General features: G+C 72.1%; 59 protein-coding genes and 1 tRNA gene (1 of these 60 cut by a window edge). 36 read left to right on the top strand and 24 right to left on the bottom strand.

Annotation, left to right across the window (positions count from 1 at the left end):
* Positions 1-103: 103 nt before the first annotated feature.
* Positions 104-406 (bottom strand): hypothetical protein, encoded by a 303-nt coding sequence (locus tag BJ971_RS36130; RefSeq protein WP_184997792.1) that lies wholly within the window; start codon positions 404-406, stop codon positions 104-106.
* 487 nt (positions 407-893) lie between these two features.
* On the opposite strand from BJ971_RS36130, the gene BJ971_RS36125 reads away from it, so the two are divergent.
* On the top strand, positions 894-1,334 hold the full coding sequence (locus tag BJ971_RS36125) for a contact-dependent growth inhibition system immunity protein (protein WP_184997791.1): 441 nt from the start codon (positions 894-896) through the stop codon (positions 1,332-1,334).
* A 167-nt stretch (positions 1,335-1,501) separates the two neighbouring features.
* A tRNA-Arg gene (locus BJ971_RS36120) sits at positions 1,502-1,574 on the top strand.
* Between the two features lie 256 nt (positions 1,575-1,830).
* Here the strand turns inward: BJ971_RS36120 and BJ971_RS36115 are convergent.
* From BJ971_RS36115 to BJ971_RS36100, 4 genes are all read right to left on the bottom strand, one after another.
* Positions 1,831-2,229, bottom strand: coding sequence for a hypothetical protein (locus tag BJ971_RS36115; protein WP_184997790.1), 399 nt, complete (start codon positions 2,227-2,229; stop codon positions 1,831-1,833).
* Positions 2,230-2,481: 252 nt separating this feature from the next.
* Positions 2,482-2,862: a hypothetical protein gene (locus BJ971_RS36110; protein ID WP_184997789.1), complete on the bottom strand. Its 381-nt coding sequence runs from the start codon at positions 2,860-2,862 to the stop codon at positions 2,482-2,484.
* Between the two features lie 381 nt (positions 2,863-3,243).
* Complete coding sequence (locus tag BJ971_RS36105) at positions 3,244-3,939, bottom strand: DUF4184 family protein (RefSeq protein WP_184997788.1); 696 nt, start codon at positions 3,937-3,939, stop codon at positions 3,244-3,246.
* A 22-nt stretch (positions 3,940-3,961) separates the two neighbouring features.
* Positions 3,962-4,318 carry a MerR family transcriptional regulator gene (locus BJ971_RS36100; protein WP_184997787.1) on the bottom strand — a complete coding sequence of 119 codons (357 nt, stop codon included), beginning with the start codon at positions 4,316-4,318 and terminating at the stop codon, positions 3,962-3,964.
* A gap of 74 nt (positions 4,319-4,392) precedes the next feature.
* Here BJ971_RS36100 and BJ971_RS36095 point away from each other — a divergent pair, with 74 nt between their 5' ends.
* Complete coding sequence (locus tag BJ971_RS36095) at positions 4,393-5,328, top strand: aldo/keto reductase (protein ID WP_184997786.1); 936 nt, start codon at positions 4,393-4,395, stop codon at positions 5,326-5,328.
* Between the two features lie 3 nt (positions 5,329-5,331).
* Here the strand turns inward: BJ971_RS36095 and BJ971_RS36090 are convergent, their stop codons facing one another.
* A complete protein-coding gene (locus BJ971_RS36090) occupies positions 5,332-5,670 on the bottom strand; it encodes an ArsR/SmtB family transcription factor (protein WP_184997785.1) in 339 nt (112 codons plus the stop codon).
* Between the two features lie 329 nt (positions 5,671-5,999).
* Here BJ971_RS36090 and BJ971_RS36085 point away from each other — a divergent pair, with 329 nt between their 5' ends.
* From BJ971_RS36085 to BJ971_RS36060, 6 genes are all read left to right on the top strand, one after another.
* Complete coding sequence (locus tag BJ971_RS36085) at positions 6,000-6,371, top strand: hypothetical protein (RefSeq protein ID WP_184997784.1); 372 nt, start codon at positions 6,000-6,002, stop codon at positions 6,369-6,371.
* A gap of 232 nt (positions 6,372-6,603) precedes the next feature.
* Positions 6,604-6,987, top strand: a complete 384-nt coding sequence (locus BJ971_RS36080) for a YbaB/EbfC family nucleoid-associated protein (protein WP_184997783.1) — start codon at positions 6,604-6,606, stop codon at positions 6,985-6,987.
* Positions 6,984-7,313, top strand: a complete 330-nt coding sequence (locus BJ971_RS36075; RefSeq protein ID WP_184997782.1) for a hypothetical protein — start codon at positions 6,984-6,986, stop codon at positions 7,311-7,313. The genes BJ971_RS36080 and BJ971_RS36075 overlap by 4 nt, the downstream gene beginning before the upstream one ends.
* On the top strand, positions 7,310-8,524 hold the full coding sequence (locus BJ971_RS42400) for an eCIS core domain-containing protein (RefSeq protein WP_184997781.1): 1,215 nt from the start codon (positions 7,310-7,312) through the stop codon (positions 8,522-8,524). The genes BJ971_RS36075 and BJ971_RS42400 overlap by 4 nt, the downstream gene beginning before the upstream one ends.
* Complete coding sequence (locus tag BJ971_RS36065; protein ID WP_184997780.1) at positions 8,521-8,784, top strand: hypothetical protein; 264 nt, start codon at positions 8,521-8,523, stop codon at positions 8,782-8,784. Before BJ971_RS42400 ends, BJ971_RS36065 begins: the two co-directional genes overlap by 4 nt.
* Before the next feature lie 120 nt (positions 8,785-8,904).
* Entirely contained in the window at positions 8,905-9,456 is a 552-nt protein-coding gene (locus BJ971_RS36060) for a hypothetical protein (RefSeq protein ID WP_184997779.1), read from the top strand.
* Between the two features lie 183 nt (positions 9,457-9,639).
* Here BJ971_RS36060 and BJ971_RS36055 read toward each other — a convergent pair whose 3' ends face one another.
* On the bottom strand, positions 9,640-10,518 hold the full coding sequence (locus BJ971_RS36055) for a LysR family transcriptional regulator (protein WP_184997778.1): 879 nt from the start codon (positions 10,516-10,518) through the stop codon (positions 9,640-9,642).
* A 70-nt stretch (positions 10,519-10,588) separates the two neighbouring features.
* On the opposite strand from BJ971_RS36055, the gene BJ971_RS36050 reads away from it, so the two are divergent.
* The 3 genes from BJ971_RS36050 (at position 10,589) to BJ971_RS36040 (ending at position 11,704) form a co-directional block, all read left to right on the top strand.
* Entirely contained in the window at positions 10,589-10,954 is a 366-nt protein-coding gene (locus BJ971_RS36050; protein WP_184997777.1) for a YybH family protein, read from the top strand.
* A 376-nt stretch (positions 10,955-11,330) separates the two neighbouring features.
* Positions 11,331-11,501: a hypothetical protein gene (locus tag BJ971_RS36045; RefSeq protein ID WP_184997776.1), complete on the top strand. Its 171-nt coding sequence runs from the start codon at positions 11,331-11,333 to the stop codon at positions 11,499-11,501.
* A 32-nt stretch (positions 11,502-11,533) separates the two neighbouring features.
* Positions 11,534-11,704: a hypothetical protein gene (locus tag BJ971_RS36040; protein ID WP_184997775.1), complete on the top strand. Its 171-nt coding sequence runs from the start codon at positions 11,534-11,536 to the stop codon at positions 11,702-11,704.
* 177 nt (positions 11,705-11,881) lie between these two features.
* Here the strand turns inward: BJ971_RS36040 and BJ971_RS36035 are convergent, their stop codons facing one another.
* From BJ971_RS36035 to BJ971_RS36015, 5 genes are read right to left on the bottom strand one after another with little or no spacing between them, the layout of a single operon-like run.
* Positions 11,882-12,826: a quinone oxidoreductase family protein gene (locus tag BJ971_RS36035; RefSeq protein ID WP_184997774.1), complete on the bottom strand. Its 945-nt coding sequence runs from the start codon at positions 12,824-12,826 to the stop codon at positions 11,882-11,884.
* Positions 12,826-13,185, bottom strand: a complete 360-nt coding sequence (locus BJ971_RS36030) for a hypothetical protein (RefSeq protein ID WP_184997773.1) — start codon at positions 13,183-13,185, stop codon at positions 12,826-12,828. The genes BJ971_RS36035 and BJ971_RS36030 overlap by 1 nt, the downstream gene beginning before the upstream one ends.
* Positions 13,182-14,045 carry a DODA-type extradiol aromatic ring-opening family dioxygenase gene (locus tag BJ971_RS36025; RefSeq protein WP_184997772.1) on the bottom strand — a complete coding sequence of 288 codons (864 nt, stop codon included), beginning with the start codon at positions 14,043-14,045 and terminating at the stop codon, positions 13,182-13,184. Before BJ971_RS36025 ends, BJ971_RS36030 begins: the two co-directional genes overlap by 4 nt.
* Positions 14,046-14,057: 12 nt before the next feature.
* On the bottom strand, positions 14,058-14,837 hold the full coding sequence (locus BJ971_RS36020; RefSeq protein ID WP_184997771.1) for a citryl-CoA lyase: 780 nt from the start codon (positions 14,835-14,837) through the stop codon (positions 14,058-14,060).
* Positions 14,819-15,943 carry a CaiB/BaiF CoA transferase family protein gene (locus BJ971_RS36015; protein ID WP_184997770.1) on the bottom strand — a complete coding sequence of 375 codons (1,125 nt, stop codon included), beginning with the start codon at positions 15,941-15,943 and terminating at the stop codon, positions 14,819-14,821. The genes BJ971_RS36020 and BJ971_RS36015 overlap by 19 nt, the downstream gene beginning before the upstream one ends.
* 201 nt (positions 15,944-16,144) lie before the next feature.
* Between BJ971_RS36015 and BJ971_RS36010 the strand changes: the two genes are divergently transcribed.
* The 4 genes from BJ971_RS36010 (at position 16,145) to BJ971_RS35995 (ending at position 20,184) form a co-directional block, all read left to right on the top strand.
* Positions 16,145-17,575 (top strand): amidohydrolase family protein, encoded by a 1,431-nt coding sequence (locus BJ971_RS36010; RefSeq protein ID WP_184997769.1) that lies wholly within the window; start codon positions 16,145-16,147, stop codon positions 17,573-17,575.
* Between the two features lie 29 nt (positions 17,576-17,604).
* Positions 17,605-18,402, top strand: a complete 798-nt coding sequence (locus BJ971_RS36005; RefSeq protein ID WP_184997768.1) for an IclR family transcriptional regulator domain-containing protein — start codon at positions 17,605-17,607, stop codon at positions 18,400-18,402.
* A 69-nt stretch (positions 18,403-18,471) separates the two neighbouring features.
* Positions 18,472-19,080, top strand: coding sequence for a GNAT family N-acetyltransferase (locus tag BJ971_RS36000; RefSeq protein ID WP_184997767.1), 609 nt, complete (start codon positions 18,472-18,474; stop codon positions 19,078-19,080).
* Positions 19,081-19,092: 12 nt separating this feature from the next.
* Positions 19,093-20,184: a DNA glycosylase AlkZ-like family protein gene (locus BJ971_RS35995; RefSeq protein ID WP_239087633.1), complete on the top strand. Its 1,092-nt coding sequence runs from the start codon at positions 19,093-19,095 to the stop codon at positions 20,182-20,184.
* Positions 20,185-20,211: 27 nt separating this feature from the next.
* Here the strand turns inward: BJ971_RS35995 and BJ971_RS35990 are convergent, their stop codons facing one another.
* The 4 genes from BJ971_RS35990 to BJ971_RS35975 form a co-directional block, all read right to left on the bottom strand.
* Positions 20,212-20,505 (bottom strand): DUF3040 domain-containing protein, encoded by a 294-nt coding sequence (locus tag BJ971_RS35990; RefSeq protein ID WP_184997766.1) that lies wholly within the window; start codon positions 20,503-20,505, stop codon positions 20,212-20,214.
* A 119-nt stretch (positions 20,506-20,624) separates the two neighbouring features.
* Complete coding sequence (locus BJ971_RS35985; RefSeq protein WP_184997765.1) at positions 20,625-21,860, bottom strand: bifunctional glycosyltransferase family 2/GtrA family protein; 1,236 nt, start codon at positions 21,858-21,860, stop codon at positions 20,625-20,627.
* A gap of 140 nt (positions 21,861-22,000) precedes the next feature.
* On the bottom strand, positions 22,001-24,136 hold the full coding sequence (locus BJ971_RS35980; protein WP_184997764.1) for an ArnT family glycosyltransferase: 2,136 nt from the start codon (positions 24,134-24,136) through the stop codon (positions 22,001-22,003).
* A 100-nt stretch (positions 24,137-24,236) separates the two neighbouring features.
* Positions 24,237-25,355 carry a 3-deoxy-7-phosphoheptulonate synthase gene (locus BJ971_RS35975; RefSeq protein WP_184997763.1) on the bottom strand — a complete coding sequence of 373 codons (1,119 nt, stop codon included), beginning with the start codon at positions 25,353-25,355 and terminating at the stop codon, positions 24,237-24,239.
* A gap of 216 nt (positions 25,356-25,571) precedes the next feature.
* Between BJ971_RS35975 and BJ971_RS35970 the strand changes: the two genes are divergently transcribed.
* A complete protein-coding gene (locus BJ971_RS35970) occupies positions 25,572-25,976 on the top strand; it encodes a hypothetical protein (RefSeq protein ID WP_184997762.1) in 405 nt (134 codons plus the stop codon).
* Between the two features lie 4 nt (positions 25,977-25,980).
* Here the strand turns inward: BJ971_RS35970 and BJ971_RS35965 are convergent, their stop codons facing one another.
* Positions 25,981-27,564, bottom strand: coding sequence for a sensor histidine kinase (locus BJ971_RS35965; RefSeq protein WP_184997761.1), 1,584 nt, complete (start codon positions 27,562-27,564; stop codon positions 25,981-25,983).
* A complete protein-coding gene (locus BJ971_RS35960; RefSeq protein WP_184997760.1) occupies positions 27,542-28,279 on the bottom strand; it encodes a response regulator transcription factor in 738 nt (245 codons plus the stop codon). Before BJ971_RS35960 ends, BJ971_RS35965 begins: the two co-directional genes overlap by 23 nt.
* A gap of 159 nt (positions 28,280-28,438) precedes the next feature.
* Between BJ971_RS35960 and BJ971_RS35955 the strand changes: the two genes are divergently transcribed.
* From BJ971_RS35955 to BJ971_RS35945, 3 genes are all read left to right on the top strand, one after another.
* A complete protein-coding gene (locus BJ971_RS35955; protein WP_184997759.1) occupies positions 28,439-30,076 on the top strand; it encodes a hypothetical protein in 1,638 nt (545 codons plus the stop codon).
* Positions 30,077-30,200: 124 nt separating this feature from the next.
* A complete protein-coding gene (locus BJ971_RS35950) occupies positions 30,201-30,572 on the top strand; it encodes a tetratricopeptide repeat protein (RefSeq protein ID WP_184997758.1) in 372 nt (123 codons plus the stop codon).
* Positions 30,573-30,582: 10 nt separating this feature from the next.
* Positions 30,583-30,867, top strand: coding sequence for a Smr/MutS family protein (locus BJ971_RS35945; RefSeq protein WP_184997757.1), 285 nt, complete (start codon positions 30,583-30,585; stop codon positions 30,865-30,867).
* 3 nt (positions 30,868-30,870) lie between these two features.
* On the opposite strand, the gene BJ971_RS35940 is transcribed toward BJ971_RS35945, so the two are convergent.
* Complete coding sequence (locus tag BJ971_RS35940; RefSeq protein ID WP_184997756.1) at positions 30,871-33,252, bottom strand: M28 family peptidase; 2,382 nt, start codon at positions 33,250-33,252, stop codon at positions 30,871-30,873.
* Between the two features lie 66 nt (positions 33,253-33,318).
* Between BJ971_RS35940 and BJ971_RS35935 the strand changes: the two genes are divergently transcribed.
* From BJ971_RS35935 to BJ971_RS35885, 11 genes are all read left to right on the top strand, one after another.
* Positions 33,319-33,666, top strand: coding sequence for a hypothetical protein (locus BJ971_RS35935; RefSeq protein WP_184997755.1), 348 nt, complete (start codon positions 33,319-33,321; stop codon positions 33,664-33,666).
* Positions 33,667-33,811: 145 nt separating this feature from the next.
* Positions 33,812-35,005, top strand: coding sequence for a PP2C family protein-serine/threonine phosphatase (locus tag BJ971_RS35930; protein ID WP_184997754.1), 1,194 nt, complete (start codon positions 33,812-33,814; stop codon positions 35,003-35,005).
* A complete protein-coding gene (locus tag BJ971_RS35925; RefSeq protein ID WP_184997753.1) occupies positions 35,002-36,606 on the top strand; it encodes a sensor histidine kinase in 1,605 nt (534 codons plus the stop codon). Before BJ971_RS35930 ends, BJ971_RS35925 begins: the two co-directional genes overlap by 4 nt.
* Positions 36,603-37,058, top strand: coding sequence for a response regulator (locus BJ971_RS35920; protein ID WP_184997752.1), 456 nt, complete (start codon positions 36,603-36,605; stop codon positions 37,056-37,058). Before BJ971_RS35925 ends, BJ971_RS35920 begins: the two co-directional genes overlap by 4 nt.
* Positions 37,051-37,857, top strand: coding sequence for an inositol monophosphatase family protein (locus BJ971_RS35915; RefSeq protein ID WP_239087631.1), 807 nt, complete (start codon positions 37,051-37,053; stop codon positions 37,855-37,857). The genes BJ971_RS35920 and BJ971_RS35915 overlap by 8 nt, the downstream gene beginning before the upstream one ends.
* 4 nt (positions 37,858-37,861) lie before the next feature.
* The gene (locus BJ971_RS35910) at positions 37,862-38,635 is read left to right on the top strand and encodes an SDR family NAD(P)-dependent oxidoreductase (protein WP_184997751.1); all 774 of its coding nucleotides are present in this window, start codon (positions 37,862-37,864) and stop codon (positions 38,633-38,635) included.
* Positions 38,636-38,699: 64 nt separating this feature from the next.
* Positions 38,700-39,710 carry a coiled-coil domain-containing protein gene (locus BJ971_RS35905; RefSeq protein ID WP_184997750.1) on the top strand — a complete coding sequence of 337 codons (1,011 nt, stop codon included), beginning with the start codon at positions 38,700-38,702 and terminating at the stop codon, positions 39,708-39,710.
* A gap of 25 nt (positions 39,711-39,735) precedes the next feature.
* Positions 39,736-41,247 carry a fused MFS/spermidine synthase gene (locus tag BJ971_RS35900; protein WP_184997749.1) on the top strand — a complete coding sequence of 504 codons (1,512 nt, stop codon included), beginning with the start codon at positions 39,736-39,738 and terminating at the stop codon, positions 41,245-41,247.
* A gap of 101 nt (positions 41,248-41,348) precedes the next feature.
* On the top strand, positions 41,349-43,067 hold the full coding sequence (locus tag BJ971_RS35895; protein WP_184997748.1) for a serine/threonine-protein kinase: 1,719 nt from the start codon (positions 41,349-41,351) through the stop codon (positions 43,065-43,067).
* A 76-nt stretch (positions 43,068-43,143) separates the two neighbouring features.
* Positions 43,144-43,869 (top strand): SDR family NAD(P)-dependent oxidoreductase, encoded by a 726-nt coding sequence (locus BJ971_RS35890; protein WP_184997747.1) that lies wholly within the window; start codon positions 43,144-43,146, stop codon positions 43,867-43,869.
* A 68-nt stretch (positions 43,870-43,937) separates the two neighbouring features.
* A complete protein-coding gene (locus BJ971_RS35885) occupies positions 43,938-46,082 on the top strand; it encodes a RecQ family ATP-dependent DNA helicase (RefSeq protein ID WP_184997746.1) in 2,145 nt (714 codons plus the stop codon).
* A 41-nt stretch (positions 46,083-46,123) separates the two neighbouring features.
* Here the strand turns inward: BJ971_RS35885 and BJ971_RS42395 are convergent, their stop codons facing one another.
* Entirely contained in the window at positions 46,124-47,101 is a 978-nt protein-coding gene (locus BJ971_RS42395) for a C40 family peptidase (protein ID WP_184997745.1), read from the bottom strand.
* Positions 47,102-47,184: 83 nt separating this feature from the next.
* Between BJ971_RS42395 and BJ971_RS35875 the strand changes: the two genes are divergently transcribed.
* From BJ971_RS35875 to BJ971_RS35865, 3 genes are read left to right on the top strand one after another with little or no spacing between them, the layout of a single operon-like run.
* Entirely contained in the window at positions 47,185-47,487 is a 303-nt protein-coding gene (locus BJ971_RS35875; protein ID WP_239087630.1) for a metal-sensitive transcriptional regulator, read from the top strand.
* Positions 47,488-47,507: 20 nt separating this feature from the next.
* A complete protein-coding gene (locus tag BJ971_RS35870; RefSeq protein WP_184997744.1) occupies positions 47,508-47,720 on the top strand; it encodes a heavy-metal-associated domain-containing protein in 213 nt (70 codons plus the stop codon).
* Positions 47,713-48,723 carry a DUF8832 domain-containing protein gene (locus tag BJ971_RS35865; RefSeq protein ID WP_184997743.1) on the top strand — a complete coding sequence of 337 codons (1,011 nt, stop codon included), beginning with the start codon at positions 47,713-47,715 and terminating at the stop codon, positions 48,721-48,723. Before BJ971_RS35870 ends, BJ971_RS35865 begins: the two co-directional genes overlap by 8 nt.
* Here BJ971_RS35865 and BJ971_RS35860 read toward each other — a convergent pair.
* Positions 48,716-49,852: a class I SAM-dependent methyltransferase gene (locus BJ971_RS35860; protein WP_184997742.1), complete on the bottom strand. Its 1,137-nt coding sequence runs from the start codon at positions 49,850-49,852 to the stop codon at positions 48,716-48,718. The genes BJ971_RS35865 and BJ971_RS35860 overlap by 8 nt on opposite strands.
* 85 nt (positions 49,853-49,937) lie before the next feature.
* Between BJ971_RS35860 and BJ971_RS35855 the strand changes: the two genes are divergently transcribed.
* Positions 49,938-50,582 carry a biliverdin-producing heme oxygenase gene (locus BJ971_RS35855; protein ID WP_184997741.1) on the top strand — a complete coding sequence of 215 codons (645 nt, stop codon included), beginning with the start codon at positions 49,938-49,940 and terminating at the stop codon, positions 50,580-50,582.
* On the top strand, positions 50,579-50,872 hold the full coding sequence (locus tag BJ971_RS35850; protein WP_184997740.1) for a DUF2470 domain-containing protein: 294 nt from the start codon (positions 50,579-50,581) through the stop codon (positions 50,870-50,872). The genes BJ971_RS35855 and BJ971_RS35850 overlap by 4 nt, the downstream gene beginning before the upstream one ends.
* Before the next feature lie 306 nt (positions 50,873-51,178).
* On the opposite strand, the gene BJ971_RS35845 is transcribed toward BJ971_RS35850, so the two are convergent.
* From BJ971_RS35845 to BJ971_RS35835, 3 genes are all read right to left on the bottom strand, one after another.
* Positions 51,179-52,942 (bottom strand): DEAD/DEAH box helicase, encoded by a 1,764-nt coding sequence (locus BJ971_RS35845; RefSeq protein WP_184997739.1) that lies wholly within the window; start codon positions 52,940-52,942, stop codon positions 51,179-51,181.
* Positions 52,943-53,199: 257 nt separating this feature from the next.
* Positions 53,200-53,424, bottom strand: a complete 225-nt coding sequence (locus BJ971_RS35840) for a DUF3107 domain-containing protein (RefSeq protein ID WP_184997738.1) — start codon at positions 53,422-53,424, stop codon at positions 53,200-53,202.
* 36 nt (positions 53,425-53,460) lie between these two features.
* Positions 53,461-53,614: the final stretch of a TetR/AcrR family transcriptional regulator gene (locus BJ971_RS35835; protein ID WP_184997737.1), read on the bottom strand. 509 nt of this gene lie beyond the right edge of the window; only the last 154 of its 663 coding nucleotides appear in the window; the start codon falls outside the window, past its right edge; its stop codon occupies positions 53,461-53,463.

Below are 53,614 nucleotides of genomic sequence, written 5' to 3'. Positions count from 1 at the left end.
CCGCGTGCCGGGCGCACGAGAAGTCGCGGTGACTCGCTCGGTGCGTACCCAGGGCCAGGGTGCTCGCGAGCTGACGGGCAGCCATCCGGGCCGTGCTGAGGTGTCAGTAGTAGTAGGCGTGTGCGGTGGCCGGCGCCTTTCCGGCCCGCCTGTACGCACGCATGATCGCGACGACCACCTGGTTGAACAACCGTTGGTTCATGCCGGGGGCAGTGCCCGACGGCTCACCCGCGGCAGGATCGAACAACAGATCCCCGATCGGCAGACCGTTTTCGTCCGCCAGCCGGACCTTCCGGGTCGCTACCTCGAACGTCACGAAACCGGTCTGTTGATCGGCCTCCCATCGGTAGACCACAGACTCGCCGGTCGGGTCGCCTTGCGCCCAAATCTCAATCGAGGCGGTCATCAGCGGCACCACCCACAGTCACCGAGCACGTCAGTCCTTTCGCTGGTAGCCGACCCCATCCTGCAGCCATGATCACCGAGGCCGGGGTCGCTCGAGTTACACCTGCCGTTCGTTTGACAGGCCCGACCTGAGGCGCTTCTCGCTGCGAGGGATCCTGACTTCTGCCGCAGAGAACGCTCGGACCGCGACCGCTGTGGTGGAGTGGTCGGATCATCGTGCGACCGTTCGTGATGTTCAATGCGATGCCCCCGGCGGCCAGCCAATTGACCCACAAATCGGCCGCGACGATCCCGGTCGAGCGGCGGCCTTACCCTGGTGTGGCGCGGCTTGATCAAGCGAAATCAGACAACTCAAGCGGGAGGTCAGCAATGTGCGGCTGTCGGAGGAGCAGCGATCTCCCGCGCAGGACGAACTCGGTGAAGCGAGTCGGCTGCTCGATCACTCCGAGCAGTTTGTACCGTGAGTCCCCCACTGAACGGGAGATGCCATGACCGACGCACTAGAGCAATCCCTCGAAGAGTTTGAGGGCGACGCCTGGGATGACGCGCCGGCTGGTGCTACCAAGCTTGTCGCCACGGTTCACGAGCTGCGCCGCAAACCGATCGGCACGCTTGAGGTCGAAGACCTGCGGGTGCTGCTCGGCCAGCGAGAAGGCGTGTTGGTTCTGGTGCCGCGAGCGCTTGACGTTCTCGAACACGACCCGCTCGCCGAAGGCGACTACTACCCGGGTGACCTACTGACAGCCGTCCTTCGCCGGGTACCGGCGGAATACTGGGCCACCCATCCGGGCGAGTTGGCCCGCCTGGCTGGTCTGGTCGCCACGATCGACTTGGACGAGGTCGATGACGACGAGTTGCGGGCCGACGTCGTTGCTTTCCGCGACGGTGAGGCTCCTGACTCGCCGGCACCATCGCCGGGTGTGCTTTGAGGGCAGGTGCGGCCGGCTTTGGGCAGTGATGGTCACCGGCTCCTCGGCGCGCCATCTGCCGCTCTGGATGACCCGGTGGCCGATTGTCCTCGCGGGGACACCGCTGGTCAGCGATGGTGTTGTCGCGTGCTGGTGGGCTTCGCCCGTCAGGTAGCATGAGCAACCGCGCCCTCGTAGCTCAGGGGATAGAGCAACGGTTTCCTAAACCGTGTGTCGCAGGTTCGATTCCTGCCGGGGGCACCCCATTGGCCAGGTCAAGCGCCTTGATCGGCTATAACCCGAGGCGCTGATGACCGGTCCCCAGTCCGGTCATGCCGTCCCCAGCCGCCTGAAGCGGGCCGCGAACTGCAGCCGCCCCGCTCAGGTCCGCTGCTCGGCACGCGATGTTGCGAAGGGCACGCGCGGCCGCCGACGGAACACACCTTCGTGAATTTATTTCACGTATCGGCGTTGCGGCCCGCCCAGCAGGGGCCGGGCGGGCCGCTACTCGCTCGGCTCAGGCCACGCCGGTCGAGCTCGCGCCGCAGCACGTCGTGTCGCCCCAGTACTGGTAGACGAGAACCTCGATTTTCCGTCCGTCCGGCACGTTCTTCGAGCCGGTCTTGCAGCCATCGGCGGCGTTTGAGTCCGTAACGGAGAACTCATTCTCCCAGAAATCGCCGGCGGAATTGTATGAGTAGATGACGCCCCGGATGCCCCGGCCGTCGGCGCTCATGTCGCAGACCTTGAGGCTGTCACCGTCGTGGTACCAGACGGCCTGACCTCGGGCGGTTCCGCTGTCGTACGTCCAGGCCATCGCGTTTGCACCGGCCATGGCCGGCGAGGCGGCAACCGTGACCGACGTCAGCACGGCGAGTGCGGTCGCGGCGAGGAAGGACGTGATTCGACGCAGCATTAAGAGTGTCCCTTCTGGATTACTGCCAAACACGCTGGAAATTGAGGCGGCGACGGCGGAACGGAAATCTCGCCGTCGGCCAGGCGCTCAACGGCTGGTTCGGTCCCTTGCGCACGGCGAGTTGGACTCCGCACCCGTGCCGGCGTCCGCCGGTCAGCGAGCCAGTGCCTGGCCGGTGACTACCGTCCCTCCGCTCTGCTTCGGTGGAGCCGCCACGACCATGCGCGGCGGCTCCACCCGCCGATACCGGGGTCAGCCGCAGTGGTCGTCGATGACCCCGCCGACGCCGTCGATGTGGCCGTTCGCCCACACGCACTTGTTGCGGCCGTCAACCTTCACCGGCCCGGCGTACCAGGTGTAGTTCCCGGGGTCCTGGACGGTTCTGTACGGTGCCTCGGCCTGATGGATCGCCACCTGCATGGGCACCCTGCCCGGGAGGACGTCGCCGTTCTTCACCATGACAGCGCAGTTGTCACCCGAAGCGCTGTCCCAGTAGAACGTCAGCCAACCAAGGGTCCTCCCGCCACGCGTGATGGTGTCGCTGTCCACCGCGACGCCGGCGCAGCCGTACGCGCCCGCGCTCGCCGGGGCAACGTCGACCACCACCGTGGCGATAGCCGCAGCAGCCGCCATTCCTAGCGCCGTAGCAACGCGTTTGGTATCCAACTGCCTACCTCTTCTGATCGATCTGCGTGCTGCGGAAAGCGCACGCTTCGGATAAAAAACCGGTACCCGCCCACCGGCCGGCACGCATCGTCGAGATCTGCGCGGCGCACCGGATTACTTGTGTTTGTACGGCTACGGATGGTTGTCCGAAAGCTGTTCGGAGGGTGATCAATCAATTCTGGACAACCAGGAATGGGCTGATACCCACGTGTCACCCGTTACGCCCGACATATCTTTGCGACAAGAATCAAGGACTCCCCGCAAAGGGTCGCTGACGTCGTGCGGGAAGTCCGGACCCCGAACTGGTATCAGGCGTACCGCCGAATGCGTCGAGGTTGCACTCACGACTCAAGGCCGGGCGGCGGCGAGGTTTCGGCTTGCCGCGACGAGCAGCGACGCGGTCAGAAGGCCCAGACCGACGGCGCACAGCAGACGCGCGCCGGACGTGTGCGCCAAGGTCGCGCCCGGAAGGAACGGGATCAGGGCGACCAGCGGCAGCGCGACTCCCGCGGCGACGGCCCAGAACACCGCCGGGCGCCCCTGCCGCGGCGGTGGGTCTCCGTGCCATCGGCGCAGCAACCGGTGTCGGCCGATGTTGACGGCGACGGCCGCCAGCGTGACGGCGCCCAGTACGTGCATGACGTTCTCGGTCGCGGGTGCGGCGAATTCGATCCGGTCGAGGATCAGGTGGCTGGCGGCGCCGAGGAGCGCCGAGCTGACGGTGATCGGCCATCGGTGCCGGGACTCGCCCAGCGCGCCGTAGTCGCGCAGGGCGAGCGGGCCGGCAACCGGAAGCTGGCCTGCGAGGACCGGTGCGGCGCGGCGGATCAGCCACGTCAGCGCCAGGGTCAGCGGCAGGCACCAAGCGATGAGGCCGGCGGGCTGGTGGGAGAGCGGCCACACCGGCAGGCCGGTGCCGTCCAACGCGTACGCCAGGTCGGGCGCCATCGAGCCGATCGCGAGCGCGACACCGTCGAACCACCGGGGCCGCCACAGCTTGAGGGGTAGCACGGTGGCCGGGTGGGACGGGAAGGTCAGCGGCATCCCGCCAACCTAGGGCCGCGGCTCAACCACGCGAGCGATAGTAGTCGATCTTTCCTCGAAGGTGGGCGCGCTGCGACTGGAGCATGGCGATCTGATCCCGTACGGAATTGTCGTGCTGTTCCAGTAAGGCGATGCGCTCGGCGATCGTGCCGTCGTCGCGGCACAGGTCGGCGTACCGGCGCATCTGTTGGATCGGCATGCCGGTCTCCCGCAGGCAGCGCAGGATCTCCAGCCAGCCGAGGTCGTCGTCGCTGTACTCCCGCCGGCCGGCGGGAGTGCGGTCGACGCCGTCGAGGAGTCCGATCCGTTCGTAGTAGCGCAGGGTGTCCAGGCTGAGGCCGGTTCGCTGGGCGACCTCGCCGGGTGTGTATCGGGACATGCGCCGATTCTGTCAGCGTTGTCCACAGAGCACACTTGACCTGGAGTGCGCTCCAGGCACCAGGATCTGCGGGCATGACGGAGATCGTGCTCGGAGCAATGCTTTTCGGTACCCGGATCGGCGAGGCGGAGTCGTTCGCGCTGCTCGACCGCTTCGTGGAGCGGGGCGGCCGGTGGATCGACACCGCGAACAACTATGCGTTCTGGGAGCACCCGTCCGGCTTCGGCGGGCAGAGCGAACGCACCGTCGGCCGGTGGCTGGCGGAGCGCCCGGGTATGCGGGAGCGGGTCCTGCTCAGCACCAAGGTGGGTGCGCAGCCCACCGATCCGGCGCGGGGGCTGGACTCGGCGGAGGGGCTGTCGGCCGCGGTGGTGCGCGCGGCGATGGGTGCGAGCCTGGGCCGGCTCGGGGTCGAGCATGTGGACATGTACTGGGCGCATGTCGAGGACCGCGGCGTGCCGCTCGGCGAGACCGTCGGCGTGTTCGGGGAGCTGGTGGCCGACGGCCGGGCCCGCCGGATCGGCGCGTCGAACACCCCCGCGTGGCGGGTGGAGCGGGCCCGCGGGCTTGCCGCCGGGCGGGACGTGGCCGGGTGGACGGCCTTGCAGCTTCGGCACTCCTACCTGCTGCCGCGTCCTGGTGCGCCGCTGGAGTCGTGGTCGCACCGGCAGGTCTTCCCGGAGACGCTGGACTACGTGCGCAGCGAGCCGGCGCTGGAACTCTGGGCGTACACCACGCTGTTGAACGGTGGGTACGGCCGGGCGGACCGGCCGCTGGAGCGGGCCTACGACCACCCGGGGACGGTGAGCCGGTCGGCCGCCCTCGCCGAGGTGGCGCGGGAGCTCGGCGCCACCCGCAATCAGGTCGTGCTGGCCTGGCTGCTCGGCGGGGATCCGGCGGTGCTGCCGATCGTCGGCGCGAGCACCCTCGAGCGGCTCGACGAGGTGATGGACTCGCGTGATCTCAAGCTGGACGCGGAGTCGCGGGGCCGGCTGGACGCCGCCTGGTGAGGTTCACACGGAGTCCTTCTGCGCGCGGAGTTCGGCGAGAAGGCTGTCACGGTCAGTGAGGACCTCGCTGAGGATCCGGCGTCCGGCGGCGAGGAGGTCGGCCACGGCGGGGGTGCTCAGTGCGTACATGACCAGAGCGCCGTCGCGGAAGGAGATGACGATGCCGGCCCGGCGCAGGACGGCGAGTTGTTGTGACATGTTGGCGGGTTCGATGTCGATGCGGGCCAGCAGGTCGCGTACCGGAAGAGGGCCGGTTTGCAGCAATTCGAGTACGCGGATCCGAACGGGATGCCCGAGTACCCGGAACATCTCCGCCTTGGCTTGATACAGCGGCACCGACACCGGCGGCTCCCACCCTGGTTTGCAACGGCCCCGGGCCTCGCCCAGGTGCTGGCTATGTCGTGCGCGGCCCACATTACCTAGCCGCGGCAGACCAGAGTCGCACCGCCGTTCGGGTGCAACGGTCCGTTACCTCTACCGGTTTGCTTGCCTTCCGATACTCGGACATTCCGAGATGTCGAGATGTCGAGTTGCGAAAAGTTGCAACTCAAATCCCGAACATCTACATCATCGGGTACGGCAGTTGGCCGTCATCGGACAGCGCGTCCGTTCCCTCCGGGTGTCCGCCGAGCATTCTCAGGTCCTGGTCGTCATGAGCCGAGAGGACGCAAATGACAGAGATGGATGTGGCGCTCAAGGACGCGTTGCAGGTGGACGGGGCGATCGCCGCGGCGATCGGCGACTACACGAGCGGCATGGCGCTGGGCACCGCCGGCGGTGACCACACGTTCGATCCGGCGGTCGCCGCGGCGACCAACACGGAGGTGCTGAAGGCCAAGATGCGCACCATGGAGATGCTGGGCCTGAAGGAGAAGATCGAGGACATCCTCGTGACGCTGGGTTCGCAGTATCACCTGATCCGGCCGGTCACCGCCCGCTCCGGCAAGGGTCTCTTCATCTATCTGGCATTGCACCGCGAGCGCGCCAATCTCGCGATGGCCCGTCACCGGCTGAAGCAGATCGAACAGAATCTTGATATGTGACGGGCCGCCGGCACCAATAGACGCATGACGACCGCTGCGGGCGATACGCATTGCCGTAGCTCGGCCGCCGGTCCGAGTGATTTCCTGCCGGGGCGGCGCCGCCCGATCACGCTGTCGAAGTCTCGACACCGCGACCGGGCCGGCGCCGCCCCGGCCCGCCTTGCCAGCTGTGACCAGGTTCCGAGCGCGGGCTCAGTAGTCTGTCGGTAGTCATCGACGGAGGTGAGTCCCGGTGAATGACATCGATGCCGCCGAGGAGTGGCTGGATTCCTGGGCCGGGCAAGTGAACGCACAGGCCCAGCGCAGCGTCGAGCTTTCCCGGCGGGTAGCGGCGCTGACCGGCTCGGCGCAGGGCCGTGACGGTGCGATCCGGGTGACGGTCGGTTCGGCCGGGCAGGTGGAGCGCCTCGATCTCGACGATCGGGTGCGCGAGTTGACCGGTCCGCGCCTCGCCGAAGAGATCATGTCGGTGATCCAGCGTGCCCAGGCCGCGCTGTCGGGCCAGGTCGCCGAGCAGGTACGGGCAACAGTTGGTGAGGACACCGAGACCGGCCGGGCCGTCCTGCAATCGTTCGAGTCCAGATTCCCGGCGCAACAAGAGCAGGACGACCGGTGAGCGGCGGCATCGAATTCCCGGCCGCGGCAGTACTGCAACACGCCGCCGCGGTGAGCGAGGCATCCGACCGGATGGCGCAGGCGAAGTCCGCCGTACGCGAGGTCACCATGGACAGCCAGGCCTACGGGCAGCTCTGCCAGTTCCTACCAGGCCTGCTGAGCCCACTGTTCGGTCACACCCTCGAGGTCATCAACGACGCCGTCGACGCCCTGGGCGAGACGGCGCTGAAACTACGCGCGACCGCGGCATCCATGGAAGCCGCCGACGCCGGCAGCGTCCGACGCCTCGACGACTCTGCCGGCCCGGGCCTGAACCTGCCGCTGTGAGCGACAACCCGCTGGTCGCCCAAGCGCACAGCTCAACAACCTGGTACGCCGGGCTCGGCCTGGTCGAGGACGCCACTCAGATCTGCGACGGCATCCACGACAACAGCTGGGTCGACACCACCCTGGGCGGAGTCGGCGGCAGCCTCGACATCCTCGCCACGGCCATCGACCCCCTCGGCACCCTGGTCGCCTGGGGCGTCAGCTGGCTGATCGAACACGTCCAACCACTCAAGGACGCCCTCGACTGGCTCGCCGGCAACCCCGACGAAATCGCCGCCCACGCCGCCACCTGGGCCAACGTCTCCGCCCACACCACCAGCACCCACCAGCAATACGCGGACGCCGTCCGCGCCCAGACCGGCGGCTGGACCAGCGCATCCGGGGACGCCTACCGCGGCCACGCCGCCGGGCAACTCGACGCCATCGGCGGTATCGCCACCGCAACCCAGGCCATCTCCTACGCCGTCGAAGGCGCCGGCCTACTGGTCGGCCTGGTCCGCGGCATAGTCCGCGACCTGATCGCCCAATTCGTGGCAACCCTCGCCGCTCGGCTCCCGCAATGGCTGGCCGCAGAAGGCCTCACCCTCGGCATCGCCACCCCAGTCGTCGCCAGCCAGGTCGCCATCCTGGTCGCCAAATGGGCCAACAAAATCCAAAGCTTCATCCGAGCCCTGCTCAACAGCCTGCGCCGACTCAACGGCAAACTCGACGACCTCACCGCCGTACTGGACGCACTCAAACAAGCACTGAGACGACTCAGCCGCTCCGACCCGACGACCGGTGCGCCGGACATCCCGTCTGGCCCGTACTTCTTCAGTAAGAGCCCGGCGCGCAGCAACCGGGACGTTCTCGACAACGGCCCGGGCACCCCGATGACCCTCGACAACGTGAATGAGATCGCCGGCCGGATGGACATCGACCTCCGCGATGTCGATGTCGTGATCATCAGCGATGCGGAAGAGATCCGCTATCTCGACCACATGGACGCCGGCGCCTATACGCCTTCCGAACTCAACGGCGCGCAGATCCGTCTCGGCCCGGCCAGCTTCGCGGACGACGAAACGCTGGCCGCTACCATCGCCCACGAGCACACCCACGTCCGGCAGCAACGCGCCGGGGAACACCTGCAACGGCCGCTGAACGAGCTGGAAGATCAGGCATACGACAGCGAGATACCAGCCCTCGAACGGTATAGGAACCGCCCGCCATGACCGCAGTTCAGTTCCACGTCAACGAGGTCTTCGACATAGCTGCTCGCGGTGGGCTCATCGCCGTCGGGTCGACCCGGAACGGGGACTTCGTCGGCATCCCGCGCCTACGCGACGAGGTCAGCGGGAAATTCATCCACGTGCTCGGTGTCGACCACCCGACGCCCCGTACCCGGCGTACGGGAGAAACGATTCTTGTGGTGGACCGTGCCGATGCCGAATATGTCGCGATCGGGCGGGTCTGGATCGCTGAGGAGCGGTAGTCGTCGTTCGGCGGGACCACGATCGGTGGAGAGCGTTGGGGTTGGCCCGCAACCGAGGTGGGGTGACGTACGTTTTCTGGATTGTCCGTTCCCCTATCAGAGCCAGGGCGAGGGCAAAGCATGAGCGTGATCGATCTCGACCGGCCGGCCGTGCACGGTGGGCCGGAGAGGCGGGCGCCGCAGACCTTCATCGTGGCCGCGCTGATCGTCGGTGTCGTGATCGGTGGCGCTGTCACATACGGGTGGAACCTTCGCCGGCACTCCGCGGCCCGCGACGGTGAGGTCTCCGTGCTGCTCTTCGCCGACGCCAGGGAGATGGTCGACAGTGGCAGCATCGTCCTGCACGGCCGGGTCGCCAGCGTCACGCTCGCGCGGCGGGTCACCCTGGTCAATGTCGGTCCGGCGCCGGTCAACATCCGGAATCTGAGCGCCGGCCGGCCGGGGGTCACCGTGCGCGGGGTGGAGAAGCAGCGGTGGGTCGCTCCCGGCGTGACCGCGCAGGCCGACGTCGATGTGCAGGTCGACTGCCTCCGAGGGCTGCCGCTGGGCCGGATACCCGTCACCCTCTCCGTGCAGACCCTGGACGAGCACTCCCGGACCGCCCGGCCCAAGGCCGCCTTCGACGGCACCCCCTGGAGCGAACAGGCCGAAACCGCCTGCGCCGGCAACTAGCCCACCCGGCCGAGCCCGAGCGCGCGACGGCGGCTGCATGGTCGGCCGGGCCGGAGCACGCGGCGGCAGCGAGTGCGGCCGGGCCTGAGCGGGGGCGGCAGCCAGTGCATCCGGTCGAGGCCGGGCGGGTGGCGGCGGCTGGTGCATCCGGTCGAGGCCGGGCGGGTGGCGGCGGCTAGTGCATTAGGCGAGGCCGAATGCGTGGCGGCAGTGTGGGAGCAGTGCGCGCAGTACCGTGTTCTCCTCCTTGCGCCACACGAGGGCGAGCAGCGCGGGGATCTCGACCCCCTCGATCGGCACCGCGCGCAGGCCGTCGTGGTCGGCGGCCATCGAGGCGCTGAGGATGGCCACGCCGAGACCGCGGGCGGCCAGGTCGGCGACCGCGCCCGGCGCGGTCGCCTGTAGCGCCACCGCGGGCCGCATGCCGGCGGCCGTGCAGGCCTGGTCGAGCACGCTGCGGATTCCGGTTCCCACCGGCAGGCAGATCAACGGGTACGCGGAGAGCCGGCGCAGCGGCACGCTCTCGTGCTCGGCCAGGGGGTGTTCCGGTGGCACCGCCGCAACCAGGCCCTCGCTGAGGATGGTCAGGGAACGGAGCCCGTCCGGCGGGCCGCCCGCCGATCCGACCAGCGCGATGTCGCAGGCGCCCGCCCGGACGCTCTCGACAAGTACGTCGGAGTTGTCCTCGGCCAGTGCGATCTCGATGCGCGGGTAGCGGCGGTGGAACGTGGCGAGGGCGTCGAACAGCGGGGTGACGTTGCAGCCGGTGATCATTCCGAGTTTCAGGCGGCCGCGGACCAGGCCGTTCACCTCGTCGCAGGCGTGGCGGATGGCCTGCGCGGCGGCCAGCGCGGCGCGGGCGTGCGGCAGGGCCGCGGCGCCGGCGGGGGTGAGGCGGACCATGCGGGCGGAGCGGTCGAACAGGTCGGCGCCGAGTTCCCGTTCGAACTGGCGGATCTGTGCGCTGACGCCCGACTGGGTGATGTGCACGCGGTCTGCCGCCCTGGTGAAATTGGCCTCCTCGGCCACCGCCACGAAGTATTCGAGCTGCCGCAGATCCATGAGCGCTGATCATAGCTATCACAACAACCATCTGTTGGACTTGTCACTCGCGCGGGGTAAGGCTGGCATCATGACCGATCGCGAGAAGGCCGCCAGGCCCGAGGATCTGACCCGCCTCTTCGTCGAGCGCGCCAACGCCGGCGACGCCGAGGGGATCGCGCTGCTCTATGAACCAGATGCGGTGATGGCGTACCCGCCTGGCCGGCAGACGGTCGGCCGGGACGCCATTCGCCGGCTGTGGGAGCAGGCGCTGCCGCATATGCCGGCCTTCGAACCGGAGGAGCCGCTGCCGACCCTGATCAGCGGCGACCTGGCGCTCACGTCGACCCCGCCGAAGGACGGCTCCGGTGCCCGCGCCCAGGTGGTACGCCGCCAGCCGGACGGCACCTGGCTCCGGGTGCTCGACCAGCCCGAGTTCATCACGCAGCGGGAGTGACGGGACACGCCGTTGTGGACGGTGGGGCAGAAAATGCACAGTTTGCAAGCCGCCAGGTCGCCGGAGACCGCGCGTCGTCGAGTCGTACGCCTCGGTGCGAGCAGCTGATCATCGGTTCGCCGCCGTACTCGCCGCAGAACCTGCGGCTTTCGCGCGACCGGTGAGCCCGCCTGGCGACTCGTGGGTCAGCGTACACCGGTTGTGCACGCCCTCCCGTCGGCGACGATGGCCGTGCCCGGGCTGGGGATTCATTTCGTGCTACCGTGGGTTCCAGTTCTGAATCCGTTGACGTCACCGCGCCTGATGGGTAACCGTTCCCGTCCGGCGCTTTTTGGTTTCTCCGGCCTCATGCCATTTTCTCTTGACGGGCCCAGACATGATCGTCCAGAAGAGCGTCATCATCGCAAAGCTTCGGGAACGCGGCCAGAACGTCCGGGCCGATTGGGTCGATCGGGAGCTTCCCGACGAAGTCGACACGTTCCTCTTCAGCGGACTGCTGGCCACGCTGCACCTCGACCTGAACGAACTCGAAGAATCGCCCTCGTAGCTGCCCCAACACACAGATCATCGGACCGGTGAATGAAATCTACCGACCAGCACGATCCCGCCCTGTTCCTCGCCCCGGCCGACGCTGTCGTGCCCGAGCCCGAGGCTGAGCTGGCCGACAGCAGCGCCGAGGCGATGACGCGCCTGCGCGACCCGTTCGCCGTCGCGCCCGAACCGCCCCGCAACGCCAGCCGTCACGGCTGAACCGCCGCGGAACCGCGCGATCGCGCCAGCCGCTACGGAAACCTGAGCCGTTGCGGGCTGAGCTGCTACGGAATCCAGAGCCGTTCCGGGCTGAGCTGCTACGGAAACCTGGGCCGCCCGGGGCGGCGGCGCCCCGGGCGGCCGGTTTTCCACAGGATCTCCACAGGCGTTGCGGCCTTACGGAATCAGCACCATTCGGCAGTCCGTGCGGTGCCAGGCCGCGGCGACGTCCTCCATGCGTACCGTCTCGAAGTCGACCTTCAGCCGCCCGGCCGCCGCGTGCGCGGCGACCAGGGTGAGTGCCTTGGAGCGTTGCGCGGGGGTCAGTTCGTTGTTCGTGTAGCCGAGCACCCGCAGCGAGCCGCCGCGCAGCGTCGCCGAGTCCATCGGCGCGGTCGCGCCGGCGGCGTCGCCGAGGTTGACCAGCCGGCCGCCGGGCCGCAGTGTCCGCAGCGCGGCCGCCGCCGGAACCCCGAAGAGGGGATCGAGAACAAGATCCACCGGGCCGTCCGCCGCGGCCCGCATCCGTGCGGCCAGCCAGGCGACCTCGGCATTCTCCTCCAGGGGTACGACCACAGTCGCGCCCGCGCGGGCCGCGCGCCGCTGGGCCGGGCCGGAACGGGCGGCCGCCACGACCCGGTCGGCGCCGGCGAGCAGGGCGAGTCGCACCGCGGACTGTCCGACGACGCCGCCGGCGCCGAGCACGAGCACCCGCTCACCCGGTCGCAGCTCGCCGCGCCAGGTCAGGGCCATCTGCGCGGCGACCGCCGAGAGGCCGAGCGCCGCCACCAGCGCGTGGTCGGCGCCCGTCGGCAGCTCGACGGTGTCGGCGGCCCGCACGGCCGAGTACTCGGCCATGCTGCCGTCGCCCGGGCGCATGCCCGCGCCGGTCGGGAACCACACCGCGGTCCCGTCCTCGCGCAGCCCGACACCCTGAACACCCGGCACGTACGGGGTGGCCGGCGTGCCGAAGTACGAGGTGCCGGACGCGCACAGCCGGTCGAGCGGGGTGATCGAGGCCGCGGTGACGCGTACCAGAATCTCGTCGTCCGCCGGCACGGGCCTCGCGCGGTCGCCGATCGCCGGGGCGGCGCCGCATTCGGTCAACAGGGCGGCGCGCATCAGGTGGCGATGTCGGGGTAGGGCATCGAGAAGTGCGCGAGGCGTGCGCCGAACGCCTTCTGATACTCCAGCGGGCCGTGGTCGCGTTCGAACATCGCGATGAACAGGGTCAGCGTGAGGAACGGGTGCGCGCCGAGTGCGAAGAGCGCGACGTGGTCGTGCGTGGCGAGGGCTTCGCGCTCGTCGTCGGTGAAGCGCAGCCAGGTGCTGGCCTCGCCGCCGTGGCAGTTGAGCACGGAGTTCGCGCGCTCGGCCTCCCACCACAGCACGGTCCCACGGGGCTCCGCCCGGTAGCGCTCGACCAGGTCGGGATCCCGGTCGACCGTGTAGAGGAACTTGTCCACCAGATACCTGCTCATGCCGGCACCCCGTTCGGGTACCAGGTGAAGTAGGCCTCCATGGTGTGGAAGAGGTCGAGGCTGTCGACGTGGTCGGCTTTGCGGCCGGCGCCGGCCACGCCCATCATCAGCATGAAGTCCATGAAGCCGTGGGTGGCGTTGCCGGGGGAGTGCAGGCTGTCGAGGGTCACCTCGGCCAGGCACCGCTCGATGTCGCCGGTGGCGATCCACTCGACGGCCTTGGCGTCGAACTCGGGGTCGGGTCCGTGCGGGCCGAACTGGCGTGGCCCGCCGAGCTCGAGCGACAGGTGGCCGGTGCCGACGATCGCGACGCGCAGGTGGCTGGGCCAGGACTCGACGATCTCGCGGATGGCCTGTCCGAGCTGGACGAAGCGCTTCGGCCGCGGCAGCGGCGGCGCGAAGATGTTCGTATAGATCGGCACGATCGGAAGGTCGGCCTCGGGCCGCAGCGTGATGATCGGGCAGGTGACGCTGTGGTCGATCCGCAGTTCGTTGCTGAACGCCAGGTCGAAACCGGAGTCGAGGCCGGCGCGCAGGATGTGCGCCGACAGGTCCTCCTGGCCCTTGAGCAGCATCTTCGGCAGGCCGAACTCGCGCTCCTCGTTGTACCAGTTGGCGTCGTAGAACGGCGCCTTGCCGACGAGGAACTGCGGCATGTTGTCCAGCCAGAGCTGGTGGAAGTGGTCGGAGCCGACCATGACGAGCACGTCCGGCCGGGCCGCGGTCAGCGTCTGCCGGAACGCGGTGATCTTGCGGACCCACTCGTCGGCGAAGGGCGGGCGGTCCTCGCCGGTCGCGGTGCTGGCGCGGTAGTAGAAGGGGTGGTGGGTGGAGGCGATCACCGCGGCGATCGTGGCCATGGCGGCTCCTTCCTAGTCCTCGTAGACGGCGTTGCGGTCGACGGTCAGGTAGACGTCCATGCCGATCGGGTCGCGGCGCTCCTCGGCGAGGTGGCCGAGCAGCCCGGCGGCGCGGGCGAGCAGGGCGAAACCGCGCAGCATGTCGACGGGCAGGCCCAGGTCGGCCAGCGCCGCGCCGCAGACCCCGGCGCCGTTCAACGGCAGCGTGCGGCCGAGCACCCGCGGGTGTACCCGGCCGACGGCCTCGAACAGGCGCAGGTGCGGGCCGCGCAGGCCCTCCTCCTCGGCGATGCGGATCAGCACCGGTGTCCGGGGGTCCTGCCGCTTGTGTACGGGGTGCCCGAGGCCGGGCACGAACCTCTTTCCGGCGTGGGCCGCGGTCACCGCCTCGAGCGCGAGCGCGTCGAAGCCGGCGTCATCGGCGGGTACGCCGTTCGCGAGCGCGTCGGCCAGGAAACGCGCGCAGTCCTCTGTCACGCCGAGGAAGCGGGAGCCGCCGCCCAGCAGGCCCGCGGCGAGCGCGCCCTGCAACGACTCGGGCGCGCTCAGATAGGTGAGCCGGGCCGCGATCGCGGTCGGCGTGAAGCCGTGATCGGCGAGCGCGACCAGCACGGTCTCGAAGACGCGGACCTCGCCCGGCGTCGGCCGGCGCCGGGCCACCAGCCAGAACGCCAGCTCGCCGAAGCCGACCCGGCCCATCAGGTCCGCGGCGAGGTCCTGGCCGAGCAGCCGGATCTGATTCTCGTCGGAGGTGCCGATCGCGGTCGGGAACCTCAGTCCTTCGTCAGCCACTCGCGGATCTCCTCACCGTGCTCGTCGAGGCCGGGCGGCGGCAGTTCGTAGCCCGCCGGCGTACCGGAGAAGGTGATCGGGTTGCGGACCCCGGGGATTCCGCCGACCGTGACCACCGGGTCCAGGCCCAGCTCCTCGGCGAGCGCGACCCCGCCGTCGATCGTGTTGATCGGCGCGCAGGGCACGCCGGCCGCGAGCAGGTCGCGGAACCATTCGTCCTTGGTGCGCCGCGCGAGCCGCTCGACCAGGATCGGGCGCAGCGCCTCGCGGTTGGCCGTGCGGTCCTGGTTGCGCCCGAACCGCGGGTCGTCCGGCAGGTCGGGCAGGTCGAGCACCTGGCAGAGCCGGCGGAACTGCCCGTCGTTGCCGGCGATGACGATCAGCTCGCCGTCGGCGGTCGGCAGCGGCTCGTACGGGAACAGGCTGGGGTGCGCGTTGCCCATCCGGTAGCCGACGTTTCCGCCGGCGACGTACCCGCTGGAGTGGTTGACCAGCCCGGACAGCGCGGACGAGAGCAGATTGACCTCGACGTGCTGGCCGTTTCCGGTGGCGTCGCGGTGGTGCAGTGCGGCCAGGATGCCGATGTCGGCGTGCATGCCCGCCATCACGTCGAAGACGGAGATCCCCGCCCGGTACGGCGGGCCGTCGGCGTCGCCGGTCAGGCTCATCAGGCCGGAGATCGCCTGGATCATGAGGTCGTAGCCGGGGTATCCGGCGCCGGCGCCGGTGCCGAAGCCGCTTATCGACGCGTAGACGATCCGCTCGTTCGCCGCCGCGACGGTGTCGTAGTCGAGCCCGAAGCGCTTCAGCCCGCCGGGCCGGAAATTCTCGATCATCACGTCCGCCCGGGCGGCCAGCCGCCGGGCCACGTCGAGGTCCTCGTCCTTGCGGAAGTCGAGCGCGATCGAGCGCTTGTTGCGATTGATGCCCAGGTAGTAGGTCGAGACGCCGTCGCGCACCGGGGGCATCCAGGTGCGGGTGTCGTCGCCGGCCGGGCCCTCGACCTTGATCACCTGGGCGCCGAGGTCGGCGAGCAGCATCGTCGCGTACGGCCCCGCGAGGATCCGGGAGAAGTCCGCGACGAGCAGTCCGCTGAGTGGTCCCATGTGCCGCCTTTCGAGGATGTGGCCGTCAGGCGGACGACCGTCCGCATATTCGCCAGTCTTGACCGGGGCGTATTTGCTGTCAACCGCTCTTACGCAGGTCGCGTCCTTGACTTCGTCAGTGAGCCGCAACACACTTGCCGCGAGATGGTGACCGCCTGGCGGACGTCTGTCCGTCCGGCTTCGAAGGGAGTTGACGGTGAGATGAGTGACAGTGTGCTGTTCCGCAACGGCACCGTGCTGACCATGGACGACCGGCACACCGTGCTGCCGGATGCCGACGTGCTCGTCGTCGGCGAGCGCATCGCCGAGGTCGGCGCCGGCCTCGCCGCGCCAGAGGGCGCCACGGTGATCGACGCGTCCGGCGGCATCCTGATGCCCGGCATGATCGACACCCATCGGCACATGTGGCAGACCGCGATGCGCGGCTACGGCGCCGACTGGACACTTACCCAGTACTTCGTCTGGTACTACCTGGAGTCCGGCAAGCTGTTCCGCCCGGAGGACATCCACGCCGGCAACCTGCTCGCCGCGATCGAGGCCATCGACGCCGGGGTCACCACCACGGTCGACTGGTCGCACGGCCTGCAAACGCCGCAGCACGCCGACGCGGCCGTCGACGCGCTCCAGGCGGTGCCGGGCCGGTTCGTGCTCGCGTACGGGAACATCCAGCAGGGCCCGTGGGAGTGGTCGGCCAGCCCGGAGTTCCGCGACTTCGTCAGCCGGCGGATCACCCCCGGCGACGACATGCTCGGCTTCCAGATGGCGTTCGACGTCACCGGCGACCCCGCATTCCCGGAGCGGGCGGCCTTCGAGGTGGCCCGCGAGCTGGGCGTCGGGGTCACCACGCACGCGGGCGTCTGGGGCGCGACGAACGACGACGGCATCCGGCTCATGCACGAGAACGGCTTCATGACCCCGCAGACCGTGTACGTGCACTCGGCGACGCTGAACCACGATTCGTACCACCGGATCGCCGCAACCGGCGGCTCGGTCTCGGTCGCCACCGAGAGCGAGCAGAGCGCCGGGCAGGGCTACCCGCCCACCTGGATCCTGCGCGACCACGACATCCCGGTCTCGCTCTCGATGGACACCAGCGTGTGGTGGAGCGGCGACCTGTTCTCCGCGATGCGCACCACGCTCGGCGCGGACCGTTCGCGCGAGCACATGGAGGCGCACGGCCGCGGCGAGACCGTCACCCAGCTGCACCTGCGCGCGGAGCAGGTCGTCGACTGGGCCACCCGCGGCGGCAGCCGGGCGCTCGGCCTCGACGGCGTCGTCGGCAGCCTCGAGCCGGGCAAGAAGGCCGACGTGGTGCTGCTGAAGAACGACGACTCCCCGGTGATGTTCCCGATCCTCCACCCGTACGGTCACGTGGCGTTCCAGGCGCAGCGCGGCGACGTCGACACGGTGCTGGTCAACGGCCGGATCGTGAAGCGGGACCACAAGCTGGTCGGCGTCGACCTGGCCGCCGCCCGCGCGCAGGTCGGGCGGACCATCGAATACCTGCGCGGTGAGATGGGCGAGGAGGCCTGGGCCCGCGGCATGAATCCCGAGATTCCGGAGACGAAGGTCCAGGACAACCCGTACACATACACCGAGTGGGACGCCGGCTCGGCGCAATGGAAGCATTAGCCGCTGCGACGGCGACGAGAGAGGGCTCGATGACACGGGAGAGCGGTCCGGACTTCATCGAGGCCCTCGCCCGCGGGCTGGACGTGCTGCGCAGTTTCCGGCCGGGCCGCCGGGTGTCGACGCTGAGCGAGATCGCCGTCGACACCGGGCTCGCCCGGCCCACCGTGCGCCGGATCCTGCTCACCCTGACCGAGCTGGGCTACGTGCGGTCCGTCGAGCGCGGCTACACGCTGACACCCCGGGTGCTCGAGCTGGGCATGGCCTACGTCAACTCCCTGGACATGTGGGACGTCGCTCGGCCGCACATGGAACGCCTGGTGTCGCAGACCGGCGAGTCCTCGTCGATGGCGCAGCTCGACGGCTCCGACATCGTGTACGTCGCGCGGGTCGCCGTACCGAAGATCGTCACGCTGGCGGTCTCGATCGGCACCCGCTTCCCCGCGCACGCGACCTCGATGGGCAAGGTGCTGCTCGCCGCGCTGGAGCCCGCCGAGCTGGACGCGGTCCTGGCCGAGCCCGGCCGCTCGGGCGTCGACGCCCGGTGGCGGCCCGACCGCGAGTCCCTGCTCCGGTCGCTGCGCGAGGTCCGCGCCCGGGGCTGGGCCCTGGCGGATCAGGACCTCGCGCTCGGCATCCGGTCCATCGCCGCGGGCGTGCGCAACGGCGACGGCCGGGTGGTCGCCGCGCTCAACGTCACCGTGCACGCGGCGGAGACGTCTGTCGATAAGTTGACAGGCGCGTACCTGCCGCTGCTGCTGCACGCGGCCGCCGACATAAGCCACGACTGGGCTTTGCTGGATACGGCGCCGATCGTGGTCCGCGGCTGAAGGTTTCATTCACGGCATTCATAGGACTCCGGCTGGCCGGAACCGGGTGTTTACGGGCAGGATCGGCGCATGACGACCTCCGGCCGCCTGCCTTACCCCATCGCGCTGACCGGGGACGGCATCCAGCTGCGCGAGTGGCGGGACGAGGACCTCGACGATCTGGTCGAGCTCCTCGACGAACCGGACATCGCACGATGGACACCGATGCCGTCCCCGTTCGACCGTGAAGCAGGCGTCGCGTACCTGAAGCGTGCGCGGCAGAGCCGCGCCAGCGGCCAGCGGATCCAGCTCGCGATCATCGCCGGCGGCCGTCCGGTCGGCGAGGTCCTGCTCTTCGGCGTCGACGCCGGCCTCAAGGAGGCCGAGCTGGGCTACCTCGTGGGTGCCGCGCATCGCCGGCACGGGCACGCCTCGACATCACTCTCGCTCCTCTCCGGGTACGCCCGCAGCGAGCTCAAACTCAGCCGGCTGCTGCTGCGCATCGACCCGGCGAACACGGCGAGCTGTGCCGTCGCCCGGCGCTGCGGCTATCGGCTCACCGGCGAGCCGCCCATCCTTCAGGAGGGCCCGTACGGCCCGAGCAGCCTGGACACCTGGGAACTCGTCTCGGTCGGCGGCGGAACCCGCCTCGAGCGGCTGAAGAATGTCGCAGCCCGGCGTTACGGTCGTCGCGGGTGAAGGGTGGTTCCCATGGACGTGGACCGCGGACAGGTGATGGCATATCGGGTCGCCGCACTCGGGCTGGCCGAGCGCGGCCGGCAGCGCCCGGGTGACCTGGCGGTGCTCGACCTGGGCGTGCAGGAATACACGCCCGGATCGGTGGCGGTGGCGCTCGCGGCCCGCACCGGCGCCGAGCTGACCGACGACCGGCTGCTGATGGTCTGGGCCGCACGGGGCGCGCCGCATCTGCACCGCCGCCGCGACCTCGGTGCGCTGGTCAAGGCGTTGTGGCCGGTCAGCGACGCGGACGCGTCGGCGCGGATCAACAGCGCCCAGATCCCCGAGGGCGTCAAGCTCGGCCTGAAGGCGTTCGAGGCGACCGCGAGTGCGTTCCGCGAGGTCGTCACGTCATCGATGCCGCGGGGCGAGGCCAGCACCCGGGTCAGCGCGCTGGTGCCGCGCGAGCTGACCTATGACTGCCGGTCATGCGGCGCCCGGCACATCGCCGGCAATGTGTGGCAGCACTCCGGCCTGGCGGGCGGCGTCGAGGTCGAGTCGCGCGGCAAGGACGCGACGCTCGGCCCGATCCGCGACGCGCCGCCGCGGCCCGACCGCAACGAGGGCATCGAGGACCTGATCGGGACCTATCTGCGGCTGCTCGGGCCGGCCACCCCGGCCGAGGTGGCGAAATACCTGGGCAGCACCGCAGCCGAGATCAAGAAGGTCTGGCCGGGCGACCTGAGCGAGGTCCGGGTCGACGGCCGCAGGGCCTGGCTGCCCGCGTCCGCGGTTGCCGGGCTCGCCGCCGCCGCGCCCGCGCGGGGCGTGCGGTTGCTTCCCGCGATGGACGCGCTGCTGCAAGCGCGCGACCGCGACCTGCTGGTCCCGGAGCGGGCCCGGCAGAAGGAGATCTGGCGGCTGCTGGGAAATCCGGGCGTGGTGTTGAGCGACGGCGAGATCGCCGGGGTGTGGCGGGCCAGGATGGCCGGTCGAAAGCGCGTCGATCTCACGGTGACGCCGTTCGGGTCGATGAACGCCAAGGCCCGCAAGGCGGTCGAGGAAGAGTCCGCCGTGGTGGCCCGGGCCCGCGGGGTCGCCGACGCGACCGTCACCTTCGCCTGAGCGCACGCGACCGTTCCGCCCGGCCGGTCACCAGGCTGGCGGGAGGCCCCCGGGGGATGGGCGGCTGGGGCGGCAGCGGTAGGTGAGTGCGGCGAGCAGGACCGCGCCCCACACCGCGGCGACGGCGGCCGCGCCCCACCAGCCGAGGACGCCGAGGGCCAGGACGGCGGCCCAGACCACGCAGGCGGCGAGCACGAGGGAGGCCGGCACCCGCCGGCGGGCGGGCGCATGGCCTCGCATCCGCGCGCAGAACTCCGGGTCGTCCCGGCGTAGCTGGCGCTCCAGCTGCGCCAGTCTGCGGCTGTCTTCCTTGCTGAGCATGTCGCCACCTCCGGCGGGCCCGGACAGAAAGGCACGTCGACCGGGACCATGTAGCCGTCCCGGTCGTTGCCCATTGTTACTCGTCGGTCACCGAATTCATACTCTTTGGAGCATTGTGTTCACGCCTGATCAAAGCTAGGGGGAGCGGCGCGGAAGACCCAGCCGCGCATCAGCAGGAAGCGCACCCCGGTGGCGACCAGGTTGGCGACCACCAGGACGCCGAGCTCCACGATGGTCGGTGGGTCGCTCGCCAGGTGCAGCAGGGCGAGCGAGCCGCTGGTAAGCCCCAGCCCGACGGCGAAGACGACGAGCCCCTGCGCCTGATGGCGCCAGGCGCCGTCGCTGCCGCGTACCCGGAAGGTGAGCCGCCGGTTGGCCGCGGTGTTGGCCACCGCGGTGGCCAGCAACGCCACCAGGTTGGCGGCCTGCGGGCCGAAACCGTTGCGCAGCAGGGCGTAGAGCAGCAGGTAGGCGAGCGTGCTTGCCACGCCGACCGCCGCGAACCGCAGTAGCTGCCCGGTGAGCCCGGCCGGCACGCCCGCCACCGGCAGCGGGTTGCGGCCGAGCTGGCGGCGCAGGGCGGCCACCGGCAGCCGGCCGCTGCCGAGCGCCCGGGTGAGCCGGGCGATGCCGCGCAGGTCGGCGATCGCGGTGGCCACGATGTCGACCCGGCTGTCCGGATCGTCGATCCAGTCCACCGGCACCTCGTGGATGCGCAGCCCGGTCCGCTCGGCCAGCACCAGCAGCTCGGTGTCGAAGAACCAGCCGGTGTCCTCCACCATCGGCAGCAGCCGCTCGGCCACGTCCGCCCGGATCGCCTTGAAGCCGCACTGCGCGTCGGAGAAGCGCGCCGAGAGGGTGCCCCGCAGGATCAGGTTGTAGGTGCGGGAGATGAACTCGCGCTTGGCGCCGCGTACCACCCGGGAGCCGCGGGCCAGCCGGGAGCCGATCGCCAGGTCCGAGTGGCCCGAGATCAGCGGCGCGACCAGCGGAAGCAGCGCGCCGAGGTCGGTCGAGAGGTCCACGTCGAGGTAGGCGAGGACGGCCGCGTCGGAGTGCGTCCACACGTGCTTGAGCGCCCGGCCCCGGCCCTTCTCCGGCAGGTGCACCGCCACCACCCCGGGCAGCGACCCGGCCAGCCGGCGGGCGACCTCCTGAGTGGAGTCGGTGCTGGCGTTGTCCGCGATGGTGATCCGGAACCGGTACGGGAACGCGGTACGCAGGTGCTCGTGCAGCCGGCGGACGCAGGGCTCGAGGTCGATCTCCTCGTTGTAGACCGGCACGACGACGTCGAGCATCGGGGCGAGGGTCCGGACCTGCTCGGCGGCGGGCGAGGGCAGCATGGAAAGGCTCATGTCACGAAGATCGGTCGCGGTGCTATGCCCGGAATATGGCGAACCTGTGCCTGGCCTGTGAGTCCCGTTTGGAGTCTGTGGCACGCCGCGCGGGCGGCCCCCGAGTTCGGGGACCGCCCGCGCCGGGTCGGAGGGGTGTGTCATCGGGTGGCGGTCAGGTCGTAGACGGTCGCACCGCCGACGGTCTGCGCGGTGTAGTTCGCGGTCACCCACTCGGAGATCTGCGAGCTGTAGTTGCTGCCGCCCGAGCCGCCGCCGGGACGGCCGCCACCGAACCCTCCGCCACCGATGAAGTAGTGGATCTTCCCCTCGGCCACGTACCTCTGGAACTGCGCCAGCGTCGGCGACGGGTCGCTGCCATTGAAGCCGCCGATCGCCATGACCGGGTCGCCGGTGGCGAGCTGGTAGCCCGAGGCGTTCTGCGAGCCGATCGCCGCGGCAACCCAGGTGTACCGGTCGGCGTCCGCCTCGAGCAGCGCCTTCATCTCGGCGCTGACGGTGGCCGCGTTGAGCAGGCCGCCCATGCCCCCGCCGCCGCGCGTCCCGCCGCCCGGCGTGCCGGTGCCGCCGTTCTGCTGACCGCCGGGGAAAGCGCCGCCGGGGAAGGTACCCGTGCCGCCGGGTGCGGTGCCGGTGCCGCCGGGCCCGCCGGGGAAGGCGCCCATGCCGCCCGGGAACCCGCCGCGCTGGCCGCGACCGCCGCCGGGGCCGCCGCCGCCCGGGCCGCCGCGGCCGCCGAACCCGCCCTGTCCGGCCGGTCCGGCCGACGGGATCGAGCCGGTGTGCGGCTCGGACGCCGTCTGCACCGCGTAGGCCGCCGGGCCGGCGAGCACCGCCGCCAGCGCCAGCCCTGCGGTCGCCACCGCGATCCGGGCCGGCAGCCGCAGCGCCGCGAGCACGCCGAGGGCCGCCGCGACGCCGCCGACCAGGACCACCCAGCGCAGCCACGGCAGGAAGTCGGCGCTGCGCGCCAGCAGGTGGTAAGACCACCAGGCGCTCACCGCGATCGTCGCCGCCAGGGTCAGCGCGGCGAACACGTTGCGCCGGTGGCGCCAGAGCAGCGCCGAGCCCATGCCGGCCACCGCGCCGATCGCCGGCGCCAGGGCCACCGTGTAGTAGGCGTGGAAGATGCCCTGCATGAGGCTGAAGACCAGGCCGGTGCCGACGAGCCAGGTGCCCCAGAGGATCAGCCCGGCGCGCAGCCGGTCGGTGCGCGCGGCCCGCAGCGTCAGGACCAGCCCGGCCGCCAGCAGGATCAGCGCGGCCGGCAGCAGCCAGGAGACCTGACCGCCCTGCGAGCCGTCGAACATGCGCAGCAGGCTGGGATCACCCCAGGCGCCGCCGCCGTTGCCGCCCCCGCCGCCGACGCTGCCGGTCTCGTCGCCGTTCAGCCGGCCCAGGCCGTTGTAGCCCAGGGTCAGCTCGAGCAGGCTGTTGTTCTGCGAGCCGCCGATGTAGGGCCGCATGGAGGCGGGCACCAGCTCGACGATGGCGATGTACCAGCCGGCGGAGACCACGACCGCGAGGCCGGCGAGCAGCAGCTGCACGATCCGCCGGCCCAGCTTCGGCGGCCCGGCGAACAGGTAGGCGAGCGCGTACGCCGGCACGACAAGCAGCGCCTGGAGCATCTTGGTGAGGAAGCCGAAGCCGACAAGGGTGCCGGCAAGCAGCAGCCACCTCGTCGAGCCGTGCTCGATGGCCCGCACTGTCGCGTACGCCCCGGCGACCATCAGCAGCACCAGCAGCGCGTCCGGGTTGTTGAACCGGAACATCAGCACCGCGACCGGGGTCAGCGCGGACACCGCGCCCGCGATCAGGCCGGCCGCCGGGCCGTACCAGCGGCGGACCGTGGCGAAGAGCAGGCCGGTCGTCGCGACGCCCATCAGGGCCTGCGGTACGAGGATGCTCCACGCGTTCACGCCGAAGATCCGGGCGGACAGCGCCATCACCCACAGCGAGGCGGGCGTCTTGTCGACGGTGATCGAGTTGGCCGCGTCGGACGAGCCGTAGAAGAACGCCTTCCAGCTCTCGGACCCGGCCTGCACGGCCGCCGAGTAGAACGCGTTGCCCCAGCCGGAGGCGCCCAGGCCCCAGACGTAGAGGACGCCGGTGAGCAGCAGCAGGGCCAGCAGCGAGGGCCGCACCCACGGCGGGTCGTCGGTGCGGCCGCGGGTGAACGCCGACCAGCGGGACCGGGGCGGGTCCGCCGCCGGCGGCGCGGTCGGTGGCGGCTCGACCGGCGACACCATCGGCGGTACGGGCAACGTCGAGGTCATCGAGGATCCTTAGGGCAGGCGGAAGAGCTGTCCCCGTCACTGTCTTCCGCCCGCCTGTCGGACCCTTATGCCGTTCCTGTGCGCGCCCTGTGAACTCCGTTCAGACGGCGCGGCGCTTCGCCGAGGCCGTGGCGAGCCGGTTCAGCACCTCGACGGTCGGCTCCCAGCCCATGCACGCGTCGGTGACGCTCTGCCCGTACGCGAGCTCGCCGCCCAGGTCCTGCCGGCCGGGTACGAGGAAGCTCTCCAGCATCACGCCCCGGATGCCCCGCTGGCCGGCCTCGAGCTGGCCGGCGACGTCGTCGGCGACGATCGGCTGGCGCAGGTGGTCCTTCTCGCTGTTGCCGTGCGAACAGTCCACGATGACCCGTTCGGGCAGGCCGGCGGCCTTCAGCAGCGCGAGCGCCGCGTTGACGTCGGCGGCGCTGTAGTTCGGGCCCTTGCCGCCGCGCAGCACCAGGTGGCAGTCCGGGTTGCCGGTGGTGTGCATGATCGCCGGGGTGCCGGAGACGTCGATGCCGGGGAAGACGTGCGGCACGGCGGCGGCGTTGATCGCGTCGATGGCGGTGGCGATGCTGCCGTCGGGGCGGTTCTTCATGCCGATCGGCATGGACAGGCCGGAGGCGAGCTGGCGGTGCACCTGCGACTCGACGGTGCGGGCACCGATCGCGCCCCAGGCCACGGTGTCCGCGATGTACTGCGGGGTGATCGGGTCGAGGAACTCGACGCCGACCGGCAGGCCCCGGCCCAGCACCTCGACCAGCAGCGACCGGGCCACCCGCAGCCCCCGGCCGACGTCGCCGGTGCCGTCCAGGCCGGGGTCGTTGATGAGCCCCTTCCAGCCGACCGTCGAGCGCGGCTTCTCGAAGTAGACCCGCATCACGATCAGCAGGTCGTCGGCGAGCCGTTCGGCCTCGACCTTGAGCCGGTCCGCGTACTCCGCGGCGGCCACGGGGTCGTGCACCGAGCACGGCCCGACGACGACGAGCAGGCGCGGATCTCGGCCGTCGAGCACGGCCTCCACCTGGCGGCGGCTGTCCAGCACGGTCGCGGACAGCTCATGCGTCAGCGGCAGCTCGTGGTGGAGCAGGGCGGGGCTCATCAGCGGCACGATGGTGTCGATGCGCTGGTCGCTGACCCGCTGCACCTCGGGGATGGTCACGGCTGGCTCTTCTCCTCCGCCGGTGCCCGGGGCCGGCGGCCCGGGTGGTGCCGGCATTCGCAAAAAACGAAAGGCAGCGACGATTGTCGCTGCCTTGGCCGGCCCTACGGGGGTGTCTCAGGTCATGGGATCATGGCCGAGGCACCGGCGGGAGCCGGCCTCGTAAACCACTGATACCAGAAGGACACGCGCAGAGCTTAGCCCATCGGCGCGGGTGCGTGTCCGTCAGCCGGGGTATGTGCACCCGCAACTTGCTGTGCTGCGATTAAGCGCATGAACAACGCGAGCGCGCCGTACCTCCTGGACGGCCTGGCCGAGCTGCCGCCGGCACGGCGACGGCAGGCCGTGGCGATGGTCGTGCTCAGGGTCTGGGAGACACCGGCCGTCCTACTGGATGAGATCCCGCCGACTCAGGCGCTGACGGCCATCGCCGCCATCGCGGCCGGGCTGCCCGGCGCGGCCGGCCGCCCCTGGGTCGACGACCGGCTGCGGGCGGCGGCCTGCCCGAACGTGACGAGCGAGCTGGCCGGCCGGGCGCTGCGCGCCCTGGACGTGATCGTGGGCCGGGACAGCGCGTCGGTGCCGCTGGAGCTGCACGTCACGGACGGCGAGGCGGCGGGCGCGCTGCTGAACGAGCTCCGGGACGTCCTGATGGACGGCCTGCGCCTGAACCGCTGACCGCCTACCTGCCGGCGTACTGGTGCTCCGGGTGCTGCGGCACCGCCGTGGCCGGCAGCCGGACGGTGAACTCCGTGCGGCCCGGCGCGCTGTGCACCGACACCGTCCCGCCGTGCGCCGTCACCACCGCGTGCACGATCGACAGGCCAAGGCCGGTGCTGCCCGCCTCGCGTGAGCGCGAACCGTCGCCGCGCGCGAACCGCTCGAAGATGTGCGGCTGCAGCTCCGCCGGGATGCCCGGGCCCTCGTCCGTCACGGTCAGCAGCGCGGCGTGGTCGTCGCGGCCGACGCCGACCGTCACCCGGGTGCCCTCCGGCGTGTGTGTCCGCGCGTTGGTAAGCAGGTTGGCCAGCACCTGTTGCAGCCGCTGCCCGTCGCCGGTGATCGTCACCGGCTCCTCCGGCAGGTCGAGCCGCCAGTCGTGCCGGGGGCCGGCCGCGTGCGCGTCGCTGACCGCGTCGACCACCAGCATCGTCAGGTCGACCGGCTCGTGCGCCAGCGGCCGCCCGGCGTCCAGGCGGGCGAGCAGCAGCAGGTCCTCGACCAGCGCGGTCATGCGCTGCGCCTGCGACTCGACGCGGCGCAGCACGTGGGCGATCTCGTCCGGTACGGGCTGGCGGCTGCGGCGGCTCAGCTCGGCGTAGCCGCGGATGGCCGCGAGCGGGGTGCGCAGTTCGTGGCTGGCGTCGGCGACGAACTGGCGTACCTGCGTCTCGCTGGCGTGCCGGGCCTCCAGCGCGTCGCCGACGTGGTCGAGCAGCCGGTTGAGCGCCGAGCCGACCTGGCCCACCTCGGTGCGGGGGTCGGTGTCCGCGGCCGGTACCCGCTGGGCGAGCTTCACCTCGCCCCGGTCCAGCTCCAGCTCGGAGACCCGGGTCGCGGTCGCGGCGACCCGGCTCAGCGGCTTGAGGTTGCGGCGGATGATCACCGCGCCCGCCCAGCCGGCGACGATCAGCGTGACGAGCACGGTCGCCCCGGTGACGACGGCGATGCTCAGCAGCGTGCCCTGGGTCTCCTCGAGGGGCAGGGCGGTGACGACCTGGGTGCCGTCGTCGAGGACCGTGGCGATGGCGCGGTAGTCGCCGAGGTCGCCGCCGAGGTCGACGTCGACCGGGTTGCCGTCCGGCGGTACCGTCGCGAGCTCGTCGACGGCGTCGGCCGGCAGCGCGGCGAACTCGTTGAACTGCCACTGCGAGGTCTCGCTCGCGGTCTCGGTCTGGCGGTACTGCACGATGCCGCCGCCGGCCACCTGCACGCCGCTGTCCGACGGGACCAGCCCGACGTAGATCTGGCCGGACTGCGCGCCGGGCGGCGGGATCTGGTTCGGCCAGTACTGGGTCGGACGGTTCCGGCCCGGCTCACCGGGCCTCGGCCCGCCGAGCGCGCGCCGGCCGGCCTCCTGCAGCTGCTCGTCGACGCGCTCGTAGAGGGCCTTGTGCAGGTAGATCTCGGCGGTGACGCCGACCACCAGGCCGAGCAGCACCAGCAGGCCGACCATGATCGCGATCAGCCGGGTGCGCAGGGGCCAGCCCGCGGGACTCCAGCCTGCGGGCCGCCGCGGGGCCTCAGTCGGCGGGCTTGAGGACATAGCCGGCTCCGCGCATCGTGTGGATCATGGGAGTCCGGCCCGCGTCGACCTTCTTGCGCAGGTAGGAGATGTACAGCTCGACCACGTTCGCCTGGCCGCCGAAGTCGTAGTTCCACACCCGGTCCAGGATCTGGGCCTTGCTCAGCACCCGGCGCGGATTGCGCATCAGGTAGCGCAGCAGCTCGAACTCCGTCGCGGTCAGGGTGATCTGGTCGCCGCCGCGGCGCACCTCGTGGCTGTCCTCGTCCAGGCTCAGGTCGCCGACGATGAGCTGCGACTCCGTCCGCATCCCGGAGTTGGTCGACCGGCGCATCAGCCCGCGCAGCCGGGCCACGACCTCCTCCAGGCTGAACGGCTTGGTGACGTAGTCGTCGCCGCCGGCGGTGAGGCCGATGATCCGGTCCTCGACGGAGTCCTTCGCGGTCAGGAAGAGCACCGGCACGTCGGGCGTCTCGCCGCGCAGCCGGCGCAGCACCTCGAGCCCGTCGAGGTCGGGCAGCATCATGTCGAGCACGACGGCGTCGGGCCGGAAGTCGCGGGCGGTCCGGACGGCGGTCTGCCCGTCGCCGGCGCTGCGCACCTCCCAGCCCTCGTATCGCAGGGCCATCGAGAGGACCTCGGCCAGCGTGGCCTCGTCGTCGACCACGAGGACCCGGACCGGCCCGCCGTCCGGGCGCCGGAGCTCCGCTCCGACCTCTGCGTTCGCCATCGTCATGCCCCAACTGTCGCGGGCCTCGCTTTGCGCCGCCTTTCCGCTTCCTGTGTAGCACCTGTGCGTCTCTGTCACCGGCAGTCAGGCGTGTCGGAATCGGACTAAAAGCTAAAAACTCCGCATAATGTCCGGCGTTGCGCCGGGCGGCTGAGGGAGGAACGGGTGCGAGCACGCCGGGTCGGTGCTGTCTTCGCCGTGCTCGCTCTGGTCCTGCTGCCGGGGCCGGCGGCCGCGGAGGCGCCGTATCCGCCGGGCATCAGCGCCGACACGGTACGGACCGCGACCCTGGGCGCCGCGACCATCGCGGCCGGCGGCGCACACTCCTGCGCGATCACCAGCCTGGGCGGCCTCTACTGCTGGGGCGACGACTCGTCGGGGCAGCTCGGCGACGGTCCGCGGGCGCACGCAGTCGGCGAGGTGGTGCCCGCCCTGCCGGCCGCCGTCGGTGTCGACGCGGGCAGGGCGCACACCTGCGCGATCGACCTGCGCGGCGCCGCGCACTGCTGGGGCGACGGCTCCGCCGGGCAGCTCGGCGACGGCGGGCACGCCGACCGGGACGCGCCGGCCAAGGTCGCGGCCCTGGCCGGCCGGAACCTGGTGGAGATCGCCACCGGCGCGCGCCACTCCTGTGCCGTCGACGACGAGGGCGTGGCCTGGTGCTGGGGCGACGGCTCGCACGGCCAGCTCGGCGCGCATGGGGTGACCGGCTCGGCCCTGCCGGTGCGGGTCAGTACCCGGACCGGGATGCGCGACCCGGTCGTCGGCATCTCCGCCGGGCGGGACACCACCTGCGCCACGACCGCGGTCGGCGCCGCGTACTGCTGGGGCTCCGACGCGTACGGGCAGCTGGGTCCCGCCGGGCGTGGCGACCGGGACGAGCCGGCGGTCATTCCCGCGCGTGGCGCGCTGCGCGGCAAGATCCGTGAGATCGCGGTCGGCGGGACGCAGGCCTGTGCGGTCGACACCGACGGGCGGGCGTTCTGCTGGGGCAGCCGGGCGCTCGGCTCCGGGCCGGACCGGCCGCGGTTCGAGCCGGTCGCCGTCGGCGCCGCCGGCGCGTTCGACGAGATCGCGGCGGGCGGCGAGCACACCTGCGGGCTGGACCGCGCCGGGCGGGCGTCGTGCTGGGGCGAGGGCGCGGGCGGCCGGCTCGGCAACGGCGGGGCGGCCCGGCGTACGGCGCCGGTCGGCGTGCGGAGTGCCGCGCTGCGCGACATCGACGCCGGCGACGAGCACACCTGCGCCTTCGACACCCGCGGGTACGCGTACTGCTGGGGCGCCGGCGCAAACGGCCGGCTCGGCACGCCCGTTGCGGCGGGTCGCTCCGTACCGGTGCAGGTCCGGGGATTGCCGAGGCCACCGGTGGCCGCGACGGGCGTGCGGGTGCGTGCGCTCGACGGCGGCCTGCGGGTCTTCTGGCGCCCGCCCGCGGACATGGGGTCCGGTGAGTTCCTGTACTTCTGGGCGACGACGGCCGACTACCGCTCGACGTGCACGCTGGCGGTCGCCACCGCGGACGGCTGCGAGCTGGTCGGCCTCGAGAACGGCCGGCGGTACGACGTGGCGGTGCTGGTGCGCACCCGGGACGGCCTCACGGTGAGCAACCTCGTCACCGGCATGCCGGCCATGGTCGCGCCCCCGCCGTCCGGGGTGCCGCCGCCGCGCCGGGCGTCCGTCACGGTGCTGCCCGGCGACGGCGCGGGCGAGCTGGTGACCGGCCTGAGCCCGCTCGCGCTCGTCGCCCTCGGCACCATGCTGCTCGGCGGCGGCCTGGCGGCCCTGCTGGTCAGGAGGAGATAGCCGGTCCCAAGGCTTGCGGAATACGGTGAATTGTCGGGAAGCTTGGAGCAGCGGAACACTCGCCGTACGGCCGATGTTGTGCCAGCGTTGGTCAAGTCGCCGGCTGAGCGTGGGGAGCGGGTTTGTGGATCTTCTCGAGGAGTACCGCAGGGCCACCTTCATCTTCGAGTCCGGCGACCCGCTCGGCGCGGCCCGCCTCCTGGAACCGATAGTCGAGGCGGAGCCCGGCAACGCCGCGGTCCGGCAGCTACTGGCCCGCGCCTACTTCAACTCGGCCCAGCTGACCAGGGCGGAGGCGCAGCTACGGGCGCTGATCGAGCATGACCCGTCCGATCACTACGCGCACCACGTCCTCGGCCGGACCCTGGAGCGGGCGGGGCGCTTCCGCGAGGCACTGCCGCACCTGCGCCTGGCGGCCGCGATGAAACAGCACGACGACTACACCGACGCGGTCCGCCGGGCCGAGACTTGGCTGGGCAAGAACGACGGCGCATAGGATCGCGAACGTGAAGCTCAAGCTGGATCTCCACGACATCTTCAACCGCGGTACCGAGATCGACAGGGCGCTGCGCGGCATCATCGACGAGGCCATCCAGAAGAAGGCGACCCTTGTCGAGATCATCCCGGGCAAGGGGTCGGGAGCCCTCAAGAAGAAGGTGCTCCGCTTCCTGGACCAGAAGGAGATCAAGCAGCTCTACCACCGGGTGGAGAAGGACGGCGACAACTGGGGCCGGCTGTTCATCCACTTCCGCTTCGAGCCGGCGCAGGGCCGCGGCCGCCGCGGCCGGTGAACCTCAGAGGGTGTACGTGTGCGCCACCGCCAGCATCTCGGAGCTGTGTGAGCCGGTGATCCCCACGTCGGCCGGGCGGGGCTTGAAGCCCGGGAGGGTGGAGAGGCCGTCGCTGGCGTCCATGACGCGGATCTTCAGCGGCGCCGTGCCGCGTACCGTCATGGTGATCTCCACGCCGTCCGCCGGCGGCGCGTGGAAGACGAAGCCGAACCCCCACGGGCCGCCCGCGGTCCGGTCCGTCGGGACGGGCCGGCCGCCGGCGGTGGCCGCCGTGACCGTCGTCTCGGCGCCGACGTGCAGGGTGACCAGCCGGACCGGGCGTTGCGGCGCCAGCCGCAGCCGGACCGTGCGCAGGTCGCCGGCGGTCGAGTCGGCCACCTTGGTCAGCAGCGGCGCGGGCAGCGTCGCGGCCTGAGCCGGCCCGGCGAGCAGCTTCTCGGCGCCGAACGCCGGCAGGGTCGCGGTGACGGTCGCCGCCGGGCCGAACACGTACTGCGAGGTCCACTGCTGCGGCGAGGCCTCGGCGCTGAGCCAGAGCGCCTCGTTGGTGTCGGTGTCCAGGGCGTACATGAGGTGGGTCGGCGCGGGGTGTGCCGCGTCGAAGCGGTCCACGACCAGGCCCGTCGCGGTGCAGGCCAGCACGGCAACCGCCGCCGCCAGCGCCGGCAGCGCGCCCAGCCGGCGGGCGCGGGCGGCGACCATGCCACGCTGGCCGCCCGCCTCCGGGTGCAGCAGGTCGATCACCGGAAGGAGGGCGAGCCCCAGCAGGGTGGCGATGAACGCGCCGGAGGCCGCGAGGTTCAGGCCGAGCGCCGGGAAGAACATGATCACGGTCGGGAGCAGCACGATGATCGCGACCGCCGCGCCCAGCGCCAGCGCCACCACCGGCCACCAGCCGCGCAGGAACACGGCGGCGATGCCGGCGAGCGCGCCCGCCAGGGCCGGCAGGGCCGTCAGGTACGACCCGCCGGGCGCGAACGCGGCAAGCACCAGCCCGAGCACCGCCAGCCAGCCCAGGCCGCCGATCGCCAGCGCCGCCGGGCCCAGCCGGCGGCGCAGCAGCGCGTACCAGGCGAAGACGACGAGGGCGGCCAGCGCCAGGATCGCCAGCCTGTACCAGAACGGGCGGTACGGGTCGATGGGCAGCTCGGCGTACCCCGGACGGATGACCTTGAGCAGCGCCCAGAGGAGCTGGGCCAGCACCGGTACCACGACGATCGGCACCAGGGCCAGGCCGAAGCCCGCCGCGAGCCGGCCTGTGCCGGCCAGGCCGCGGCGCCGGGCCAGCCAGGCCAGGGCGAGCTCGGCCAGCAGCGCCAGCGCGGCCAGCGGCCAGGTCAGCGCGCCGGGGTAGACGGCGAGCCCGCCCGGCACCGGGAAGTAGGTGGCGTCCGCGCCGGACCTCAGCCCGGCCAGGTCGCGGTCGCCCAGGTCGCGGGCCAGCGCCAGCGTGTTGTCGCCGAGGTGTTGCAGGCTGTCGGTATCCATCGCGGACGGCGTGTCGGTCGGCGCGTGGTACACCGCCGCGCCGTCGATGTACGCGGTGTTCAGCCCCGTGAAGCCCCGCTCGCGAAACGCCGTGAAGTCCGTGTCGTTCGGCAGCCGCCGGTAGATCTCGACCGCGAACGAGGTGCCCACCGGCTTCGGCGCCTTCGCGAACGCGCCGACCAGGGCCGCGTTGTCCGCCGCCGTCTCGAACATGATCGCCGGGCCGCTGCTGCCGCGGGCCTCCAGGTTGAGCACCACGCCGCCGCCCTGCGCCAGCGGATGCTGCTCGACGAAGGCCTGCGCGCCGCAGAGGCAGGCCTCCTCGGCGTCGGTCAGCACGAAGACGACGTCGTTGCGCAGGCGCGGCCCGCCGGCCAGGGCGCGCGCCGCCTCCAGCACGGTCGCGGTGCCGGCCGCGTCGTCGTTGCCGCCCGGCCCGGTCTGCGCCGAGTCGTAGTGCGCGACCAGGAAGATCCGTCCGGTCGACGCGGTGCCCGGCAGCAGCGCCACGACGTTGCGGACCCGGGCCAGGCCCGTGCCGCCGGCGCTGGAGGACAACTCGCCGCCCTGCACCGACGTGGTGTCCTGCACCTCGGCGGTGAGTCCGGCGGCGCGCAGGGCGGCGAGCACCTGGTCGCGGACCGCCGAGTTGGCCGCGCTGCCGGCCACGTGCGGCCCGGTGGCGATCGCCTGGACCCGCTCGAACGCCCGGCCCGCGCTGAAGTCGGAGGCGGGCGCGCCGGCCGGGCGGGCCGCGGGCGGCCGCACGGACTGCCACGCCAGCGCCGCGACCACCGCGAGCGCCAGGACTGTGGCCAGGGCGGTCAGCGCCCGCCGAGGGGGGCGTGCCAGGGCGCGCGAGGCGGCCACGATCCGGGGTTCGTTCACGTTTGACATCTAAGCGCCTGCGGCCCGGACCGGGTACCCCGATGATCGTTGGGGCTGGTGGCATAGCTTTGTCCAGTGACCGTCCCGCTCGACCCCCCAGCCGTGTTCGCCGAGTTCATCGAACGCGTTGCCTGCTACGACCCCGTGCCCGACACCGGCCCCGTCGCCGTCATCGGCCTGCGCACCGCGTTGGGGGAGGCGACGTTCCAGGTCAGCGACCATGTCGTCCGGGCGATGTGCCGGGCGCTGGAGGCGTACCGGGATCCCGACGACCGGGGTACCTGTAGCTCGTGCGGCAGCCGGAGCCTCGACGAGAATCTGCACTGCCGCGACTGCGGCCGGCTGCACGGGATCCTCGGCGCGGTGATCGCCGAGCACGCCCGCCGGGTCGCCGCGGATCCCTCGTACGGGCCGCCTGGGTGAGTACCCCGCCCGGCATCGGCGGCCGGTGTTGTGTACCCGCAGCGTGTGGTGGACTATCAGCGGGTCCCGCCCGAAGGAGTCGAGCCATCAAGCGTCCCCGCCGCGCCGGTGCCGTCGTTGCCCTGCCGTGCGGGGTGGCGCGTTGATGGAGCGTTCTCTCGCCGGCTCGCCGACCGCGCTGACGGCCCCGGAGCGGCTGCGCATCCTGCTCGTCGAGGACGACGAGGGCGACGCGTTCCTGGTCCGCGAGCTGCTCGCCGAGGCCGGCGCGTCCTTCGACCTCCAGGTGGCGACCAGCCTGCGCGAGGCCCGGCCGCTGATGCACGGCGTGCAGTGCGTCCTGCTCGACCTGGGCCTGCCCGACGCCGAGGGCATCGAGGGGCTGCGCAGCCTGCTCTCGGTGGCCGGCGGCGCCGCGGTGTGCGTGCTCACCGGGCGCTCCGACGAGCACCTCGGCGTGGCGGCCGTGGCCGAGGGAGCGCAGGACTACCTGGTCAAGGGCCAGGTCGACGGCGTCCTGCTGATCCGGGCGCTGCGCTACGCGGTCGAGCGCAAGCGCGCGGACGAGAACGCGCGGCGGCTGCGCGAGGTGGAGCTGCGCCAGGCCGAGTCCGCGCGCCTCGAGCGCGGCCTGCTGCCGCAGCCGCTGATGCAGACCACCGAGGTCGCGGTGCACACGTTCTACCGCTCCGGGCGGGCGATGGGCCTGCTCGGCGGCGACTTCTTCGACGTGGTGCAGATCGGCGAGGACCGGCTGCACGTGATCGTCGGCGACGTCTGCGGGCACAGCGTGGACGAGGCGGCGCTGGGCGTCGAGCTCCGGGTGGCCTGGCGGGCGCTGGTGCTCGGCGGCGTACCGGAGGATCAGGTCCTCGGCGCCCTGGAGCAGGTGCTGATGAGCGAGCGCCGGGCCCGCGAGGTCTTCGCCACGGTCGCGTCGGCCGTCATCGACCTCGCCGGCAACCGGGCCACCGTGCGGGTGGCCGGCCACCCGCCCCCGGTGCTGCTCACCGGCGACCGGGCCGAGCCGGTGGACGCACGCCGGGGCATCGTCCTGGGTGTCCGGCCGGCACCGACGCCGGCGACCGAGGTGGAGTTCCCCGGCGGCGACTGGTCCCTGCTGATGTACACCGACGGGCTGATCGAGGGGCGCACCGGCGCCGGCGACGAACGCCTCGACGTGGACGGCCTCTGCGGACTGCTCGGCCGGCCGGCCGCGAAGGGTGTTCCGCTCGCGGCGCTGCCGGCCTGGCTGGTCGGCCGGGCCGAGGAGGGCAACGGCGGCCCGCTTGCCGACGACGTCGCCATGCTGCTGATCTCCCGTGGAGGCGGTCGATGACCCTGCTCAGCGTGCGTACCTGGACACTGCGCCGGCGGGTGGTCGCACTCTGTCTCGCCGTCGGCCTGATGCTCACCGTGCTCGGCGTTTTCGCCGCGATCACCGCGGCGAGCAGCAACGAGCAGATCGACGTCATCCTCAACACGACCACCCCGATGCGGGCTGCCGGCGAGAGGCTCAGCACCGCGGCCGTCGACCAGGAGACCGGGGTCCGCGGTTTCGCGATCAGCGGCAACGAGGGCAATCTCAGGCCGTACACGGACGGGCTGGCCGCCCAGGAGCGGCTCCTCTCCGAGATCGAGAAGTTCAACGAGGAGGACGGTACGGCCGACCCCAGGATCAGCGCGGGGCTGGCGCTGGTGCGGCAACGGGCGGGCCTCTGGCGGGCCGCCGTCGCCGACCCGTTGATCAACACCGTTCGCGCGCAGGGCCCCGAGGCCGGCCAGGCGCTTGTCGACGCGGCCGGCACCAGGGAGTTCGACGCGCTGCGGGCCTCGATCAGCGACCTACAGGCCGAGATCCTGATCGTCCGCCAGAAGTCCGCCGACGACGCCAAGCGCACGGGCTCGGTCCTCGTCGGCCTCGAGGTCTTCGCCGCGGTCGTGGTGATCCTCGCCGGTGCCGCGCTGCTGCTGCTGCTCGACCGCCTGGTCACCCGGCCGGTCACCGACCTGGCCGAGCAGGTCCGCGAGGTCGCCCGCGGCGACTACGACCGGGCCATCACCAGCGAGGGCTCGCCCGAGCTGCGCACGCTGGCCGCCGACGTCGACGGGATGCGCCGGCAGATCTCCGCCGAGCTGTCCGAGGTACGCGAGGCGCGCCGGCAGATCGAGTGGGTCAACGAGCAGCTCAAGGTGCAGGCGGAGGAGCTGACCCGCTCCAACCGCGACCTCGAGCAGTTCGCCTACGTCGCCTCGCACGACCTCCAGGAGCCGCTCCGCAAGGTGGCCAGCTTCTGCCAGCTGCTACAGCGCCGGTACGCGGGCAAGCTGGACGAGCGCGCCGACCAGTACATCGGCTTCGCGGTGGACGGCGCGCAGCGGATGCAGCAACTGATCAATGACCTGCTGGCGTTCTCCCGGATCGGGCGGCTCACCGCGGGCTTCACGGACGTCGACCTGGACCGGGTGCTCACCGAGGTCAGGTCGCAGCTGGAGGGGCGGGGCGGCGCGGACGCGGAGATCGTCTGGGCCGGCCTGCCGACGGTGGAGGGCGAGGAGCCGCTGCTCACCACGCTCTTCGTCAACCTGATCGGCAACTCGCTGAAGTTCCGCCGGCCCGGCGTGCCGCCGGTCGTCACCGTCTCCGCGGAGCTTCAGGAGCAGGAGTGGCGGATCAACGTCCGCGACAACGGCATCGGCATCGAGGCGGAGTTCGCCGACAAGGTCTTCGTGATCTTCCAGCGGCTGCACGCCCGGGACGCCTACGAGGGCACCGGCATCGGGCTGGCCATCGTCAAGAAGATCGTCGAATACCATGGTGGACGGATTTGGCTCGATCATGACGTCGCCGAGGGTGCCTCGATCTACTTCACCCTGCCGCTGCTGGCCGGTGTCCCGGTGCGCGAGCCACAGGAAGCTGCGAAAGGGGGCTCATCGTGACCGGTGCCATTCGTCAGGACGGCACGCCCATCGAGGTGCTGCTCGTCGAGGACGACCCCGGCGACGTGCTGATGACCCAGGAGGCGTTCGAGGAGCACAAGGTCCGCAACCGGCTCACCGTCGTCTCCGACGGCGCGGCGGCGCTCTCCTATCTGCGCCGCGAGGCTCCATATGAGAACTCGGTGCGCCCCGACCTGATCCTGCTCGACCTCAACCTGCCGCGCCGCGACGGGCGCGAGGTGCTCGAGGAGATCAAGAAGGACGACGAGCTGTGCCGCATCCCGGTGGTTGTGCTGACCACGTCGGCGGCGGACGAGGACATCCTGCGCAGCTACCAGTTGCACGCGAACGCGTACGTGACCAAGCCGGTCGACTTCGAGCGCTTCATCGCGGTGATCCGCCAGATCGACGAGTTCTTCGTCACCGTCGTGAAGCTGCCGCCGCGTGCGTGATGACCTGATCGACCGCGCGACCTCGCTGATCCGCGAGGTGGCGCAGACCGAGGTGCTGCCCCGGTGGCGGCACCTCAGCGACGCCGAGATCCACCAGAAGTCGCCCGGCGACCTGGTCACCATCGCCGATCAGGAGGCCGAGCGGGCGCTGACGGCGGGGCTGACCGCGCTGCTGCCCGGCTCGCAGGTCGTCGGCGAGGAGGCCGTGGCGGCCGACCCCGGCGTGCTGGGCCGGGTCGGCGACGCCGGTGCCCTCTGGATCGTGGACCCGGTCGACGGCACCAACAACTTCGCCGCGGGCAAGACGCCGTTCGCCGTGATGGTCGCCCTGCTGCGCGACGGTGAGCCGGCCGCGGGCTGGATCCTGGACGTGGTCGACGACCGGATGACCGTCGCCGAGGCCGGCAGCGGGGCGTACACGGACGGCCTGCGGGTCAAGGTCCGCACCGACGACCCGCCCGCGAGCGCGCTGAGCGGCGCGGTCTCCCGCAGCTACTTCCCCGACGACGTGCGGGCGCGCATGGAGCGGGGCATGGGCGCGCTCGGCACGGTGACCCGCGGGCGTCACTGCGCCGGCTACGAGTACGTGGCGGTCGTCGCCGACGTGCAGCAGTTCGCGACGTTCTGGCGGATCCTGCCGTGGGACCACGTGCCGGGCGCGCTGATCGTCTCCGAGGCGGGCGGCACGGTGCTGCACCTCGACGGCTCGCCGTACCGCCCGACGGACTCCGAGCGCGGCCTGCTGGTCGCGGCGAACGAGGACGTCTGGGCGACCGTCCACGCCGCGCTCCTCGCCTGACGCCGTGTCCGCGTACCTCGAGGAGCTCTTCGGCCTGACCGGCCTGACCGCCGTCGTGACGGGCGGCAGCTCCGGGATCGGCCGCGCGATGGCGGGTGCGCTCGGCCGGGCGGGCGCCCGGATCGTCCTGGTCGCGCGGCGACCCGGGCCGCTGGCGGAGACCGCCGCGGAGCTGGCGGCCGACGGCGTGCGGGTCGCGACGGTCGCCGCGGACCTCGCCGACCGCGCGGCGCTCACCGCCGCGATCGACAGGATCGTCTCGCCGTACGGGGACCCGGACGTGCTGGTCAACGCGGCGGCGGTGAACCGGCGGCCGCCGATGGACGAGCTGACCGACGACGACTGGGACGTCACCCTCGCCGCCAACCTGACCGCGCCGTTCCTGCTGGGGCAGGCCTTCGCGCCGGCGATGGCGGCGCGGGGCCGGGGCCGGATCATCAACGTCGTCTCCCAGCAGGCCTTCCGGGCGTACGGCAACAGCGGCGCGTACGGCGTGGCCAAGGCCGGCCTGGTGGCGCTGACCAGATCGCAGGCGGAGGCGTGGTCGGCGCGCGGCGTCTGCTGCAACGCGGTGGCACCGGGTGTCGTGCACACCCCGCTGACCGAGCCGGTCTTCGCCGACCCGGAGAAGGTGGCCGCGCACGCCCGCCGCACGATGATCGGCCGAAATGGCGTACCGGCCGATTTCGCCGGTTGTGCCGTTTATCTGGCGAGTGGTGCTAGCGCTGCGGTGACAGGCCAAACACTCTTCGTCGACGGTGGATACTCGGCGACTTGACCGAGCTGTAGATATCACCCAAGGCGAGGTAGAGTCACCGCGCTCACGACTTGGGAGGTAGACCGTGGCGGCGACTCTCCTGCGCCGGCTCCAGCCTGTCCTGGCACTGCTCGCTGCGGTGGCCGTGCTCGTCGTCGCCGCGCCGGCCGCGCATGCGGAACCCGACAAAGAGGGCGGGACGAAGACCCTTCGCGCGGCCCTCGAGTCGGCCGCCAAGGGCCACATCGAGGCCAAGAACAAGCTCGACAACTCCAAGAAGCGTCAGGTCCAGCTCGGCGAGACGCTCAAGCAGGCCAAGGTGCGGGCGGCGGCGCTGGAGACCCGGGTCGGCGAGATCGCCAACCGTGCCTACCGGCAGGGCCGCTTCAACACGATGACGCTGCTGATCAACAGCACCTCGCCGGACGCGTTCATGGAGCGGGCGCTGCGCCTCGACCAGATGGCACAGGTCGACGGCAAGGCCCTGACCGGCTACCAGGACGCGGTCGCCACGACCGAGCAGGCGAAGAATGCGATCGACCTGGAGATCAAGGAGCAGAAGAAGCAGGTCACGGTCATGGCCAAGAAGAAGGAGCAGGCCGAGCAGGCGCTGGCCAGCGTCGGCGGAGGCGCCGTCGCCGGCGGCTTCATCAACGCGAACTCGCCGCTGGCCAAGGCCGCGCCGCGCAACTCCGACGGCTCCTGGCCCAAGGAGTCCTGCACGATCAACGACCCCACCACCTCCGGCTGCATCACGCCGCGGCTGCTCAACTCCTACCAGCAGTCCAGGGCGGCCAACTTCAAGCGGTACACCTCGTGCTTCAGCGAGCGCTCGTCCGGCGAGCATCCCAAGGGACGGGCCTGCGACTTCTCCGCGGCGGCCGGTGGCTTCGAGAACGTCAACGCCTCCGGCGGCGACCGGACCTACGGCAACAGCCTGGCCGCCTACTTCGTCAAGAACGCGTCGCGACTGGGCGTGCTCTACGTGATCTGGTTCCGGCAGATCTGGTCGCCGGGCACGGGCTGGCGGGCATACAGCGGCTCGGGCGGTCCCTCTGCCACGCACACCAACCACGTGCACCTTTCCGTCATTTAAGGCGTGCGCCGGTAGCATCCGCGCGATGGAGACCTCCCCGCCGCGTGCGCTGCCGTCCGGACTCGCGACCGGGCTGGTGTTCTTCGCCAGCGGCGCGGTGCTGGTCCTGGAGATCGTCGCGCTGCGGCTGGTCGGGCCCTATGTCGGCGTGACGCTACAGGTGAGCAGCTCGGTCATCGGGATATCGCTGGCCGCGATCGCGTACGGCACGTGGCTCGGCGGCCGGCTCGCCGACCGGCTCGACCCCCGGGTGCTCCTCGCCCCGGCGCTGCTCCTCGCCGCGATCACCACCGCGGGCACCCTCCCGCTGGTCCGCTGGGGCGGCGAGATCATGCGCGGCGGCGCGGCCCCGGCGGTGCTGCTGCTGGCCGCCATGGCCGTCTTCCTGCCCGCGTTCCTGCTCTCCACGATCACGCCGCTGACGGTGAAGCTCCAGCTCGGCGACCTGCGCCGGACCGGCGAGGTGGTCGGCCGGCTCTCCAGCTTCGGTACGCTCGGCGCGATCACCGCCACCCTCGGCACCGGCTTCGTCCTCGTCGCGGCGATGCCGAGCAGCTGGATCGTGCTGACCCTCGCCGGGGTGCTGGCCCTCGCCGGCTTCGGGCTCGGCTGGTGGCTGCGCCGCACCACACCGGGGCTGACCCTGCCGGGCCGGCCGCGGACCCGGGCCGTGGTGGTCACCATCGGGCTGTTCGGCGCCGGGCTGGGCGCGTCGGCGCCGACGCCGTGCGACATCGAGACCGCCTATCACTGCGCGCGGGTCGACGCCGATCCGGCCAGGCCGGGCGGGCGGACGCTGATCCTCAACTCGGCGCGGCACTCGTACGTCGACCTGAACGACCCCCGGCACCTGGAGTTCGCGTACGTGCAGTGGCTCGGCGCGCTCGTCGACGTCGCCAAGGCCGGCGGCGCCCCGATCGACGCCCTGCACCTGGGCGGGGGCGGATTCACCGTGCCGGGATACGTCGCCGAGACCCGGCCCGGCAGCGACCAGCTCGTCCTCGAGCTCGACGGCGGCCTGGTCGAACTCGACCGGCGCGAACTCGGCCTCCGCACCGGGCCGGGGCTGCGGGTGCGGGTCGGCGACGCGCGGGTGGGGCTCGCCGCGCAGCGGGCCGGCGCGTACGACCTCGTGGTCGGCGACGCGTTCGGGCACCTGGTGGTCCCGTGGCACCTCGCCACCCGGGAGATGGCCGCCGACATCTCGCGGGTGCTGCGCGCGGACGGCGTCTACGCCCAGAACGTCATCGACTACCCGCCGGGCCGCTTCATCCGGGCCGAGGTGGCCACGGTCGCGTCCGTCTTTCCGCACGTCGCGCTCGTCGCGCCGCAGGCTGCCCTCGACGGCGAGACCGGGTCCAACTTCGTGATCGTGGCGTCGCGGTCGCCGCTGGCGCTTGACGAGATCCGCGGCCGCCTCGAGCTGGTCGACGAGCCGGTGGAGCTGATCTCCGGCGCCCGGCTGGACGACTTCGTCGGCGGCGCCCGGGTGCTGACCGACGACTACGCGCCGGTGGATCAACTGTTGGCGGGGTGATTCCGGACAAAGAGCGTTGCGCCGGTCAGACCGCCGTGACCGCCGGAGGTGTTTTCCGGGACCCCGGGTGAGAGGGCGGTGCGCGGGGCAACAATCGGCTCATGGGGTGGCTGGCGACCGGCAGACGAGGTGGCCTTGTCGGCAATCGATACCGCCTGATAGAGCGGCTCGGCACCGGCGGGATGTCCGTCGTGTGGCGCGCGCACGACGAGATCCTCGGCCGGGCCGTCGCGGTCAAGGTGCTATCCCCGCAGCTCGCCACCGATTCGCTGTTCCGCGACCGGCTGCGCCAGGAGGCGCTGGCCGCGGCCCGGCTGTGCCACCCGCACATCACCGGGATCTTCGACTTCGGCGAGTCCCCGCTCGACGAGAACCTCACCGTCCCGTACGTGGTGATGGAGCTCAACGACGGCGAGTCGGTCTCCGTCCGGCTGCACCGGCAGGGCTCGCTCCCGTGGCGCGAAGCGGTGATCATGGTGGCCGAGGTGGCGTCGGCGCTGGCCTCCGCGCACGCCCGGGGCGTCGTGCACCGCGACGTGACCCCGGCCAACGTCATGCTCACCGGCACAGGGGCCAAGGTGGTCGACTTCGGCATCTCGGCCCTGATCGGGCAGCGGGACGCCGCGGCGGACGGCAGCCTGCTCGGCACGCCCGCATACCTCGCGCCCGAGCGGCTCAGCGGCAGCCCGGTGTCGCCCGCGACCGACGTGTACGCCCTCGGCCTGCTGCTGTACCGCACGCTCACCGGGCGGTTCCCGTGGCCGGCCGGCAACACGACCGAGGCGCTGCGGGCGCACCTGTTCGCGGATCCCGAGCCCGTACCGTCGCTGCCCGGCCTGCCGCCGGAGGTCGCGGACCTGTGCCGGCGCTGCCTGGCCAAGGAGCCCGGGCAGCGCCCGGACGCCGCCGAGGTCGCCGTGACGCTGGCCGCCCTGGTCGGGATGCAGCCGATCATCCCGCCGGTGGCGGCCCGCGAGGCCACGCCGCGCCCGTCGCCGCGCCCGGTGCCGCGCCCGTCGCCGCACCCGGCGCCGCGTCCCGCGCCGCGCCGGGCCACCGGCTCGCCGCCGCGCGCCGCGTCGCGTCGGGCCGGCGGGCCGTTCCGGGGCGGCCTGGTACGCGAGCTGTTCCGCGGCGGCCGGCTCGATGCCGCCGTCCTGGCCGGCCGGCATCGTCTCCAGGCGGGGGTCGCCACCGTCGTCCTGGCCGCGACCCTCGGCCTTGCCTGGTCGTCCAGCCGCGAACCGGTCGACGTCGGCACCGCACAGGCCGCGGCGGCGGGCGCCGGGCCGAACGCGGTCGCGCCGCGCGGCAGCGGGTGTAAGGTCCGCTACCGCGTCCAGCACGACACGGGTACGGACTTCGGCGCGCAGGTCACGGTGATCAACACCGGCGAGCACGTGCTGTCCGGGTGGCGGCTGGAGTTCGCCTTCGCGGGCGGGCAGCGGCTCACCGACTCGCCGAAGCGGCTCAGCCAGCGCGGCCGCAAGCTGATGCTGGAGGCCCGGGAGGGCAGGGACCTGCGGCCCGGCCGCTCCGACACCATCGTGCTGAGCGGTAGCTACCGGGACAGCAACCCGCTGCCGTTTGCCTTCCGGCTCAACGGGCACAAGTGCCGGGCCGAGGTGCTCGGCGCCGTGCTGACGCCCGAGACGGCGGACAACGGCCCCGCGCCCCCGGCCTCGTCCCGGAAGCCGGCCGAGTCGACGCCCTCGCCGCGGCCGCCGAAGAAGCCCGTCGGCAACCTCGCCCCGGCCCCGGCGCAGACGCCGGAGCCGCGCAAGGATCCGCCGACGGCGGGCTTCTCCGTCACGATCTGAGCGGTGCCGCCGGTACGCCGGTGGTCGGTGCGCGTGCGGCCCGCGGCCGCCGGTTCCGCTGGCTAGAGTCGGCGACATGACGAGGCTTGCGGTGGTCAGCGGGGGCGGCACGGGAATCGGCCGGGCGACGGCGGGGATGCTGGCGGGGGAGGGCTACGACGTCATCATCGTCGGGCGGCGCCCGGACGTGCTTGCCGACGCCGTGAAGTGGATCGGCCCGCAGGCGACCGCGGTCCGGGCCGACCTCGCGGAACCGGGGCAGGCCGACGCCGTGGTGGAGGCGGTCGCCGGCCGCGCGGTGGACGTCGTGATCAACAACGCGGGCGCGTACATCGGCGGTGACGACTCGACGCCGCAGGGCGTTGCGGCGCGCTGGCGGGCGAACTTCGACTCGAACGTCATCACGGCCGTCCTGCTCACGGACGCGCTGCTGCCCCTGCTGCGGCGCCCGGGCGGGCGGATCGTCCTGACCAGTTCGATCGCGGCGCAGCGTGGCGGCGGCGGGCCGTACTCGGCGGCGAAGGCGGCGCTGCACGGCTACGTGCTGGACCTGGCGACCCGGCTGAGCCCCGAGGGCATCACGGCGAACGTCATCTCGCCCGGCTACGTGACGGACAGCGAGTTCTTCGACGGCCGCATGACTGAGGAGGGCCACGCGCAGCGGGTCGCGGCGACCCTGGTGAAGCGGGCCGGCGTGCCGGACGACATCGCCGAGGCGGTCCGCTGGCTGGTCGGCCCCGGCGGCGGCTTCGTGACTGGCCAGATCATCAACGTGAACGGCGGCTCGGTGCTGGGCCGCTGACGCCCGGTGCCGCAAGTCTGTCGGTGCGGGCTGGTAGACATGCTGGCGTGGCGGATATGCGGCGGGACATGAGCGAGGCCGAGCGGCTGGGCGTGCGCGAGTGCGCCGAGGAGGTGCTGCGCCGCCTCGCCGGCGCTGACGCGGTGCTGCGCGAGGACCAGTGGCGCGCCATCGAGGCCCTGGTCGTCGACCGGCGCCGGGTGCTCTGCGTGCAGCGCACCGGCTGGGGCAAGTCGGCGGTCTACTTCGTCGCCACCGCCCTGCTGCGCGACGGGATCACCGCCGAGGCCGGCGACCCGCCCGCCGGCCCGACCGTGATCGTCTCGCCGCTGCTGGCCCTGATGCGCAACCAGGTCGAGGCGGCCGCCCGCGCGGGCATCCGGGCCCGCACGATCAACTCGGCCAACCTCGACGAGTGGAGCGAGATCACCGCCGAGATCCGCAACGGCGAGGTCGACGTCCTGCTGATCAGCCCCGAGCGGCTCAACAACCCCGACTTCCGCGACAATGTGCTGCCCGGGCTCGCCGCGAGCACGGGCCTGCTCGTGGTCGACGAGGCGCACTGCGTCTCCGACTGGGGCCACGACTTCCGCCCGGACTACCGGCGGCTGCGCACCTTCCTGGCCGGGCTGCCGGGCCGCACCCCGGTGCTCGCGACCACGGCAACGGCCAACGCCCGGGTCACCGCCGACGTCGCCGAGCAGCTCGGCGACGCCCTGGTCCTGCGCGGCGCGCTCGAGCGCGACTCGCTGCGCCTGGCCGTGCTGGACCTGCCCAACCCCGCGCACCGGCTGGCCTGGCTCGCCGACCACCTCGAGAGGTTCCCGGGCTCCGGCATCATCTACACGCTGACGGTCGCCGCCGCGACGGAGACGGCGGAGTTCCTGCGCTCGCGCGGCTTCCCGGTCGCGTCCTACACCGGCCAGGTCGAGGACTCCGCGCGCCGGGCCGCGGAGCAGGACCTCCTCGACAACAAGATCAAGGCGCTGGTGGCAACGTCCGCGCTGGGGATGGGCTTCGACAAGCCGGACCTGGGCTTCGTCGTGCACCTCGGCGCCCCGCCGTCCCCGATCGCTTATTACCAGCAGGTGGGCCGCGCGGGCCGCGCCGTCGAGCACGCCGAGGTCGTGCTGCTGCCCGGCGCCGAGGACGCCGCGATCTGGCGCTACTTCGCCTCGCTGGCCTTCCCGCCGGAGGATCAGGTCCGCGCCGTGCTGGCGGCGCTGCCGCCCGACCGCCCGCTGTCCACGCAGGCGCTGGAGCCCATTGTGGACCTGCGCCGGGCCCGCCTCGAGCTGATGCTGAAGGTCCTCGACGTGGACGGCGCGGTCCGCCGCACCCGCGGTGGCTGGACCGTCACCGGCGAGCCGTGGACCTACGACACGGCCCGGCTGCGCCGGGTCGCGCAGGCCCGCACGGCGGAGCAGCAGACCATGCTCGACTACGCGGCGACGGACGGCTGCCGGATGGAGTTCCTGCGCCGCTGCCTCGACGACCCGGAGGCCAAGGCCTGCGGCCGCTGCGACACCTGCGCCGACCCGATGTTCGACGCGGAGGTGTCCCCGGCGTCGCTGACCGCGGCCCGGACGTTCCTGGGCCACGCCGGCGTGGACATCTCCCCGAAGAAGCTCTGGCCGACGGGCCTGGCCGCGGTCGGCGTCCCGGTGAAAGGCAAGATCGGTCCGGCCGAGCAGATCCGACCGGGCCGCGCGGTCGGCCGGCTGTCCGACCTCGGCTGGGGTGGCCGGCTCCGGGGCCTGGTCGGGCCGGACGCGCCGGACGGCCCGCTGCCGGACGACCTGGCGGCCGCGGTGGTCGAGGTGCTCAAGGCCTGGGCGCACGGCGACGACGCCTGGGAGCAGCGCCCGGCGGCGGTGGTCTCCGTCGGCTCGCACCGGCGACCGGCGCTGGTGGCCAGCATCGCGGACCGCATCGCGACGGTGGGCAGGCTGCCGATGCTGGGGACGCTGACCTCCACCCACGCGGCGGCCGACACCGGCCACCGCGGCAACAGCGCCCAGCGGGTCCTGGCCCTGCACGACGCGTTCACGGTGCCGCCGGAGGTGGCCGAGCAGCTCGCTGGCCTCGGCGGCCCGGTCCTGCTGGTCGACGACCTCAGCGACTCGGGCTGGACGATGGTCCTGGCCGGCCGCGCGCTACGCCGGGCGGGCGCCCCGGGCGTCCTACCCTTCGCCCTGGCCGTCGCCGGCTGAGGCCCACCGGCCGGGTGAGGCTTGTGGCGTGGTGGTCGCGGTCAGGTCGGGCGGCCGAATCCGTGGATGGGCTGGGTGTCGATGCTGGAGACGCGGACGTTCTCGCCGTACTCCGGTGAGTGGATCATCTTGTCGCTGCCGATGTAGACGCCGACGTGGCTGATCGGGCCGTAGAAGAACACCAGATCGCCCGGCCGCAGGTCGGATCTGCTCACGTGCGTCACGGCGCGGTACTGCCGCGCGGCGTTGTGCGGCAGCCCCACCCCGGCCGCGTCCCAGGCCGCCAGGGTCAGCCCCGAGCAGTCGTAGGAGTTCGGCCCCGCCGCGCCCCACCGGTAGGGCTTGCCGAGCTGACCGAACGCGAACGCCACCGCCCTGCCCGCGCGTCCCGGGATGAACTCCGGCATCGGAATGTTCTCGTCGGGGCCGAACCGGGACCCGCCGGCGTAGGCGATCGCCCGCATCTGCTTGAGGGCCGCGATCTCGCCCTCGACCGTCGCCTGCCCCACGCGCAGGCGCAGCTGCTGCCGGCGCTGCTGATCCGCGAGCGCGTTGAGCATCTTGCGGGTCTTGAAGACCCTGGTCCTGGCCTCGCGCAGCTCGGTGGCGGCCCGCTGCTCCTCGGTGGCGAGCTGGTGCAGCACGAGCAGCTTGTCCACGAACATGTGCGGCTCGTCGGCCGCGAAGAGCGCGATCGTCGGGCCGCTGCGGGTGCGCTGGTAGGTCCGCGAGACCAGCCCGCCCATCAGCTTCTGCCGCCGCGCCAGGTCGCGCGTCATCGGGCCGAGCTGACCACCCAGGTGCTTGGTCTGCATCCTGGTGGCGTGCAGGTCCTCCCGCGCGTCGTTGTACCGCTCGACCATCACCTCGAGCTTCCGGGCCGCCGCCCCGATCCGGTTGTCCAGCTCGGCGGCGGTGGGGCGGTCGACTCCGTGCGCGGCTTCGGGGGCGAGACCCGCGAGCAGCAGCACCGGCAGGAGCGCGACAATGATCTTCTGGGCGGTCAGGGTAAACGACACAGAACCCTTAACGAGACAAAAGGAATAAAAGCCACGCGCGTGGCTCGCCGGCTTCAATACGGGTGGGGGGTATGCTGGCGGTCATGACCACCGACCACGAACATCCCGGCCCGCACGGCTACTCGGGCGACAAGGCCGCGCTGCTCGGCCGCCTGCGGCGCATCGAGGGCCAGATCCGGGGGCTGCAACGGATGGTCGACGAGGACACTTACTGCATCGACGTCCTCACTCAGATCTCCGCCGCCAAGAGTGCCCTGCAGGCCGTCGCCGTCGGCCTGCTCGAGGACCACCTGGCGCACTGCGTCGTCGACGCCGCGCGCGCCGGCGATCCGACCGCCAAGGTCAAAGAGGCGTCGGACGCCATCGCCCGCCTGGTCCGTTCCTGAGCAACGCCGGAGGAAGAGCAATGCCAGTCACCACCACATACACCGTGACCGGGATGACCTGCACGCACTGCGTCCAGGCCGTCACCAGCGAGATCGCCGAGCTGCCCGGCGTGACGAGCGTCCAGGTCGATCTCGGATCCGGTGCCGTCACCGTGACCAGCGAGGCCCCGCTGACCGACGACGCGGTGCGCACCGCGGTCGACGAGGCCGGCTACGAGCTCGCCGATGCCTGACACGCTCGAGCAGGCGCCCCGGGAGCCGCGATCCGAGCGCGTGGCCTTCCGCCTCGCCGCGTTCGGCGCGCTCCTCGTGGTGGTCCTCTTCGCGGGCTACGGCATCGGCCGCCTCAACAACTCCGTCGAGCGGGCGGCGGCCGCGCCCGTCCCCGTCCCGGCGGCCACCGCCGGCCACGGCCACGACGCCGCGCCGCCCGCTGCCGCCGGCCCCACGCCGCACGACGACACCGGCGCGCCGCCGCACGTGCACAACGCGGACGGCACGGTCACCGATGTCGCGGGCGGGGCGCCCACCGCCGAGGCCGTCGGCGGCCTCGCGGTCACCGCCTCCGGCCTCACCCTCACGCCCGCGACGACCGCGTTCCAGGCCGGGCGGCGGCAGCCGTTCCGCTTCCGGATCGTCGCGGCCGGCGCGCCCGTCACCACGTACGCCGTGGTGCACGACAAGGCGCTGCACCTCGTCGTCGTGCGCCGGGATCTCAGCGGGTTCCAGCACCTGCACCCGGCCATGGCGCCCGACGGCACCTGGAGCATCGACCTCACCCTTGCGGCGCCGGGAAGCTACCGGGCGATCGCCGACTTCACCGCGATCGTCGGCGGCCGGCAGACCCCGGTCACGCTCGGCGTCGACCTCACGGTCGCCGGCAACTTCACCCCGGTCGCGCTTCCCGCGCCCGCGACCCGGGCGACCACCGACGGCTTCACCATCTCGTACGCGGGGCAGCCGCAGACGGGCGTCACCCAGCCGCTGCTCATGACGGTGACCGGGCCGGGCGGCGGAGCCGCCGCGCTGGAGCCCTACCTGGGCGCCTTCGGGCACCTGGTGGTGTTCCGCGAGGGCGACGTCGGCTACGTGCACGTGCACCCGGAGCCGCGGCTCGTCGACGGGGCCGTCAGGTTCTGGCTCACCGCGCCGGGCCCCGGCCGCTACCGGATGTTCTTCGACTTCCAGGTGGCGGGCCGGGTGCACACCGCTGCGTTCACCACCGTCGTCAGGTGAGCAGCTTCTCCAGCGCCGGCGTCACGCCCCACTGAGCGGTCAGCGCGTCGTACTCGGCGCGCTGACCCTCGGCCGGCGCCGCGCCGGTCAGCCTGGCCCGCAGCAACAGATTGCGCGGCGTGTGCGCCGAGTCCACGAACTCCACGACCTCCACCCGGTAGCCGCGCAGGCGCAGCAGGGCCGAGCGCAGCGAGTCGGTGAGCACGTCCGCGAAGCGCTCACGCAGGATCGCGTGGCGGACGATCTCACCGTACGGCGGCGGGGCCGGGTTGCCCTTGAGCTGCGCGGCGATGTCGTGGTGGCAGCAGGGCGCTGCCAGCACCCACCGGGCGCCCCAGCTCACCGCCCGGGCCAGCGCCTGATCCGTCGCGGTGTCGCAGGCGTGCAGGGCCAGCACCAGGTCGGGCGCCTCGTCGACGACGGCGTCCTCGATCGTGCCGGCGACGAACGTCACCGCGTCCCCGCAGCCCAGCCGCTCGGCGACGGCCGAGTTGCGCACCCGCTGATCCTCGCGCACGTCGACGCCGACGACCCGGACCCGCACGCCGCGGTCCGCCAGGTAGCGGTACGCCGCGAAGGTCAGGTAGGCGTTTCCGCAACCCAGGTCGACGACCCTCAGCAGGTCCGGCAGCTCGTCGGGCAGCGTCGCCGCCAGCGCGCGCAGGAAGGCGTCGACCTGCCGCCGCTTGGCGGCCGTCCCGCCCACCACCGTGAAGAGCGGGTCACCGGGATCCAGCAGCCACTGCTTGGCCCGGTCGTGACCCTGGGTGGTCGCGGGCCCGGCGGTCGCGGCCCGGTGCACCTGCGCGTCACCCTTCTTCGTGATCCGCACCTGCACCGTGGTCTCGGCCGTCTCCACGTGCCAGTTTCCGAACGGCTCCGCGAGCAGGGCGTCGATCGCGGCCGCCGCCTCGGCGCCGGGAGCGACGTTGCGGGTGTACGGCCGGGAGCCGTCATCGGTGACGATCTGCAACCGGTTCCCGCCCTTGAGCGCGACCGGCCGGAGCTCGGCCCGGTTGACCGAGGGTGTGTGGCCGCGGCGCTTGCCGGCCGCGACCGCGCGCGTGAGGGCGGGGTCGAGCAGCAGGCCACGCACCTCGGCGAGGACGGCGTCCAGTGGTTGGGGCATCCCACCATTCTGCCCCGCCGAAATTGATGATCCACAAAGCCGGGCCGGTTTGTTAGGCTTACCTAACTAAACCGGAGGTGCTGCGATGACGTTGGCCGACCCGCCCACGGAGGCGCTCTCCGTCCGGCTGCGTGCCGGAACGCGGATGGATCATGACGCGGCGCAGGGCAGCGGCTTCCTCGACGCCCTGGCCGCGGGCCGCCTGCCGAGGCTGGCCTACGCCGACCTGGCCGCGCAGCACTGGTTCATCTACGAGTCGCTCGAACAGGCGGCCGCCGTGATGGCCGACGATCCGGTCGCCGGCGCCTTCGTCTTCCCCGAGCTGACCCGGCTGCCGGCGCTGACGGACGACCTGGAGACCCTGCTCGGCCCGCGGCCGCGGCGCACGCCGCTCCCCGCGACCTCGGAGTACTGCGCCCGGCTGCGCGCGGTGTCCTTCGATCGCCCGTGGGCCTTCATCGCGCACCACTACACCCGGTACCTGGGCGACCTCTCGGGCGGGCAGTACCTGGGCCCGGCGATCGCCAAGGCGTACGGCCTCGACGGCGCGGGCCACCGGTTCTTCGTCTTCGAGGGCGTCTCGCCGCCGGCCTTCCGCACCCGTTACCGCGAATTGCTCGACCAGGTCGCATTCACCCCCGACGATGAGGAGAACTTCCTCGCCGAGGTTGCCGAGGCCTATCGGCTGAACATCGCGGTGCTGCGTGAGCTGAAGGAGCGCTGGCAATGACCTTCACCCCGGAGGTGGTGGCGCAGATCGCCCGCCACATGAACGACGACCACGCCGACGACAACGTGCTGATCGTCCGTGGCCTGGGCGGCATCGAGGCCGCGAGCGCGGCCCGGATGTCGGGTATGGACGCCGACGGGATGGACTTCGACGCGACGGTGAACGGCATCGCGGTCCCGGTACGCATCCCGTTCAGCGAGCACCTGACCGAGCGCCGCCAGGTCCGCCTGGAGGCGGTAAGCATGTACCGGCGCGCCTGCGCCGCCCTCGGCCTGGATCCGACGCACTGAGCGGCACTGAGCCGGACCACGGCCCGCTCTGAGCGGCTCTGAGCCGGGCCCGCCGGTTCTAGCCGGACCACGGCTCGCTCTGAGCCGGACCACGGCTCGCTCTGAGCTTGACCCGGCCCGACGGTGTCCGAGCCGTCGACCGCCGCCGGGAATGCCGCCCCGGTCACGGTGAAAGGCTGTGTCCTGGGGCTGACCGGTGGGGTCAGCGCCGCCTCGTGAAAAGGCCGGCCCCGCGGCTGTCGGTCCGAACACTCGGCAACGGGAATGCCCGACGGGTGATCCCGCCGGGCACGCCCGGAGCGGGTGTCAGTCCTCGGAGCCGCCGGAGACGTCGGCGGGTGCGCCCTCGCCGCCATCGCCGCCCTCGGCGGAGCCGCCCGCGGCACGGTTGCCGCGGCCACCGCGCCGACGGCGCCGGCGCGGCCGGCCCGCCGCGTCGGACTCGCCCGGGCCATCGCCTGCGTCGTCGCCGGCCGCGTCGGGCCCGTCCGAGGAAGTCGCGGAGATCGCCTCCGAGCCGTCCGAGAAGAGCGGGGTCGTCGTCGTGCCCTCGCCCGCCGCCACCGGGTCGCCGCCGCGGCGCCGGCGGCGCTGCCGGCGCGGCCCGTCGCCTGCCGGGTCGTCCGTCGGCGCCGGCTCGGCGGCCTCGGTGCGCGCGTCGTCGCGGCGCGGTCCCCGGGACCGCTCGGTGCGGCCCCGGCCGCGGGCCGAGTCACGGCCGCCGTCGCGGCTGCCGCGACGCCGGGTGCCGCCCAGGTCCTCTTCGATCTCGGCCGACAGGCCGACCCGGGTGCGCACCGCGGTCGGCAGCGTGCCGGAGACGTCGGTCGGGATGTCCAGGTCGGAGTAGAGCGCCTCGGAGGTGTGGTAGGTCTCCGGGGGCTGCGGCATGTTGAGGCCCATCGACTTGTCGATGAGCACCCAGCGCGGCATGTCCTCCCAGTCCACGAAGGTCACCGCGACGCCCGTCGCGCCCGCGCGGCCGGTGCGGCCGATGCGGTGCGTGTAGGTGTCCGGGTCCTCCGGGCAGTCGTAGTTGATGACGTGGGTGACGCCGGAGACGTCCAGGCCGCGCGCGGCGACGTCGGTGGCCACCAGCACGTCGATCTTCCCGGAGCGGAACGCGCGCAGTGCACGCTCGCGCGCGCCCTGTCCCAGGTCCCCGTGCACCGCGGCCACCGCGAACCCGCGGAAGTCGAGATCCTCGGCGACCCGGTCCGCGGCCCGCTTGGTCCGCGTGAAGATCATGGTCAGGCCGCGCTCGCGGGCCTGGAGGATGCGGGCGACCATCTCCAGCTTGTTCAGCGGGTGGGTGCGGTAGACGACCTGCTTGGTCAGCGGCGACGGGCCGCTCTCCGAGGTGTGGCCGGCGTGGATGGTCACCGGGTGGTGCAGGAAGCGGCGGCTCAGCGCGACGATCGGGTCCGGCATCGTCGCCGAGAAGAGCATCGTCTGGCGCTGCTCGGGGAGCATGGCCAGGATCTTCTCGACGTCCTCGAGGAAGCCGAGGTCGAGCATCCGGTCGGCCTCGTCCAGCACCAGGGCCTTGATCGAGCTGAGCTTCAGGTGCTTCTGCTTGGCCAGGTCGAGCAGGCGGCCGGGGGTGCCGACCAGGATCTCGATGCCCTTCTTCAGGGTCTCGACCTGCGGCTCGTAGGCGACACCGCCGTAGATCGGCAGCACGCGGACGCCGCGGGTGCTGCCCGCGGCGGCCAGGTCACGGGCGACCTGGAGGCCGAGCTCGCGGGTCGGTACGACGATGAGCGCCTGCGGCTGCCCGTCGGCGCCCTCGCTGGGCGCGAGCACCCGCTCGAGCAGGGGCAGGCCGAAGCCGAGGGTCTTGCCGGTGCCGGTGGGCGCCTGGCCGATCAGGTCGGTGCCGCGCAGGGCGATGGGGAGGGCGTACTCCTGGATCGCGAACGCGCGGGTGATGCCGGCGGCGGCGAGCGCCTCGACGGTCTCGGCGCGGACGCCGAGCTCGGCGAAGGTGGGGCTGTCTGCGCGCACGGGCGCGCGGGTGAGCACCGGGACCAGGGCCGGCTCTGTTTCGTTGTTCTCAATGTCGCTCATGAAGTTCTACGGGTGCCTCTCGTGGTGCGCCCGTCGAAGTCCTGGGCGCGGTCTGGGTAGGGCGCGGGCCACACGCGAGATGCTCGCGGGCCGCACGCGCGTCGCCGCGGCGACTCGAATTGACGAGCCGACGTCGACGGCGACGAAACGAGTCTACCCGACCGGGAGATTGCGCACCTCAGGGCGAAGGTGACGGTGCTGTATAGAAACGGCAGGGCACCCCGGAGCGGAGTTCCCTGCCGTTTCGTCGCGCGCTGTTACCGCGTCGTGAAGCCGAACGGCCGTTCGGACTTCTCGGCGATCTCGACGTAGGCCACCTTGGCGATCGGGACGATCACCTTCCGGCCCTTCTCGTCGGTCAGAGTGAGAACGCTGTCCTTGGCCATCGCCTCGGTCACGGCCTGCTCGACCTCGGCCGGCGTCTGTGCGCTCTCCAGCACCAGCTCGCGCGGGGCGTACTGCACGCCGATCTTGACCTCCACGGGGTCCTCCCTCTCAGATGTCGTCCGTCCTGAAGGCTAGCCGATTTCGCCGGGCGTGCCGGGCGTTGACTCACCCTGCAACGGGAAGCTGGCGATGCCCCGCCAGATGAGGGCCGCGACCAGCGCCTCCGCCTCAGGCTTCGGCGTCTGCCGGCCGTTGGCGAGCCAGAACTGCGCCGCCTGGCCGGCC

The organism is Amorphoplanes digitatis (genome assembly GCF_014205335.1).
Classification (GTDB): domain Bacteria; phylum Actinomycetota; class Actinomycetes; order Mycobacteriales; family Micromonosporaceae; genus Actinoplanes; species Actinoplanes digitatus.
Note: the sequence above shows the minus strand (reverse complement) of the source record. Positions and strands in the feature narration are given on the sequence as shown.

Bases quoted from the DNA above. Each gene is read 5' to 3' on its own strand.
- BJ971_RS36130 (WP_184997792.1), bottom strand. From the start codon at position 406: ATGACCGCCTCGATTGAGATTTGGGCGCAAGGCGACCCGACCGGCGAG.
- BJ971_RS36125 (WP_184997791.1), top strand. From the start codon at position 894: ATGACCGACGCACTAGAGCAATCCCTCGAAGAGTTTGAGGGCGACGCC.
- BJ971_RS36115 (WP_184997790.1), bottom strand. From the start codon at position 2,229: ATGCTGCGTCGAATCACGTCCTTCCTCGCCGCGACCGCACTCGCCGTG.
- BJ971_RS36110 (WP_184997789.1), bottom strand. From the start codon at position 2,862: ATGGCGGCTGCTGCGGCTATCGCCACGGTGGTGGTCGACGTTGCCCCG.
- BJ971_RS36105 (WP_184997788.1), bottom strand. From the start codon at position 3,939: ATGCCGCTGACCTTCCCGTCCCACCCGGCCACCGTGCTACCCCTCAAG.
- BJ971_RS36100 (WP_184997787.1), bottom strand. From the start codon at position 4,318: ATGTCCCGATACACACCCGGCGAGGTCGCCCAGCGAACCGGCCTCAGC.
- BJ971_RS36095 (WP_184997786.1), top strand. From the start codon at position 4,393: ATGACGGAGATCGTGCTCGGAGCAATGCTTTTCGGTACCCGGATCGGC.
- BJ971_RS36085 (WP_184997784.1), top strand. From the start codon at position 6,000: ATGACAGAGATGGATGTGGCGCTCAAGGACGCGTTGCAGGTGGACGGG.
- BJ971_RS36065 (WP_184997780.1), top strand. From the start codon at position 8,521: ATGACCGCAGTTCAGTTCCACGTCAACGAGGTCTTCGACATAGCTGCT.
- BJ971_RS36060 (WP_184997779.1), top strand. From the start codon at position 8,905: ATGAGCGTGATCGATCTCGACCGGCCGGCCGTGCACGGTGGGCCGGAG.
- BJ971_RS36055 (WP_184997778.1), bottom strand. From the start codon at position 10,518: ATGGATCTGCGGCAGCTCGAATACTTCGTGGCGGTGGCCGAGGAGGCC.
- BJ971_RS36050 (WP_184997777.1), top strand. From the start codon at position 10,589: ATGACCGATCGCGAGAAGGCCGCCAGGCCCGAGGATCTGACCCGCCTC.
- BJ971_RS36045 (WP_184997776.1), top strand. From the start codon at position 11,331: ATGATCGTCCAGAAGAGCGTCATCATCGCAAAGCTTCGGGAACGCGGC.
- BJ971_RS36040 (WP_184997775.1), top strand. From the start codon at position 11,534: ATGAAATCTACCGACCAGCACGATCCCGCCCTGTTCCTCGCCCCGGCC.
- BJ971_RS36035 (WP_184997774.1), bottom strand. From the start codon at position 12,826: ATGCGCGCCGCCCTGTTGACCGAATGCGGCGCCGCCCCGGCGATCGGC.
- BJ971_RS36030 (WP_184997773.1), bottom strand. From the start codon at position 13,185: ATGAGCAGGTATCTGGTGGACAAGTTCCTCTACACGGTCGACCGGGAT.
- BJ971_RS36025 (WP_184997772.1), bottom strand. From the start codon at position 14,045: ATGGCCACGATCGCCGCGGTGATCGCCTCCACCCACCACCCCTTCTAC.
- BJ971_RS36015 (WP_184997770.1), bottom strand. From the start codon at position 15,943: ATGGGACCACTCAGCGGACTGCTCGTCGCGGACTTCTCCCGGATCCTC.
- BJ971_RS36010 (WP_184997769.1), top strand. From the start codon at position 16,145: ATGAGTGACAGTGTGCTGTTCCGCAACGGCACCGTGCTGACCATGGAC.
- BJ971_RS36005 (WP_184997768.1), top strand. From the start codon at position 17,605: ATGACACGGGAGAGCGGTCCGGACTTCATCGAGGCCCTCGCCCGCGGG.
- BJ971_RS36000 (WP_184997767.1), top strand. From the start codon at position 18,472: ATGACGACCTCCGGCCGCCTGCCTTACCCCATCGCGCTGACCGGGGAC.
- BJ971_RS35995 (WP_239087633.1), top strand. From the start codon at position 19,093: ATGGACGTGGACCGCGGACAGGTGATGGCATATCGGGTCGCCGCACTC.
- BJ971_RS35990 (WP_184997766.1), bottom strand. From the start codon at position 20,505: ATGCTCAGCAAGGAAGACAGCCGCAGACTGGCGCAGCTGGAGCGCCAG.
- BJ971_RS35985 (WP_184997765.1), bottom strand. From the start codon at position 21,860: ATGAGCCTTTCCATGCTGCCCTCGCCCGCCGCCGAGCAGGTCCGGACC.
- BJ971_RS35980 (WP_184997764.1), bottom strand. From the start codon at position 24,136: ATGACCTCGACGTTGCCCGTACCGCCGATGGTGTCGCCGGTCGAGCCG.
- BJ971_RS35975 (WP_184997763.1), bottom strand. From the start codon at position 25,355: ATGCCGGCACCACCCGGGCCGCCGGCCCCGGGCACCGGCGGAGGAGAA.
- BJ971_RS35970 (WP_184997762.1), top strand. From the start codon at position 25,572: ATGAACAACGCGAGCGCGCCGTACCTCCTGGACGGCCTGGCCGAGCTG.
- BJ971_RS35965 (WP_184997761.1), bottom strand. From the start codon at position 27,564: ATGTCCTCAAGCCCGCCGACTGAGGCCCCGCGGCGGCCCGCAGGCTGG.
- BJ971_RS35960 (WP_184997760.1), bottom strand. From the start codon at position 28,279: ATGACGATGGCGAACGCAGAGGTCGGAGCGGAGCTCCGGCGCCCGGAC.
- BJ971_RS35940 (WP_184997756.1), bottom strand. From the start codon at position 33,252: ATGTCAAACGTGAACGAACCCCGGATCGTGGCCGCCTCGCGCGCCCTG.
- BJ971_RS35930 (WP_184997754.1), top strand. From the start codon at position 33,812: ATGGAGCGTTCTCTCGCCGGCTCGCCGACCGCGCTGACGGCCCCGGAG.
- BJ971_RS35925 (WP_184997753.1), top strand. From the start codon at position 35,002: ATGACCCTGCTCAGCGTGCGTACCTGGACACTGCGCCGGCGGGTGGTC.
- BJ971_RS35900 (WP_184997749.1), top strand. From the start codon at position 39,736: ATGGAGACCTCCCCGCCGCGTGCGCTGCCGTCCGGACTCGCGACCGGG.
- BJ971_RS35895 (WP_184997748.1), top strand. From the start codon at position 41,349: ATGGGGTGGCTGGCGACCGGCAGACGAGGTGGCCTTGTCGGCAATCGA.
- BJ971_RS35890 (WP_184997747.1), top strand. From the start codon at position 43,144: ATGACGAGGCTTGCGGTGGTCAGCGGGGGCGGCACGGGAATCGGCCGG.
- BJ971_RS35885 (WP_184997746.1), top strand. From the start codon at position 43,938: ATGAGCGAGGCCGAGCGGCTGGGCGTGCGCGAGTGCGCCGAGGAGGTG.
- BJ971_RS35875 (WP_239087630.1), top strand. From the start codon at position 47,185: ATGACCACCGACCACGAACATCCCGGCCCGCACGGCTACTCGGGCGAC.
- BJ971_RS35870 (WP_184997744.1), top strand. From the start codon at position 47,508: ATGCCAGTCACCACCACATACACCGTGACCGGGATGACCTGCACGCAC.
- BJ971_RS35865 (WP_184997743.1), top strand. From the start codon at position 47,713: ATGCCTGACACGCTCGAGCAGGCGCCCCGGGAGCCGCGATCCGAGCGC.
- BJ971_RS35860 (WP_184997742.1), bottom strand. From the start codon at position 49,852: ATGCCCCAACCACTGGACGCCGTCCTCGCCGAGGTGCGTGGCCTGCTG.
- BJ971_RS35855 (WP_184997741.1), top strand. From the start codon at position 49,938: ATGACGTTGGCCGACCCGCCCACGGAGGCGCTCTCCGTCCGGCTGCGT.
- BJ971_RS35850 (WP_184997740.1), top strand. From the start codon at position 50,579: ATGACCTTCACCCCGGAGGTGGTGGCGCAGATCGCCCGCCACATGAAC.
- BJ971_RS35845 (WP_184997739.1), bottom strand. From the start codon at position 52,942: ATGAGCGACATTGAGAACAACGAAACAGAGCCGGCCCTGGTCCCGGTG.